Source organism: Kitasatospora sp. GAS204B (assembly GCF_029892155.1).
Classification (GTDB): Bacteria; Actinomycetota; Actinomycetes; order Streptomycetales; family Streptomycetaceae; genus Kitasatospora.
In genome coordinates, this window is the sequence record NZ_JARZAG010000025.1 from 1 (window position 1) to 56,218 (window position 56,218).

Annotated in this window: 51 protein-coding genes and 1 pseudogene (1 of these 52 cut by a window edge); 29 read left to right on the plus strand and 23 right to left on the minus strand. The window is 72.7% G+C overall.

Annotation, left to right across the window (positions count from 1 at the left end):
- The first annotated feature begins 51 nt into the window (after positions 1-51).
- The 4 genes from P3T41_RS28240 to P3T41_RS28255 all read left to right on the plus strand — a co-directional run bounded on the left by P3T41_RS28240 (position 52) and on the right by P3T41_RS28255 (position 7,245).
- Positions 52-1,674 (plus strand): WD40 repeat domain-containing protein, encoded by a 1,623-nt coding sequence (locus P3T41_RS28240; RefSeq protein ID WP_280693474.1) that lies wholly within the window; start codon positions 52-54, stop codon positions 1,672-1,674.
- A gap of 385 nt (positions 1,675-2,059) precedes the next feature.
- Entirely contained in the window at positions 2,060-2,230 is a 171-nt protein-coding gene (locus tag P3T41_RS28245; protein WP_280693360.1) for an FDLD family class I lanthipeptide, read from the plus strand.
- Between the two features lie 195 nt (positions 2,231-2,425).
- A complete protein-coding gene (locus P3T41_RS28250) occupies positions 2,426-5,746 on the plus strand; it encodes a lantibiotic dehydratase (protein ID WP_280693361.1) in 3,321 nt (1,106 codons plus the stop codon).
- A 56-nt stretch (positions 5,747-5,802) separates the two neighbouring features.
- The gene (locus tag P3T41_RS28255; protein ID WP_280693362.1) at positions 5,803-7,245 is read left to right on the plus strand and encodes a lanthionine synthetase C family protein; all 1,443 of its coding nucleotides are present in this window, start codon (positions 5,803-5,805) and stop codon (positions 7,243-7,245) included.
- A 40-nt stretch (positions 7,246-7,285) separates the two neighbouring features.
- On the opposite strand, the gene P3T41_RS28260 is transcribed toward P3T41_RS28255, so the two are convergent.
- From P3T41_RS28260 to P3T41_RS28270, 3 genes are all read right to left on the minus strand, one after another.
- Positions 7,286-7,882 carry a hypothetical protein gene (locus P3T41_RS28260; protein ID WP_280693363.1) on the minus strand — a complete coding sequence of 199 codons (597 nt, stop codon included), beginning with the start codon at positions 7,880-7,882 and terminating at the stop codon, positions 7,286-7,288.
- 85 nt (positions 7,883-7,967) lie between these two features.
- A complete protein-coding gene (locus P3T41_RS28265) occupies positions 7,968-8,396 on the minus strand; it encodes a nucleoside deaminase (protein ID WP_280693364.1) in 429 nt (142 codons plus the stop codon).
- Positions 8,393-9,256, minus strand: coding sequence for an LLM class flavin-dependent oxidoreductase (locus P3T41_RS28270; RefSeq protein WP_280693365.1), 864 nt, complete (start codon positions 9,254-9,256; stop codon positions 8,393-8,395). Before P3T41_RS28270 ends, P3T41_RS28265 begins: the two co-directional genes overlap by 4 nt.
- 94 nt (positions 9,257-9,350) lie before the next feature.
- Between P3T41_RS28270 and P3T41_RS28275 the strand changes: the two genes are divergently transcribed.
- Positions 9,351-9,836 (plus strand): Lrp/AsnC family transcriptional regulator, encoded by a 486-nt coding sequence (locus P3T41_RS28275; RefSeq protein WP_280693366.1) that lies wholly within the window; start codon positions 9,351-9,353, stop codon positions 9,834-9,836.
- On the opposite strand, the gene P3T41_RS28280 is transcribed toward P3T41_RS28275, so the two are convergent.
- Positions 9,819-10,409 carry a TetR/AcrR family transcriptional regulator gene (locus P3T41_RS28280; RefSeq protein WP_280693367.1) on the minus strand — a complete coding sequence of 197 codons (591 nt, stop codon included), beginning with the start codon at positions 10,407-10,409 and terminating at the stop codon, positions 9,819-9,821. The genes P3T41_RS28275 and P3T41_RS28280 overlap by 18 nt on opposite strands.
- 172 nt (positions 10,410-10,581) lie before the next feature.
- On the opposite strand from P3T41_RS28280, the gene P3T41_RS28285 reads away from it, so the two are divergent.
- On the plus strand, positions 10,582-11,541 hold the full coding sequence (locus tag P3T41_RS28285) for a chlorophyllase (protein ID WP_280693368.1): 960 nt from the start codon (positions 10,582-10,584) through the stop codon (positions 11,539-11,541).
- Between the two features lie 15 nt (positions 11,542-11,556).
- Here P3T41_RS28285 and P3T41_RS28290 read toward each other — a convergent pair whose 3' ends face one another.
- The gene (locus P3T41_RS28290) at positions 11,557-11,766 is read right to left on the minus strand and encodes a hypothetical protein (RefSeq protein WP_280693369.1); all 210 of its coding nucleotides are present in this window, start codon (positions 11,764-11,766) and stop codon (positions 11,557-11,559) included.
- Positions 11,767-11,793: 27 nt separating this feature from the next.
- Positions 11,794-12,525, minus strand: a complete 732-nt coding sequence (locus P3T41_RS28295; RefSeq protein ID WP_280693370.1) for a TetR/AcrR family transcriptional regulator — start codon at positions 12,523-12,525, stop codon at positions 11,794-11,796.
- 218 nt (positions 12,526-12,743) lie between these two features.
- Between P3T41_RS28295 and P3T41_RS28300 the strand changes: the two genes are divergently transcribed.
- From P3T41_RS28300 to P3T41_RS28325, 6 genes are read left to right on the plus strand one after another with little or no spacing between them, the layout of a single operon-like run.
- Positions 12,744-14,408, plus strand: coding sequence for an amidohydrolase (locus P3T41_RS28300; RefSeq protein ID WP_280693371.1), 1,665 nt, complete (start codon positions 12,744-12,746; stop codon positions 14,406-14,408).
- A gap of 17 nt (positions 14,409-14,425) precedes the next feature.
- Entirely contained in the window at positions 14,426-16,090 is a 1,665-nt protein-coding gene (locus P3T41_RS28305; RefSeq protein ID WP_280693372.1) for an ABC transporter substrate-binding protein, read from the plus strand.
- On the plus strand, positions 16,090-17,037 hold the full coding sequence (locus P3T41_RS28310) for an ABC transporter permease (protein WP_280693373.1): 948 nt from the start codon (positions 16,090-16,092) through the stop codon (positions 17,035-17,037). Before P3T41_RS28305 ends, P3T41_RS28310 begins: the two co-directional genes overlap by 1 nt.
- Positions 17,034-17,960 carry an ABC transporter permease gene (locus tag P3T41_RS28315; protein ID WP_280693374.1) on the plus strand — a complete coding sequence of 309 codons (927 nt, stop codon included), beginning with the start codon at positions 17,034-17,036 and terminating at the stop codon, positions 17,958-17,960. Before P3T41_RS28310 ends, P3T41_RS28315 begins: the two co-directional genes overlap by 4 nt.
- Complete coding sequence (locus tag P3T41_RS28320) at positions 17,957-18,958, plus strand: ABC transporter ATP-binding protein (protein WP_280693375.1); 1,002 nt, start codon at positions 17,957-17,959, stop codon at positions 18,956-18,958. Before P3T41_RS28315 ends, P3T41_RS28320 begins: the two co-directional genes overlap by 4 nt.
- Positions 18,955-19,767, plus strand: a complete 813-nt coding sequence (locus tag P3T41_RS28325; protein ID WP_280693376.1) for an ATP-binding cassette domain-containing protein — start codon at positions 18,955-18,957, stop codon at positions 19,765-19,767. The genes P3T41_RS28320 and P3T41_RS28325 overlap by 4 nt, the downstream gene beginning before the upstream one ends.
- Before the next feature lie 77 nt (positions 19,768-19,844).
- On the opposite strand, the gene P3T41_RS28330 is transcribed toward P3T41_RS28325, so the two are convergent.
- From P3T41_RS28330 to P3T41_RS28345, 4 genes are read right to left on the minus strand one after another with little or no spacing between them, the layout of a single operon-like run.
- Positions 19,845-20,705, minus strand: coding sequence for an ABC transporter permease (locus P3T41_RS28330; protein WP_280693377.1), 861 nt, complete (start codon positions 20,703-20,705; stop codon positions 19,845-19,847).
- Positions 20,705-21,637, minus strand: coding sequence for an ABC transporter permease (locus P3T41_RS28335; protein ID WP_280693378.1), 933 nt, complete (start codon positions 21,635-21,637; stop codon positions 20,705-20,707). Before P3T41_RS28335 ends, P3T41_RS28330 begins: the two co-directional genes overlap by 1 nt.
- Entirely contained in the window at positions 21,634-22,785 is a 1,152-nt protein-coding gene (locus P3T41_RS28340) for an ABC transporter ATP-binding protein (protein WP_280693379.1), read from the minus strand. The genes P3T41_RS28335 and P3T41_RS28340 overlap by 4 nt, the downstream gene beginning before the upstream one ends.
- A 31-nt stretch (positions 22,786-22,816) precedes the next feature.
- Positions 22,817-23,941: a spermidine/putrescine ABC transporter substrate-binding protein gene (locus P3T41_RS28345; protein ID WP_280693380.1), complete on the minus strand. Its 1,125-nt coding sequence runs from the start codon at positions 23,939-23,941 to the stop codon at positions 22,817-22,819.
- Between the two features lie 539 nt (positions 23,942-24,480).
- Here P3T41_RS28345 and P3T41_RS28350 point away from each other — a divergent pair.
- From P3T41_RS28350 to P3T41_RS28360, 3 genes are all read left to right on the plus strand, one after another.
- Complete coding sequence (locus P3T41_RS28350) at positions 24,481-24,837, plus strand: cupin domain-containing protein (protein ID WP_280693381.1); 357 nt, start codon at positions 24,481-24,483, stop codon at positions 24,835-24,837.
- Positions 24,838-24,884: 47 nt separating this feature from the next.
- A complete protein-coding gene (locus tag P3T41_RS28355; protein ID WP_280693382.1) occupies positions 24,885-26,279 on the plus strand; it encodes an FAD-dependent oxidoreductase in 1,395 nt (464 codons plus the stop codon).
- 76 nt (positions 26,280-26,355) lie between these two features.
- Positions 26,356-28,560: an MMPL family transporter gene (locus tag P3T41_RS28360; RefSeq protein ID WP_280693384.1), complete on the plus strand. Its 2,205-nt coding sequence runs from the start codon at positions 26,356-26,358 to the stop codon at positions 28,558-28,560.
- A gap of 49 nt (positions 28,561-28,609) precedes the next feature.
- Here the strand turns inward: P3T41_RS28360 and P3T41_RS28365 are convergent, their stop codons facing one another.
- Positions 28,610-29,566, minus strand: coding sequence for a helix-turn-helix domain-containing protein (locus P3T41_RS28365; protein WP_280693385.1), 957 nt, complete (start codon positions 29,564-29,566; stop codon positions 28,610-28,612).
- Positions 29,567-29,785: 219 nt separating this feature from the next.
- Here P3T41_RS28365 and P3T41_RS28370 point away from each other — a divergent pair, with 219 nt between their 5' ends.
- Positions 29,786-32,581: a helix-turn-helix transcriptional regulator gene (locus P3T41_RS28370; protein WP_280693386.1), complete on the plus strand. Its 2,796-nt coding sequence runs from the start codon at positions 29,786-29,788 to the stop codon at positions 32,579-32,581.
- A gap of 169 nt (positions 32,582-32,750) precedes the next feature.
- A complete protein-coding gene (locus P3T41_RS28375; RefSeq protein ID WP_280693387.1) occupies positions 32,751-33,722 on the plus strand; it encodes an alpha/beta hydrolase in 972 nt (323 codons plus the stop codon).
- Positions 33,723-34,014: 292 nt separating this feature from the next.
- Here the strand turns inward: P3T41_RS28375 and P3T41_RS28380 are convergent, their stop codons facing one another.
- From P3T41_RS28380 to P3T41_RS28390, 3 genes are read right to left on the minus strand one after another with little or no spacing between them, the layout of a single operon-like run.
- Complete coding sequence (locus tag P3T41_RS28380) at positions 34,015-34,971, minus strand: hypothetical protein (RefSeq protein ID WP_280693388.1); 957 nt, start codon at positions 34,969-34,971, stop codon at positions 34,015-34,017.
- The gene (locus tag P3T41_RS28385) at positions 34,968-35,630 is read right to left on the minus strand and encodes a cytochrome b N-terminal domain-containing protein (RefSeq protein WP_280693389.1); all 663 of its coding nucleotides are present in this window, start codon (positions 35,628-35,630) and stop codon (positions 34,968-34,970) included. Before P3T41_RS28385 ends, P3T41_RS28380 begins: the two co-directional genes overlap by 4 nt.
- A complete protein-coding gene (locus tag P3T41_RS28390) occupies positions 35,627-35,815 on the minus strand; it encodes a hypothetical protein (protein WP_280693390.1) in 189 nt (62 codons plus the stop codon). Before P3T41_RS28390 ends, P3T41_RS28385 begins: the two co-directional genes overlap by 4 nt.
- A 458-nt stretch (positions 35,816-36,273) precedes the next feature.
- On the opposite strand from P3T41_RS28390, the gene P3T41_RS28395 reads away from it, so the two are divergent.
- On the plus strand, positions 36,274-36,744 hold the full coding sequence (locus tag P3T41_RS28395; protein ID WP_280693391.1) for a hypothetical protein: 471 nt from the start codon (positions 36,274-36,276) through the stop codon (positions 36,742-36,744).
- A gap of 133 nt (positions 36,745-36,877) precedes the next feature.
- Positions 36,878-37,405: a hypothetical protein gene (locus P3T41_RS28400; RefSeq protein ID WP_280693393.1), complete on the plus strand. Its 528-nt coding sequence runs from the start codon at positions 36,878-36,880 to the stop codon at positions 37,403-37,405.
- Positions 37,406-37,505: 100 nt separating this feature from the next.
- Here P3T41_RS28400 and P3T41_RS28405 read toward each other — a convergent pair whose 3' ends face one another.
- Positions 37,506-38,036 carry a hydrogenase maturation protease gene (locus P3T41_RS28405; protein ID WP_280693394.1) on the minus strand — a complete coding sequence of 177 codons (531 nt, stop codon included), beginning with the start codon at positions 38,034-38,036 and terminating at the stop codon, positions 37,506-37,508.
- Between the two features lie 171 nt (positions 38,037-38,207).
- Between P3T41_RS28405 and P3T41_RS28410 the strand changes: the two genes are divergently transcribed.
- From P3T41_RS28410 to P3T41_RS28430, 5 genes are read left to right on the plus strand one after another with little or no spacing between them, the layout of a single operon-like run.
- Entirely contained in the window at positions 38,208-39,350 is a 1,143-nt protein-coding gene (locus P3T41_RS28410) for a 4Fe-4S dicluster domain-containing protein (RefSeq protein WP_280693395.1), read from the plus strand.
- Positions 39,347-39,793, plus strand: coding sequence for a cyclic nucleotide-binding domain-containing protein (locus tag P3T41_RS28415; protein WP_280693396.1), 447 nt, complete (start codon positions 39,347-39,349; stop codon positions 39,791-39,793). Before P3T41_RS28410 ends, P3T41_RS28415 begins: the two co-directional genes overlap by 4 nt.
- Complete coding sequence (locus P3T41_RS28420) at positions 39,790-40,584, plus strand: FAD/NAD(P)-binding protein (RefSeq protein ID WP_280693397.1); 795 nt, start codon at positions 39,790-39,792, stop codon at positions 40,582-40,584. The genes P3T41_RS28415 and P3T41_RS28420 overlap by 4 nt, the downstream gene beginning before the upstream one ends.
- Position 40,585: 1 nt before the next feature.
- Positions 40,586-41,368, plus strand: a complete 783-nt coding sequence (locus P3T41_RS28425; RefSeq protein ID WP_280693398.1) for an oxidoreductase — start codon at positions 40,586-40,588, stop codon at positions 41,366-41,368.
- The gene (locus P3T41_RS28430; RefSeq protein ID WP_280693399.1) at positions 41,365-42,744 is read left to right on the plus strand and encodes a nickel-dependent hydrogenase large subunit; all 1,380 of its coding nucleotides are present in this window, start codon (positions 41,365-41,367) and stop codon (positions 42,742-42,744) included. The genes P3T41_RS28425 and P3T41_RS28430 overlap by 4 nt, the downstream gene beginning before the upstream one ends.
- 224 nt (positions 42,745-42,968) lie before the next feature.
- On the opposite strand, the gene P3T41_RS28435 is transcribed toward P3T41_RS28430, so the two are convergent.
- Both P3T41_RS28435 and P3T41_RS28440 read right to left on the minus strand, forming a co-directional pair.
- Positions 42,969-45,353: a glycosyl hydrolase family 65 protein gene (locus P3T41_RS28435; protein WP_280693400.1), complete on the minus strand. Its 2,385-nt coding sequence runs from the start codon at positions 45,351-45,353 to the stop codon at positions 42,969-42,971.
- A complete protein-coding gene (locus P3T41_RS28440; protein WP_280693401.1) occupies positions 45,350-45,682 on the minus strand; it encodes a helix-turn-helix domain-containing protein in 333 nt (110 codons plus the stop codon). Before P3T41_RS28440 ends, P3T41_RS28435 begins: the two co-directional genes overlap by 4 nt.
- Positions 45,683-45,861: 179 nt before the next feature.
- Between P3T41_RS28440 and P3T41_RS28445 the strand changes: the two genes are divergently transcribed.
- The gene (locus tag P3T41_RS28445; protein ID WP_280693402.1) at positions 45,862-48,603 is read left to right on the plus strand and encodes a GNAT family N-acetyltransferase; all 2,742 of its coding nucleotides are present in this window, start codon (positions 45,862-45,864) and stop codon (positions 48,601-48,603) included.
- Between the two features lie 86 nt (positions 48,604-48,689).
- On the opposite strand, the gene P3T41_RS28450 is transcribed toward P3T41_RS28445, so the two are convergent.
- Positions 48,690-49,580: a universal stress protein gene (locus P3T41_RS28450; protein WP_280693403.1), complete on the minus strand. Its 891-nt coding sequence runs from the start codon at positions 49,578-49,580 to the stop codon at positions 48,690-48,692.
- 52 nt (positions 49,581-49,632) lie between these two features.
- On the minus strand, positions 49,633-50,022 hold the full coding sequence (locus P3T41_RS28455) for a DUF302 domain-containing protein (RefSeq protein ID WP_280693404.1): 390 nt from the start codon (positions 50,020-50,022) through the stop codon (positions 49,633-49,635).
- Between the two features lie 161 nt (positions 50,023-50,183).
- Between P3T41_RS28455 and P3T41_RS28460 the strand changes: the two genes are divergently transcribed.
- Entirely contained in the window at positions 50,184-50,882 is a 699-nt protein-coding gene (locus P3T41_RS28460) for a CBS domain-containing protein (RefSeq protein ID WP_280693405.1), read from the plus strand.
- Positions 50,883-50,919: 37 nt separating this feature from the next.
- Here the strand turns inward: P3T41_RS28460 and P3T41_RS28465 are convergent, their stop codons facing one another.
- Positions 50,920-51,684 (minus strand): aquaporin, encoded by a 765-nt coding sequence (locus tag P3T41_RS28465; RefSeq protein WP_280693406.1) that lies wholly within the window; start codon positions 51,682-51,684, stop codon positions 50,920-50,922.
- 94 nt (positions 51,685-51,778) lie between these two features.
- Here P3T41_RS28465 and P3T41_RS28470 point away from each other — a divergent pair, with 94 nt between their 5' ends.
- Entirely contained in the window at positions 51,779-52,471 is a 693-nt protein-coding gene (locus tag P3T41_RS28470; RefSeq protein ID WP_280693407.1) for a response regulator transcription factor, read from the plus strand.
- Positions 52,472-52,651: 180 nt separating this feature from the next.
- Entirely contained in the window at positions 52,652-53,659 is a 1,008-nt protein-coding gene (locus P3T41_RS28475) for a hypothetical protein (protein WP_280693408.1), read from the plus strand.
- Positions 53,660-53,784: 125 nt separating this feature from the next.
- Here P3T41_RS28475 and P3T41_RS28480 read toward each other — a convergent pair.
- Positions 53,785-53,988, minus strand: a pseudogene (locus tag P3T41_RS28480) (histidine kinase); the annotation flags it as partial.
- Positions 53,989-54,132: 144 nt separating this feature from the next.
- On the opposite strand from P3T41_RS28480, the gene P3T41_RS28485 reads away from it, so the two are divergent.
- Positions 54,133-54,789 carry a pyridoxamine 5'-phosphate oxidase family protein gene (locus tag P3T41_RS28485; protein ID WP_280693409.1) on the plus strand — a complete coding sequence of 219 codons (657 nt, stop codon included), beginning with the start codon at positions 54,133-54,135 and terminating at the stop codon, positions 54,787-54,789.
- 128 nt (positions 54,790-54,917) lie between these two features.
- On the opposite strand, the gene P3T41_RS28490 is transcribed toward P3T41_RS28485, so the two are convergent.
- Both P3T41_RS28490 and P3T41_RS28495 read right to left on the minus strand, forming a co-directional pair.
- On the minus strand, positions 54,918-55,880 hold the full coding sequence (locus tag P3T41_RS28490) for a pirin family protein (protein WP_280693410.1): 963 nt from the start codon (positions 55,878-55,880) through the stop codon (positions 54,918-54,920).
- Positions 55,873-56,218, minus strand: partial view of an OsmC family protein gene (locus P3T41_RS28495; RefSeq protein WP_280693411.1) — the 3' portion only. It continues 98 nt past the right edge of the window; only the last 346 of its 444 coding nucleotides appear in the window; its start codon lies off the right edge, out of view — the gene reads right to left on this strand; it ends in the stop codon at positions 55,873-55,875. Before P3T41_RS28495 ends, P3T41_RS28490 begins: the two co-directional genes overlap by 8 nt.

The following is a 56,218-nucleotide window of genomic DNA, read 5'->3' on the forward strand; positions in this document are numbered from 1 at the left end:
CTTGGTGGGCGGCCTGTGGCGGTGTCCGGTTCTTACGATGGCACGGTGTGGGTGTGGGATCTGGCGACGGGTCAGCCGGTCGGGCAGCCGTTGAGTGGGCACGGTGGTGGGGTGCGGGCGGTGGTGTGTGCGGAACTTGGTGGGCGGCCTGTGGCGGTGTCCGGTTCTTACGATGGCACGGTGCGGGTGTGGGATCTGGCGACGGGTCAGCCGGTCGGGCAGCCGTTGAGCGGGCACGGCAGTGGGGTGCGGGCGGTGGCGTGCACGGAACTGGCCGGCCGCCCCGTCGTCGTCGCCGTCACCGGTTCCTATGACGCCGTGTGCATGTGGGACCTGACCACCGCCGAACCCCTCGGCCAACCCCTGCGCCAGACCAGGGGGATGGTGGATGTCGCGTGCACCGTGCTGGACGGGCGCCCGGTGGCGGTCACCAGTTCCGGGGGCCGCACGGTGCGGGTCTGGGACCTGGTCGCCGGCCGGCCGATCGGCCAACCCCTCACCGGCCACACCGACATCGTGGCGGCGGTGGCGTGCACGGTGCTGGACGGACGCCCGGTGGCGGTCACCGGCTCCGAGGACTGCACAGTGCGGGTCTGGGATCTGACGGCTGGTCAGCCCGTGGGCCAGGCTCTGAACGGCCATACCGACACGGTGACCGCGGTGGCGTGCACGGTGCTGGACGGGCGGCCGGTGGCGGTCACCGGCTCCAAGGACTGCACGGTGCGGGTGTGGGACCTGGGCGTGGACCGGCCGTTGGGGCAGCCGCTGAGTGGTCACACCGACACGGTGACCGCGGCGGCGTGCACCGTCCTGGACGGGCGTCCGGTGGCCGTCACCGGCTCCTGGGACCGCACGGTGCGGGTGTGGGACCTGGCCGCAGGCCGGCCGATCGGCCAACCCCTCACCGGTCACACCGACATGGTGACGGCGGCGGCGTGCACCAGCTTGGACGGCAGGCCGGTCGCGGTCACCGGCTCCATCGACTCCTCCCTGCGGGTGTGGGATCTGGCGGCAGGTCGAGCCATCGGTCTGCCGTTGACCGGCCACGCCAACGCGGTGGCGGCGGTGGCGTGCACGGTGCTGGAGGGGCGTCCGGTGGCCGTCACCGGTTCCTGGGACGCCACGGTGCGGGTGTGGGACCTGACAGCTGGTCGAGCCATCGGTCTGCCGTTGACCGGTCACACCAACGCGGTGGCGGCGCTGGCGTGCACGGTGCTGGAGGGGCGGCGCGTGGCGGTCACCGGTTCCTGGGACGCCACGGTGCGGGTGTGGGACCTGGCTGCTGGCAAGCCAGTTGGCCGGCCGCTGACCGGTCACACCGGCAAGGTGATCGCGGTGGCGTGCGTGGTGCTGGACGGGCGTCCGGTGGCCGTCACCGGCTCCGAGGACCACACGGTGCGGCTGTGGGACCTGGCGGCCGGCAAGCCGATCGGCCGGCCGCTCACCGGTCACACCGGCAAGGTGACCGCGGTGGCGTGCGCGGTGCTGGACGGGCGCCCCGTCGCCGTCACCGGCTCCGACGACCACACGGTGCGGTTCTGGGACCTCCTCGGCCTGGCACCGGTGGACGTGCTCGACCTGCCGGCCCAGTGCTCGGCACTGGCCCTGTCCGACGTCGAATGGCTCGCCTGCGCGTTCGGCCGGGACATCGCCGTCTTCGGTCGACACGCGTAAGAGGCCTAGGGCCTGTACGGCGGATCTTTTCGGATGAGCCCGCGGCGTTGGGCGCCCGGCTGGGCGTGCGCCCGAGTCGTCCTCGTACTGGACGTACTTGGGCGATTCGGGCGTGCGTCCAGCCGGGATGCCCGGCGTCGCGGGCCCGGAAAGATCCGCCGTACAGGCCCTAGGACCCACCGTCGCGGCATCAAGTGGCTGATCCCGTTCCTCTGCTGACGCTCAGCCGCCCGGGTGGGCGCGGGCCCGTCCGCCGGCCGGCCCGGCCCCTGGCCAGCGCATCCAGCACGCCTACCGGATCCGCTCCAGATCCATTCGAGGCGCCCGGCCGACACTGACGGTGCACGTGCTACCGCCCCACCCACACCACCCACAGGAGAACCCCATGAGCACTGCCACTCTCCCGGTCGCCGTAGACGTGACCGAGCTGGAGGACCTCTTCGACCTCGACGTGCGCATCGAGGTGAGCGAGACTGCCGCAGAGGCCGCGTTCACCAGCGTCGTCTGCAGCGTCACTTGTGCCTCCTGCATCATGACCGCCTGCTGCGGCTGGTAACGGCCACCGGGATCCTTCTGCTGCTTCTGACGGCCGCAGGCCGGCTCCGCCGACGGCGCACGCCCGGCGGAGCCGGCGGCTGAGGGCTCACGGGACCGGCGGCGCGCGCCGCCGGTCCCGGGCCCACCCGCGCGCCCGGCCACCACGCCGACGCGCCGTCCACACCGAGGGACCGCCACCGAGGGACTGCCACCGATGCCGCTGCCGCCCGCCACCCCACCGCTCTTCCGCGCCGCCCCCGTCGCCCTGTTGCGCGCGCCGCTCCGCGGCCACGACCGCCGCGCTGCCTGGGCCGTGGCCACCCCCTCGGACCCCACCGACCGGGCGGCCTGCGAACAGCTGCTGCGCGGCGCGGCCGGCGACGGATTCTTCATGGAGGCGCTGCGGGTCGCCAGCCCCACGCTGGCCAACCTGGTGGAGGCGAGCATGCAGCCCACCGGGCTCGCCACCCGCACCGACGCCCAACTGCGGCGCGCCGCGGTCTCGGTGCTGCGCTACGAGATCCGGCTGCGCTCCCGCAGCACCCCGTTCGGGCTCTTCGCCGGCGTCGCCCCGGTCCGGGTCGGCGCCACGGCCGACGGCCCGGCGGCGAAGGTGTCCTGGTCGCAGCCGGCGACCAGCCGGACCAGGGTCGACCTCGACTGGCTCCTGCGCCTGGTCCAGCGGCTGGAGCAGGACCCCGAGCTGCTCCCGCACCTGACCCTGCACGTCCACGCCGGCACCGTCCCGCGCGGCGGCCGGCTGGTGATGGCCGCACCCTCCAACCCCGGTGCCACCGCGGGCGACAGCACCCGAAGCGAGGTCTCGGTGCGGATCACGCCGGTGGTCACCGCCGCCTTGGAGCTGGCCGCCGCCGGCACCACCGCCACGGCGGCCGTCACCGAGCTGGAGCGGCGCTTCCCCACGGCCCCGGCCGGTGCGGCCGCGAGGCTGCTGGCCACCCTGGTCCGCCAGGAGTTCCTGATCACGGGGCTGCGCCCGGTGCTCGACGGCGGCGACCCGCTCGGCCGGGTGATCGGCGTGCTGGCCGCCGCGGAGCACTCCGCAGGCCGGCCGCTGCCCCTGCTGGCCGCCCTGCGCGCGATCGCCGCCGACCGCGACCGGTACGACGCCGCCGCCCCGGGCGAGCGCCGCGCGGCGCTCGCCGCACTGGAGCGGAAGATGCGGCAACTGGCCGACGCCGAGCGGCTGATCCACGTCGACATGGCGCTGGGCGCCGAGGTGCGCCTGCCGCAGGCCGTCGCCGACGAGGCGGCCCGCGGGCTGGGCGTGCTGTGGCGACTGTCCGCGCCCGGTCCGGGAACGCCGCCGCTGCGCGGCTACCACCGGGACTTCCTGGAGCGCTACGGCGTGGACCGCGTCGTTCCGGTGCTGGAGGCGCTGGACGACACGGTCGGCATCGGCGCGCCGGCCGGCTATGCCTGGCCGCCTTCGACCCGCACCGAGGAACCGGCACGGTCGGTGCCCCGGGACCGGGAGCTGCTGCTGGGCCGGCTGGCCGCCGAGGCGGTGCGCGACGGCGCCCGGGAGGTGGTGCTGGACGACGCCCTGGTGGCGCGGCTGGCCCCCGGAGAGCCGCGGTCCGAGCGGCTACCGCGCTCCTGCGAGCTGTTCTGCACGCTGGTCGCCGCCGACGAACAGGCGCTGTCCGACGGCGACTTCCTGCTGGTCGGCGGCGGTGGACCGGGCCAGACCGAGGCCGGCGCCACCTTCGGGCGGTTCGCCGGACTGGCCGGCTCGGTCAACGAGGAGCTGGCCGCCTTCGCCTTCCCCGAGCAGCCGGACGCGCTGCATCTCGCCGTCGCCTACCAGCCGCGGCACACCCGGGCGCTCAACGTCGCCAACAGCCCGCGCACCGCGGACCACGAGGTGACGATCGGGCTGCCGCCGGACCCGGCCGCAACCGCCGTGCGCCTGGAGGAGATCGGCGTGGCCGCCACCGTCGACCACCTGTACGCGGTGCACCTGCCCACCGGCCGGTTGCTGCTGCCGCACGCCCACCACGCGCTCGACGTGCGAGGCCAGGCGCCGAACGTCGCCCGGTTCCTGCTCGACGTGGGCCGGGACGCCTACCGGACCTACACCCCCTGGGACTGGGGACCGGCCGCCGGTGCGCCGTTCCTGCCGCGGGTGCGCTACGGCCGGGTGGTGCTCGCCTCCGCCACCTGGCGGCTGGACGAGCTGGCCGAGCACACCGGACTCGACCCGGCCGGCTGGGGCGCGGCGGTGCAGCGCTGGCGGGAGCGCTGGCAGGTGCCACGGCAGCTGGTGCTGACCCGCTACGACCACCGCCTGCCGGTGGACCTGACCGACGCCTGGCACCGTGAGTTGCTGCGCGACGCGCTCGCCAAGGACCCCGGCCTGCTGGCCGTCGAGCTGCCCGGCGGCGAGCAGCGGACCGACGGCTGGCTGCGCGACGCCGAGGGCCTGGCCCACCGCTCCGAGCTGGCGCTGGCCTTCGCCCGCCGGCCGCAGGCGGTCCAGCCGCAGCCGGCCACCCAGCCACCGGTGACCGGCCGGCCCGCGCCCGCCGCGCGCCTCGTGCCACCAGCGCGCCCGGCCGGCCCGCGGCTGGCCGAGCCCGGCGGCGAGTGGCTCTACGCGAAGCTCTACCTCGCGGGCCGGCACACGGATGCCTTCCTCCAGGAGCGGCTGAACCCGTTCCTGGCCGAACTGCCCGGCCCGGCCCAGGCGGTGATCGACCGCTGGTTCTTCATCCGCTACCGGGATCCGGACGACCACCTGCGGCTGCGCTTCCACGGGCCGGCGGACACCCTGTGGCAGGAGCTGCTACCGCCCCTGCGCGGCGCGGTGCGGCAGTGGACGGCCCAGGGGCTGGTCGGACGGTTCGTGCTGGACGGCTACGACCCCGAGTGGGAGCGCTACGGCGGCCCCGAGGCCCAGGCGGCCGCCGAACGCTTCTTCGCCGCCGACAGCCGTACGACCCTCACCCTGCTGCGGACCGCCCGGCAGGCCGCCGCGATGCCCGGTGACGGTGGGCGCGGTGACGGCGGGCCCAGTGACGGTGGGCGCGGTGACGTGCCGTGGGACAAGGAGACGCTGGCCGCGCTCTCCCTCGCCTCCATCGCGCACGCCGCCGGCCTGCCGCCGGAGGCCGTCGCCCCGGCCCGCTACCAGGAGCCGGCCGCCGCCTGGCTGGCCGGCACCGCGGTCGACCAGGAGCTGCCGGCCGGCTACCGGGCCAACCGGGCCAAGTGGCTGCGACTGATCGACCCGGCCGGCGGTTGGCCCGCACTGGCCGAACACCCGCTCGGTGCCCAGGTGGCGCAGGCACTGGCCGACCAGGCCGGACACCTGCGTGCCTACCGCGAGCAACTGGACGAACTCGCCGCCCGCGGCGCCGATTGGTCGCCACTGCCCACGGTGGTGGCGAGCCTGCTCCACATGTCCTGCAACCGGCTGCTCGGGACCGACCGGGAGGCCGAGCTGCGCGCGCACGCCCTCGCCCGCGCCTGCGTGACCGGAAACGCCGACCGAAGGAAGCACCAGCGGTGACCACGGCAACAGCGACCACGGCAGCCGTAACCACGGCGACAGGGACGGTGACGGCGGTGACCACGGAGGCGGTGACGCAACCGGTGACGACACCGGTGACGCAGCCGGTGACGACACCGGTCGCGACCACGGCGGCGGCGCCCGGCACCACCGGGCGCATCGAGGCGGCCGTCGAGCGGGTGGCCGCCGCCCTCACCGAGGAGCCGCGGCAGCACGGCCCCGGCCGGCCCGCCGCCCCCGCGGCCGCACTGGGCGGCGCGGCCGGCGTCGCCCTCCTGCTCACCGAGCTCGCCCGCCGCGACTCGGGCCGGCTGCCCGCCGCGCACGGCCGGCTCACGGTGGCGGCCAAGGCCCTGACCAACACCGCCTCGGTCGGTCTGCACCACGGTCCGGCCGCGGTGTTGGTGGCCGTTCAGGCGGCCGCGAGGCTCGGCGGTCACTATCCGCGCCTGCGCCACACCCTGACCGCGCACGTCGCGACCGAGCAGCTCGCCCGCCTCGCGGCCCAGCCGGCCGGACCGGGTGTGGACTGGTCGTCCTACGACGCCATCGCCGGCGCCAGCGGCACCGGCCGGGTGCTGCTCACCGCGGTCACCGACGGCGACGCCGAGGAGCGGGCGGCGGCCGAGCCCGCGCTGCGCGCCACCCTCGCCCACCTCGTCGCGCTCAGCCGGCCGGTGCGGGTGGGCGGCCGGCAGGTGCCCGGCTGGTGGGTACCGGGTCACCGCCAGCTAACGGCCGCCGACCGCGCACGTTTCCCGCGCGGTGACATCAACCTCGGGACGGCCCACGGCATCGCGGGCCCGCTGGCGCTGCTCGCCCGCAGCGCCGAGCTGGAGGTGACGGTCGACGGGCAGCTGGCGGCCGTGCGGCGGATCGGCGGCTGGCTGGCCGCGCGGGCGGACCACGACGCGTCCGGGCCGTACTGGCAGCCGAGGCTGCCGCTGGACGAGGAGATCGCCCGGGCCTGCGGCGGGCCCACCTCGTCCGCCGCGCCCGTCGCCACCGCCGCCGCTGCCTGGTGTTACGGCTCAGTCAGCATCGCGGGCGCCCTGCTGCGCGCGGCTCGGGTGACCGGCGAGGAGGCCTGGTACCGGCTCGCCCTGGACAGCGCCCACGCCGTGCTGGCCCGCCCCGGCACTCTGGACCACCTGAAGGGCCCCACCGTCTGCCACGGCGAGGCGGGCTTCCTGCAGAGCCTGTGGCGGCTCGGGCGGCAGGCCGAGGACCCGGTCCTGCTCGACCACTGCGCGCGCCTGGCCGACCGGCTGGCCGCGGCCTTCGACCAGGAGGCCGTCTACGGCTACCGGCACCTGGCGCCGGCCCACCGCGACCGCGGCTGGCAGCCCGGCCGGCCGCCGAGCGCCGAGGACAACCCCGGGATCCTGGAGGGCGCGGCCGGCGTCGCGGCCGCCCTCCTCTCGGTGCTACCCGGCCCCGGTTCGTCGGACCACGAGCAGGACGAGCCCGTCTGGGACCGTGTCCTGCTGCTGTCCTGACACCGGGTCAGAACCTCCGCACGCCCTTGCCGCCCTTCCGTCAGCCCCTGGGACCGCCCGGCGACGCGGATCGTCGGCGGGCGAGGAACAGCCAGCCGGTGGCGAGGACACCGACCGCGGTCTCGACGATCCACAGGACCAACGGGCCTCGGCGGAAGCCCTCGTAGAGCGGCCAGGCCCAGGGCTCAGCGACCAGTGCCAGGCTCAGGCAGGCCCCGGCTGCCACCGATCGGGTGCCGGCGTACCTGCTGCCCAGCAAGCCGTAGACCACCCCGACGGGCAGCGCGATCAGGCCCCACGGCGGCGAGCCCCGGAAGATGTAGTGCAGCCAGCCCGCCACGCTCAGTCCGGATCCGAACTGGCGGGCGTAGAAGGCGATCAGGCACGCGAACTCGGCGAGCGTCCCCGCGGCGACGGCCCAGTGCCACGACCGTTGGAGGCGCCCGGCGAAGAAGGCGATCGCCAGCCAGGGGGCGAAGAGATTGCTCACCCAGAAGACGCGCGGATCATCCGGCGAAGGGATCCAGGAGATCGCGGCCCCGTAGCAGGCGGCCCCGGCCCCGGTCGCGGCGGCGAGCAGCGGCCGGGATCGCAGCCGTGCGGGGGCGGTGCCGTCGGCTCGCGTTGTCGTGGCCATCAGGCCCTTCCCTCGACGATCATCCGAGCAGTCTGACAGACGAGATGAACGCCGCCCGAGGCAGATCACGCCGGTTGAGCCGCCATCAGCGGTAGTACTCCGCGACCACGGCCCGGACCTCGTCGAGCAGCGCGGGGCCGTCCTGCGGCACGGGCGGTTGGCCGCTGCCCGGCCGGATGTCCAGGAGCTGCTCGTTGGACAGGGCGAACACCACCCGGCGTAGCCCCGCCCGTTGGATGACCGCCTCGCACATCCCGCACGGCTGGCAGCTGGTGTACATCGTGGTCCCCGCAGCCGTGGCCGGGTCCAGCTCTCGCGCGGCCCACCTCGCCAGCTTGAGTTCCGGGTGCGCGGTGATGTCCTGGTCGGTGAGGGTGGTGTTCTGCTCCTCTGCCAGCACCGTTCCGTCCGGTCCGGTCAGCAGCGACCCGAAGGGCGGGTTGCCGCTCGCGTGTGCCTCGGCCGCGAGCGCGATGGCTCGCCGGAGGAGGGTGTGGTCGTCGGGGGTGGTCATGAGAGCTCCGTTCGGCCGCGGGGCGGGTAGAAGTGTGCGGCCACCGTGGCGAGTGCCTGCCGGCCCAGCTGCGGGTGGCACGTCTCGCGGGGGTCGCCGGTGTAGGGGTCGAGGACGACGGTCTCGGCGCCCAGCAGCCGCAGTTGGTCGAGGTCGTCCATGACCTGGTCGATCGTGCCCTCCCCGGCGAGCCGTTGCGGTCCGCTGACCGGCGTCGCGGTGAGCTTGAGGGCGATCCGGGGGGCCAGCGCGGGCACGGGGAGGCGCTGTTCGGCCGCGGCGGCCCGCAGCCTGACCGCGGCTTCGCGCAGCCACGGCATGGTGCAGCGCAGCGGGTGCCAGGCGTCCCCGAGCCGGACGGCCCGGCGCAGCCCCGCGTCGCTGTTGCCGCCGACCCAGACCGGGATCCTGCGGGTGCCGTGGTCGGCGGTGTCCGACCAGGCCGCCCGGATGGCATGCAGGTGATCGTCCGTCAGCCGTCCGCGCCATTCGAAGGGGATCCCGAGGGCGGCGAACTCCTGCCGTGCCCAACCCACTCCCACGCCGAGGACCAGCCGGCCGCCGCTCAGCTGGTCCAGGTTGGCCGCCATCCGGGCGGTGAGCAGCGGGTGCCGGTAGGGAGCGATGAGGACCGTCGTGCCGAGCCGGACCCGGGTGGTGAGGCCGGCCAGCCACGACAAGGTGGTGAAGGGCTCGTAGAAGGGCGCCGGGTACCGCTCGGCGACGTCGGGCGTGATGGCGATGTGGTCGGAGACCATCAGCAGGTCGAAGCCCAGGCCCTCCACGGTCTGGGCCCAGCTGCGCAGGACTCCCGGGTCGGTGCCGGGGCCGAAATTGGGGACGTTGACGCCGATTTTCACACCGCCGAGCCTAGCCAGGTGTCACGGGCCGTCAGAAGGGATTCCTGCCTGTTCAGGGGCGGTTCGCCCGTGGATTCACCGGTAATCTGGGCGGATGACCGGGAATCTTGACGCGACGGACTGGGCGATCCTGGATGAGCTCCAGCAGGACGGCCGGATCGCGTACACGGAGCTGGCGCGGCGGGTGAACCTGAGCGCGTCGGCGACGACGGAGCGGGTGCGGCGGCTGGAGGCGACCGGGGTGATCACGGGGTACCGGGCCGAGGTGGATCTGGAGCGGACCGGGTACCTGGCGATGGCCGTGGTGCGGCTGAAGTACCCGGGAACCCGGCACGAGCCGCTTCGCCGGCTGCTCGGGGAGCGCTCGGAGATCCTGGAGTGCCTGCGCACCACCGGGGACGACTGCTACGTCCTGAAGGTGGCGGCCACGTCGATGGCCCAACTGGAGGAGATCGTCGACGCGCTGGCCCAGTTCGGGAGCACGACCACCGACCTGGTCCTCAGCCGGACGCTGCCGTTCCGCGGCCCACGAGAGTCCCGGGCAGCACGGACCCGGGCCGCGTCACCGCAGTCGCTGTAGTCCCCGGAGGAGCAGATCGACCAAGCGGCGCGGGTCATAGCGCGGGTCGCTGTCACGTCCGATGCAGAGGTTGCCGATGCCGCGCATCAGTTCGAGGGCGTGCGTACCGGGGTTGATCTCGCCGGCGTCGACCGCGGCGTCGAGCAGCTGCGCGCAGACGGGTACCAGGCGGTCGATGAAGTAGGTGTGCAGCGCGTCGAAGCCGCTGCTGTCGGACTGCAGCGCGTTGGCCAGCCCGTGCTTCGTGACCAGGAAGTCGACGAAGAGGTCGACCCACTGGCGCAGTGCCGCGAACGGCGAGTCGGCCCCGGCCAGCAGGGTCGGGCCGGCCTCGGCGCAGGCCTCGACCTGGTGGCGGTAGACGGCGACGACGAGGTCCGCCCGGGTCGGGAAGTGGCGGTAGATCGTCCCCACCCCGACGCCCGCGCTGGCCGCGATCTCACGGATCGGCGCGTCGACGCCGGAGGTGACGAACACTGCGGCGGCCGCGTCGAGCAGCGTCTGCCGGTTGCGCAGCGCGTCGGCCCGCTTGGTTCGGGTCGGCGCCTCCCCGGACGGGTCTGTTGTGGGCACCACGCTCTCCTTCCGACGTCCGACGGCCGTTGACAAAGCGGAACAGCGTTCCGTATATTAATCGGAACAACGATCCGCTTTAAGCGTAGCGGAAGCGGAACGCTCCTGACCGCCTCACCCCCGCCGCCCGCATGAGGCCGGCGGCAGGGGTCAGTGAAGGGAAGTACGCATCATGAGTGAATCGACTCACCCAGCCGGCACGTTCGGCTCGCCCACCCCAGTCCTCTCGGTCAGTCCGGTCGTGTTGCCGGCTCCGGGCCGAGCCGTGGACCTCGAGGTGCGCGTCTCCGCGCCCGTGACCGGGGGCGACCTGCCGGTCATCCTCCTCTCGCACGGGCAGGGCTACTCGAACAACCTCTCCTCGCTGAACGGCTACGCCCCCCTCGTCAACTTCTGGGCGGCGCACGGCTTCGTCGTGATCCAGCCCACCCACCTGAGCTCGACGACGCTGCGCCTGGCTCCCGACACCCCCGGGGCGCCGCTCCACTGGCGATCGCGGGCCGAGGACATGAAGCGCGTCCTCGACCGGTTCGACGTGATCGAGGCCGCCGTGCCGCAGCTCCGCGGGCGCCTGGACCGCGGCAGGGTCGCCGTCGCCGGGCACTCGATGGGCGGGCACACCGCGAGCCTGCTGCTGGGCGCCCGGCTCACCGATCCGGAGGACGGAACGGAAGCGAACCTGGCCGAGCCCCGGATCAAAGCGGGTGTGCTGCTCGCCGCGCCCGGCAGGGGCGGCGACGCCGTCACCGACGTCGTGGCCGAGAACTATCCCTTCCTCTCGACCACGGACTTCTCCGCGATGACGACGCCCGCGCTCGTGGTCGCCGGTGACAAGGACACCTCCGCCCACCTGACGGTCCGGGGCCCGCAGTGGCACGCCGATCCGTACGTCCTCGCGCCGGGCCCCAAGTCCCTGCTCACGCTGTTCGACGCGGAGCACGGGCTCGGCGGGGTCTCCGGATACGACGTCGCCGAGACCACGGACGAGAACCCCGAGCGCGTCGCCGTGGTCCAGCGGCTCACCTGGGCCTACCTCCGCAGCGAGCTCTACCCCGGGGATTCTGCTTGGCAGGCGGCATGTGACGCGCTGACGGCCGGACCCGACCCGCTCGGGCGGGTCGAATCCAAGTAAGGCGCAGTAGTCGAGTCAGTCGAGTGCCGTGTCCGCGAGCACCTTCCGGAGCACGTTCCAGGAGAGGTCCGAATAGGTCCTGAACTCCTTCTCCTTGTGGTCGAGCTCGTCGATGTAGCGGAACGTGTCGCGGTTGAGGTCGGCCGCCGTGTACGAGTCCATCGAGAGCTCGTTCTCGTTCAGGTACACGTGGAAGCTGGCCGCGAACTCCGAGGTGTCGCTCATGTACTGCGGGCCGGTGGGACCGTTGTCTCAGTCAGCGCTCTCCCGGACACCCCGCGCGCGCTCGATCCGGACGGCGATGCCGTCCAGGAACGTCGCCAGGATCAGCTCGAATACTTCCTCGTCGTTGCGGAACAGCTCCGTCAGCCGCGCGGCGCTCGCATGCAGGAGCGGGAAGTCCCGCTCCTGCAGCATGCCGTACTTGACCGCCCAGGCGGCGTCGTCCTTCGCCTGCGTGGCCGGGTCGAGTGAGCAGAACGCCGCCGTGTACTGCGTCATCGCCAGTGTCAGATCCAGGAGTTGCCGGTAGCACTCGGCTGCTTCGATGACCGGCAGGCCGGCCCGGTGCAGCACCGAGATCAGCTCCTCGACGCTGCTCGTCTCCGCCGGGCTCGCCGTCGTCCGGGCCGCGGCCAGCACCGCCACCGCCGGGCGGGCGAGGTAGGCGTTCCGTACGCTGCGCGCGGTGACGGTGAGCCAGGCGCGCCAGTCGTCCGACGGACCGTCGGGCAGCGCCGCCCGGGCCAGTTGCACCCCCTCCTGGATCGTCAGATCCGTGAGCGCGAGGATGAGTTCGTCCTTGTCGCGGAAGTGGCGGTAGACCGCCGTCGGGTCCGCGCCCAGCTCCTTGCCGAGGCGGCTGAAGCTGAGCTGGCCGCCGCCTTCGGGCGAGCAGAGGCGCAGCGCGGCCTCCAGGATCGACTCTCTGGTGAGCGCCGCGCGTCGCTTCGCCTTGGACTCTTCCGCCACCTGGGCCTCCACGCGGGCCGCTCCTCATCGTTCGCTCGGTTCCGGCTTCGCCACGACGGCGCCGAAACGCCGGGTCGCTTCACTCGATCGTAACGGCGGGCCCGTGTCAATGCCATTGACATCGCCATTGTCATCAGCTTTTCTTCTCCCATCATCCGGCAGTGCCCTCCCCGTGGCCCGCCGTTCAGGTCCCGCCGTCTCCTGTCTCCCCCCACTGCTCTGGAGCGCCCGTGCACCTCGATCCCCCGTTCGCCGACCTGGTCTTCCACGGCGGCCCGGTCTATACCGTCGACCCCGCCCGGTCCTGGGCCACCGCCGTCGCCGTGCGCGACGGGCGCATCGTCGCGGTTGGTCAGGACCACGACGTCCGGCCGTTGATCGGCCCCGCCACCGAAGTCGTGGACCTCGCCGGACGCCTGCTGCTGCCGGGTTTCCAGGACGCCCACGTGCACCCCGTGCTGGCCGGCACCACGCTGCGCAGCTGCGACCTGCACGAGTTGAGCACCGCCGACCAGTACCAGCGGGCCGTCGCCGAGTACGCCGCCGCGCGGCCCGAGGCCGCCTGGATCACGGGTGGCGGCTGGAGCATGGAGGCGTTCCCGGGCGGCACGCCGCACCGCTCGCTGCTGGACGCCGTCTGCCCCGACCGCCCGGTCGCCCTGCCCAACCGTGACGGCCACGGCCTGTGGGCCAACAGCCGCGCGCTGGAGATCGCCGGCATCACCGCCGAGACGCCGGACCCGGCCGACGGCCGGATCGAGCGCGACGCCGACGGCACCCCGACCGGCATGTTCCAGGAGGGCGCCGCCGAGCTGGTGACCCGGCACATACCGCCGCTCACCGACGAGGACTTCTACCAGGGCCTGCTGGCCGGCCAGGCCTACCTGCACTCCTTCGGCATCACCGGCTGGCAGGACGCCGGTGTCGGCGCCGACTTCGGCCCCGGCGACGTCTACGGCGCCTACCTGCGGGCCGACCGCGAGGGCACGCTGACCGCGCGGGTCCGCGGCGCGCAGTGGTGGAACCGGGACGGCGGGCTGGAGCAGCTGCCGGGGTTCCAGGACCGCCGCGCCGAGGCCGAGCGCAACGGCGAGCGCTTCCGGGCCGGCACCGTCAAGATCATGCTGGACGGCGTCGCGGAGAACCACACCGCGGCGATGCTGGAGCCCTACCTGGACGGCTGCGGCTGCTCCTCGGCCAACGCGGGCATGGACTTCGTCGACCCCGCCGAACTGGGCGGCTACGTCGCCGAACTGGACGCGGCCGGGTTCCAGGTGCACTTCCACGCGCTCGGTGACCGGGCTGTGCGCAACGCCCTGGACGCCGTCGAGGAGGCCATCCGCCGCAACGGCGACCGCGGCAACCGGCACCACCTGGCGCACCTCCAGGTGGTCCACCCCGACGACATCGCCCGCTTCCGCGAGCTCGGCGCGACCGCCAACATCCAGCCGCTCTGGGCCTGCCACGAGCCGCAGATGGACGAGTTGACCATCCCGTTCCTCGGCGAGCGCCGGGCCGGCTGGCAGTACCCGTTCGGCTCGCTGGTCCGAGCCGGCGCGATGCTCGCGGCCGGCAGCGACTGGTCGGTGAGCACCCCCGACGTGCTGGCCGGCGTCCACGTGGCCGTCAACCGCACCGGCGAGGAGGACCCCGACCGGGCGCTGGTCCCCGAGGAACGGATCGACCTGGCCACCGCGCTCGCCGCCTACACGGCCGGCACCGCCCGCGTGAACCACCTCGACGAGTGCACCGGTTCGGTGCAGACCGGCAAGTTCGCCGACCTGGTGGTGCTCGACCGCAACCCCTTCGCCGGCCCCAGCCAGGCCATCGCCGAGACCCGGGTGCTGCGCACCTACGTCCAGGGCGACCTGGTCCACTACGCCGAGTTCGAGTGAGCCGAGGAGTCAGCACCATGAACACCGGAACCGTGAACACGAGAGTCCCACGTGCCGCCCTCTGCGCCGTGACGGTGGCCCTGCTCGCCACCGGGTGCGGTTCGGGCGGCAGCGCCGCCTCGCCGCACGCGAACAGCAACTTCTCCACCGCGCAGGTCACCACCGCGCCGGGTACCAAGCCGATCAACTCGCTGACCTGGTCCGGGGACTACCGCGCGCCGTACGCGGAGGACCCGGTGAAGACGGCCGACTATCCCGAGGAGACCATCCTCGGCAACGTCTGCGAGCCGGTGCTCCGGGTGGCCGCCGACTACTCGGTCCACCCCGGCATCGCCAAGTCCTGGAGCCAGCCCGACGCCGAGCACGTGGTGCTCGAGCTCGACCCGCGGGCGCGGTTCAGCGACGGAAAGCCGGTCACCGCCGACGACGTGGTCTACAGCCTGACTCGCAACATGGACCCGCAGGTCGCCAGCAACTACGCCGACTCCTACAACGACGTCGCCTCGATCAAGGCCACCGGGCCCTCGCAGGTGACCGTCACGCTGTCCAAGCCCGACTACGTCTTCGTCCGCACCCTCGGCACCCTGGGCGCGGCGGTCGTGGAGCAGGCCTTCGCGGTCAAGGCCGGCACCGACTTCGGCAACGCCGACGTCGGCGTGGTCTGCGCCGGGCCCTACACCGTCCAGTCGTTCGACGGCACCAACCAGATGGTGCTCAAGCGCGACCCGAACTACTGGGACCCGAGCCACGCGGGCAAGGCGGACACGGTCACCTTCAAGTTCCTCGGCGACCCGTCCGCGCTCGCCAACGCGCTCGCCTCGAACGCCGTGCAGGGCGCGTTCGACCTGCAGGCCTCGACCATCAGCCAGTTGAGCCGGGCGGCCGGCGGCAAGCTCTACATCGGCGGCGAGGGCTCGACCACGCAGAACGTCGACCTGGTCGTCTCCAGCTTCAGCGGCGGCCTCGCCGACGCCCGCACCCGGCAGGCGCTGAGCATGGCGATCGACCGGGCCGGCATCGCCAAGACCATCTACAGCGGCGCCGCCGACCCGCTCTACGCCGTCGCGGGGCCGGGCTTCTGGCAGGGCAACCCCGCCGAGTCGGTCTACCGCACGGCCTACGACAAGCTCGCCAAGGGCCCGGACCTCGCGGGCGCGACCGCCCTGGTCAAGCAGGCCGGCGCGAGCGGCAAGCCGGTGACCATCGCGTACGCGGCCGGCACTCCGTCCTCCGCGCAGCTGGCCCAGGTGCTCCAGCAGACCGGCCAGGCGATCGGCCTCGACATCAAGATCGTCGGCCTGCCGGACCAGCAGTACGGCAGCCTGTTCACCGACCCGAAGGCCCGGGCCGCCTACGACGGGTTCCTGACGATCAACTACATGGAGTACCCGGAAGCGCAGACCATGTACGCGAGTTACGCCACCGCGACCGGCGCGCAGAACTTCAACGGCTACGACAGCGCGGCCGTCCAGCAGGATCTGGACGCGGCCCAGGCCACCGACGACCCGACCGCCCGGGCCCAGGCCGTGCTGAAGGCACAGACGGTGCTGGGGCAGGACCTGCCCTGGATCCCGATCGTCGCGCCGCGCGCGCTGCTCTTCCAGAGCCACGACGTCACCGGTGCGCCGCTGACCTTCTCCTACATGGACAACGCCTGGGTGACCGCGATCGGGGCGCCCTGATGACCCGTCTGCTGCTGCACCGCCTCGGCGGGCTGCTCACCACGCTGCTGCTGTCCAGCGTGCTGATCTTCGGCAGCCTCTACCTCGCGCCCGGCAGCCCGGAGAACGTGCTCTTCGGCAGCCGGATGCCGAGCGCCGCCGCCCGCGTGGCGGTGCGGCACCGGCTGCACCTGGACCAGCCGCTGCCGGTCCGCTACTGGGACTGGCTGACCGGCGTGCTCCACGGTGACCTGGGCACCTCGATGGTCACCGGTCAGCCGGTCGCCGACCGGATCAGCGCCGGGCTCGGCACCACGCTGCTGCTGGTGCTGATGACCATGGTGCTGGTGGTGGTCCTGGGCCTGGGCCTCGGGCTGGCCGCGGCCGTGCGGCCCGGCCGCGTCGACGGCGCGGTCAGCGCGTTCACCTCGGTCTCGGTGAGCGTGCCGCCGTTCGTCGCGTCCACGCTGCTGATCTCGGTCTTCGCGATCAGGATGGGCTGGTTCCCGGCCTCCGGCGTCGGCCAAGGACTGGGCGGGAAGATCGACGCGCTGGTGCTGCCCGCCTGCGCGCTGGCGGTGATCTCCTGCGGCTTCCTGGCCCGGGTCACCCGCAACGCGGTCCGCGAGGAGCTGGCGCGCGAGCACGTGCAGACCTCGCTGGTGCGCGGCCTGCCCCGGCTCGTGGTGCTCCGCGGCCACGTGCTGCGCAACGCACTGCCGCCGATCATCACCGCCATCGGCCTGCTGACCGCCGGCACCTTCGCTTCGACGCTGGTCGTCGAGTCCGCCTTCGCGGTGCCGGGGATCGGGCAGTTGACGATCCAGTCGGTGGCCCAGAAGGACTTCCCGGTGGTCCAGGCCGTGGCCCTGCTGCTGGTCGCCGCGTTCGTGGTCTGCAACGCGGCGAGCGACCTGATCCAGGCCCTGGTCGACCCGCGACTGCGCACGGCCGGGAGCACCTCGTGAGAGAGAAGCTGAGAACGACGACCGGCAGGCTGGGCCTGGCCGGCACCGCCTCGGCGGTGTTCCTGCTGGTCGTGCTGCTGATCGCGCTCGCCGCGCCGCTGCTCGCCCCGGCCGACCCCAACCGGCAGAGCCTGCTGGACGCCTACACCGGTCCGTCCGCCGCGCACCTGCTCGGCGCGGACGGCATCGGCCGCGACATCCTGTCCCGGCTGATGTTCGGTGCGCGCACCAGCCTGCTCGGCCCGGCGCTGGTCGTCGGCGTCTCGCTGCTGGTCGGCATCCCGCTGGCGCTGCTGGCCAGTTGGTACGGCGGCTGGGTCGACGCGGTGGTGGCCCGGGTCTTCGACCTGATCTACGCGCTGCCCGGGCTGCTGCTCGCGGTGCTGACGGTGGCCCTGTTCGGGCCCGGCCTGACACCGGCCGTCGCCGCGCTCTCGATCGCCTACGTGCCGTTCCTGGCCCGGATCGTGCGGGCGGCGGCGCGCCAGCAGCGGGTCAGCCCGTATGTCGACGCCCTGTCGGTGCAGGGCTTCGGCGTGCTGCGGATCTCGGTCGGCCACGTGCTGCGCAACATCGCGCCCACGGTGGTCGGCCAGGCAGCGATCGCCTTCGGCTACGCGCTGCTCGACCTCGCCTCGCTCTCCTACCTCGGCCTCGCCGTCCAGGCCCCGACGCCCGACTGGGGCGTCATGGTCAGCGACACCGACGCGCTGCTGAAGGGGTACTGGCTGCCGGTGATCGCACCGGGCGTGCTGATCGTGCTCACCGTCCTGGCACTGACCGTGCTCGGCGCGCGGATCAGCGGCGAGAAACCGCCGCGCTACCTGCGCCGCGCGAAGCGCACCGGCGACCGGCGAGTGCCGAACACGGCGCCCGTGGGGACGCCGAACCAGAAGGAGACGACCGTGGGAGCCGTCGGATGAGCGGGCCACTGCTGGAACTGTCGGGTCTCACGGTCGACATCGCCACCGAGGACGGCGCCCCGCGCACGCTGCTCGACGGCATCGACCTGACCCTCGCCCGCGGCGAGGCGCTGGGCCTGGTCGGCGAGTCCGGCTCGGGCAAGTCGATGACCGTGCGCGCGATCACCCGGCTGCTGCCGGCCGCGGCGCGGGCCTCGGGCACGATCCGCTTCGAGGGCGCCGACGTCGGCGCGATGGACGGGTCCGCCCTGCGCGCCTACCGCGACGGCGGTGTGGGCCTGGTCTTCCAGGACCCCCGTGCGCACATCAACCCGACCCGCCGGATCGGCGCGTTCCTGATCGAGGCGCTGGTCCGCAACCGAAAGGTGCCCAGACGCGAGGCGCTGGCCAGGGCGGCGGCGGTGCTGGCCGAGGTCGGCATCGACGACCCGGCCCGGCGACTGCGGCAGTACCCGCACGAGATCTCCGGCGGCATGCTGCAGCGCGTCATGATCGCCTCGGTGCTGCTCGCCGAGCCCCGGCTGATCCTGGCCGACGAGCCGACCACCGCGCTCGACGTGACGATCCAGCAGGAGGTCGTCGCCATCCTGGACCGGCTGCGCCGTGAGCGCGGCATGGGCATGGTCTTCATCACCCACGACCTCGACCTCGCGCTGGCTGTCTGCGGCCGGGTCGCGGTGATGTACGCGGGGCGGATCGTCGAACTGCGGTCCGCCGACACGCTGCACGAGCGCGCCGCCCACCCGTACACGGCCGGGCTGCTCGGCTCGCGCCCCGCGATCGACCGGCGGGCCGAGCGCCTGGCGGCCATTCCAGGCCGTCCCGTCTCGGCGTTCGAGTCGGGCCAGGGCTGCGCGTTCGCGCCGCGCTGCGCGCACGCGCGGCCGGCCTGCGAGCAGCGGCCGCCGGAACTCACCGAGTTCGACGGCGGGTTGGTGCGCTGCGCGCGGGTGACCGAGATCCGCCCGGCGCGGCCGAGCAAGGAGGCGAGCGTATGAGCACAGCAGGGACCGACACCGCGCAGGCGGTCGAGGTACGGGAACTGACCAAGGTGTTCAAGGGCGCGCGCGGGGTCCGGCACCAGGCCGTGGCGGACGTCTCGTTCGACGTCCCGGTCGGCGGCTCGCTCGGCATCGTCGGCGAGTCGGGATCGGGCAAGACCACCATCGCCCGGATGCTGGTCGGGCTGGAACGCCCGACCAGCGGCCGCATCGCGGTCCTCGGGCGCGACCGCAGCCGACCGGCGCGCCGGGGCGTGGAGCGCGGTGCCCGGGCGCGGGAGTTGCAGATCGTCTTCCAGGACCCGTACACCTCGCTCGACCCGAGGCAGAGCGCGCGGGCCGCGGTGGCGGAGGTGCTGCGCCACCACGGCGGGCTGACGGCGGAGCAGCGCGCGAAGCGACTCGACGAACTGGTCGACCAGGTGGGCCTGACCGAGCGCCAGGCCCTGGCCCGGCCGCGCGATCTCTCCGGCGGCCAGCGCCAGCGGGTGGCGATCGCCAGGGCGCTGGCGGCCCGGCCGCGGGTGCTGGTGCTGGACGAGGCGGTCTCGGCGCTGGACGTCTCGATCCAGGCGCAGATCCTCAACCTGCTCGCGGACATCCGCGCCGAGACCGGGCTGACCTACCTGCTGATCTCGCACGACCTGGCGGTCGTGCGGCAGCTCTGCGACACGGTGCTGGTGCTGCGCGGCGGTCGGGTGGTCGAGCAGGGCGACTGCGCGCGGGTGCTCGACGCGCCGGCCGAGGAGTACACCCGGGCGCTGCGCGAGGCCGTGCCGGTGCCGGGCTGGACGGTGGGGGTGTAGGCGGGGAACTGCGGCAACCTGAGCACGACAAGGCCCCCGACCGCTGTGCTGCGGTCGGGGGCCTTGTCGCGATCAGGCTACTTCCGGGCGGCTCGCACCCGACCGAGGATCGTCGAGAGCGCGATGACCGCCATGGTGCCCAGCAGCATCATCGAACCGATGACGTCGATCTGCGCCGGGTAGGCGCGCTGCACCGATCCCCAGATGTACATGGGGAAGGTCTCCAGGTTGCCGGCGGTGAAGACGGTGATGATGTAGTCGTCCACCGACAGCGCGAAGGCGAGCAGCGCCGCCGCCGCGATACCGGGGGCCACCAGCGGCAGGGTGACCTTGGTGAAGGTCTGGAACGGCGTGGCGTAGAGGTCCTGGGCCGCCCGCTCCAGGGTCGGGTCCATCCCCGCGAGCCGGGCCTTGACCGTCACCACGACATAGCTGACGCAGAACATCACATGCGCGATCGTGATGGTCCAGAAGCCGAGCCCGCCGGGGCCGACGGTGTTGAAGAACATCGCGGCCAGCGTCGCGCCCATCACCACCTCGGGGGCGGCCATCGGCAGGAACAGCAGGGCGTTGATGCCGGAGCGGGCCTTGAAGCGGTGGCGCACCATCGCGAAGGCGATCATCGTGCCCAGGATCGTCGCCACCACGGTGGCGACGGCGCCGATCTCCAGCGAGAGCCCGATGCTGTGGCACATCGCGGGGTTGGCGCACGGGTTGGCCCAGGCCGCCGTGGAGAAGTGGTTCCAGACGTAGTTGAACTTGCCCACCGGCTGGTTGAACGACATCCACAGGATGACCGCGTTGGGCAGCAGCATGAAGACGAAGATCGCCACCGTGACGACCAGCAGGATGTGCTCGCGGGCCCAGCTCAGCGGGCTGCGGCGGCGGACCGCCGGGGCACCGGCGCCGGCCGCGGGGGGAGCAGTCAGAGTCGTCATCAGAGCAGATCCTCCGTACCGGCCTTGCGGATGTAGCTCATCACCAGGACGAGCGTGCCGACCATCATCACGACCGAGATCGCCGAACCGACCGGGTAACCGGAGGTCTGCCGCAGGAACAGGTCCTCGATCTTCTGGCCGACCACGCCGGTGTTCGGGTTGCCCAGCAGCTGGGCGTTGATGTAGTCGCCGATCGCCGGGATGAAGGTCAGCAGGGTGCCGCCGACGACGCCGGGCATCGACAGCGGCAGGGTGATCCGCCGCCAGGTGGTGAAGGTGCTGCAGTAGAGGTCGCTGCCCGCCTCCAGCAGCCGGGGGTCGATCTTCTCCAGCGAGGTGTAGAGCGGCAGGATCGTGAACGGCAGGAAGTTGTAGACCATGCCGCAGACCACCGCCGCCGGGGTGTTGATCACATGGCCGCCGGTGGTCCAGCCGAGCGCCTCGGTCAGCCCGAGGACGTGCGCGCTGCGCAGCACGTGAACGACCGGGCCCTGGTCGGCGAGGATGGTCTCCCAGGCGATGGTGCGGATCAGGAAGCTGGTGAACGACGGCACGATCACCAGGGCCATCAGCAGTGACTTCCACTTGCCGCCCTTGAAGGCGATGAAGTAGGCCACCGGGTAGCCCAGCGCCAGGCAGAGGACCGTCGTGAGGGTCGAGTACAGGCCCGAATGCCAGTACTGCGTCCCGTAGTCGGAGATCGCGTGCCCGTAGTTGGCCCAGTGCCAGGTCAGCTTGAAGCCGTCGTCGTAGTTGCCCGTCTGCACCGAGGCCGAGACCGAGGTGAGGATCGGCAGCAGGAAGAAGACGGTCAGCCAGAGCAGACCCGGCAGCAGCAGGATCCAGGGGGTCAGGTTGCGGCGCGGCTTGTGATCCGGCGGGGCCGGCTTGCGCTGCGTCGCTCCGGCCGTGGGGTCGGCGACAGCGGTCACGCGGCGCCCTCCTCGTCCAGGACGGCGCCGGCCTCGATGTCCTGGGTGCCGTCCAGGCCGAAGCCCTGGCTCGGGTCCCAGTAGACGGCGACCTCGTTGCCCGGGCGCTGGATGGCGCGGCCGGTGTTCTGCTCGAACACCGAGATCTCCTCGCCGGAGGCCAGCTTGACCAGGTACTGGGTGGAGACACCGATGAACGAGGTGTCGACCACGGTGCCGGTCAGGCAGTTGAAACCGCTGGGCACCTCGTCCTCGGACCCGGCGATCTGCACCTTCTCCGGGCGGACGCCGAGGATCACGGCACCGCTGGTGGCGCGGGCGCGGTCGGCCTTCAGGGTGAGCGCGCGGCCGTGGGCGCGGACGGTGACCACACCGCCGTCGACGCCCTCGACCACACCGGGTATCAGGTTGGACTGGCCCAGGAAGTTGGCGACGAAGGTGGTGCTCGGGTTCTCGTACAGCTCCGCGGGGGAGCCCAACTGCTCGATCCGGCCCTGGTTCATCACCGCGATGGTGTCGGCCATCGTCATGGCCTCCTCCTGGTCGTGGGTGACGTGGACGAAGGTCAGGCCGACCTCGGTCTGGATCCGCTTGAGCTCGATCTGCATCTGGCGGCGCAGCTTGAGGTCCAGCGCGCCCAACGGCTCGTCCAGCAGCAGCACCTGCGGCTGGTTGATCAGGGCGCGGGCGAGCGCGATGCGCTGCTGCTGGCCGCCGGACAGCTGGTTGGGCTTGCGCTTGGCCAGGTGGCCCAGCTCGACCAGCTCCAGCATCTCCTCCACCTGGGGCCGGACACTCTTGAAACCGCGCCGGCGCAGGCCGAAGGCGACGTTCTCGAAGATGTCCAGGTGCGGGAAGAGCGCGTAGTTCTGGAAGACGGTGTTGACCGGGCGCCGGTAGGGCTTGGTGTCGGTGACCTCGGCGTCGCCCAGGAAGATCTGACCCGCCGTCGGGTCCTCCAGCCCGGAGACCATCCGCAGGGTGGTGGTCTTGCCGCAGCCCGACGCGCCCAGCAGGGCGAAGAACGAGCCCTGCGGGATGGTCAGGTCGAGATTGTCGACGGCGGTGAAGGCGCCGAAGCGCTTGGTGAGGCCGACCAGGCGGAGGTCCCCGCCCTCAATGCGGCCCAGTACGTCGTTGGAGCTCATCGATACTTCTTTCGCTGAGGAGACGGGTCCGCTACTGGCCGGTGACCTGCTGGAATCGGCTGGTGTAGTCGTCCAGTTGGGCGATGCTGAGGGCCATGAAGCCACGGGCCTTGTCCTGCATCTCCTGGCTGGGGACGATGAGCGGCACGGCGGCGGCGGTGGGGTCCAGCTGCTGGAGCGACGCCACCGCGCCGTCCACCGAGGGGATGTAGTTGATGAAGTCGTCCAGGGCGGCGGCGACGTCCGGCTCCAGGTAGTAGTTCAGCAGCTTCTCGGCATTGGTCTTGTGCCGCGCGAAGTTGGGGATGACGCAGTTGTCGGACCAGGAGAGCATGCCCTCGGTGGGCAGGTCGACGGTGACCAGGTTGGGCTTGCCGAGCTGCGCCACATCGCCCGAATAGGCCATCGTCACGGCCGTGTTGCCCTGCTGGAAGGCGCTCAGGTAGTCGTTCCCGGTGAAGGAGCGGATCTGGCCCGAGTCCTTGGCCCGGCGGACGTACTCCAGTGCCTGGTTGAACTGGGCCTCGGTGAAGTTCTCCGGATCGAATCCCAGCGCCAGCAGCGAGACCGCGACGGTGTCCTCCATCTCGCTGAAGAGCGAGACCTTTCCCCGCAGGTCCGCCCGGGTGAAGACCTCCGCGATCGAGGTGATCGGCTGCTTCACCAGGTCGGTGTTGTAGGCGAAGGTGGTGTACCCGTAGGCCCACGGCACGGAGAAGCGGCGGCCCGGATCGGTCGCGTCCTTGATGACGCTGGGCAGCATCTTCGCGTGGTTGGGGATGTTCGCCAGGTCGAGTTCCTGGATGTAGTCGTACGCCCGGTACTTGGCCACCATGTAGTCGCTGACGACCATCAGGTCGTAGCCGGTGTCGACGCCCTTGACCAACGACGGGTCGACCTTCGTGTACCAGTCGTTGTTGTCGTTGATGATCTCCAGGTAGTTGACCTGGATGCCGCTCTGCTTGACGAAGGCGTCCAGCGTGGGCCGCTTGTTGGGGTCCTTCGGATCGACGTCGATGTACGCCGGCCAGGTCGCGAAGTCGACCGTCCGTTCGGTGGCGGAGTAGTCCTTGCCGGCCTGCCCCACCTCCTTGCCACCGGGCGGAACGACATGGCCCGGCACGCCGCAGGCCGACAGCAGTCCGGTGCCGGCCACGGCCAGCCCTCCCGCTGTCACACCACGGAGCAGGGAACGGCGGCTTATCGCGGCGGCCGCCGAATGAGAGCGGGTTCGGTTGGTGAACCGCACCAGATCGGCAAAACTGGGGCCCGTCATGGGGATGGAGTGGCCTTTCTGCAGAACGCGGGGTGCTGGTCGATGGTCCTTTCCAGCGGTGGTGGGGGAATTGCGCTGCGGGGACAGCGGATGGGGTCAGAGATTAGGGCGGGAACAACGGATTCCCCCTGCTCAGACCTCGGATGACAGCGGAATCGTTACCAACATTGAGCGTTCTGCAACGACTTCCGCATCGTTGATCACCCTGCGTGATAAGGCCCCCGCTTGGCCACCTACACCTTGTAAAAGGCGCAACAGAAGGTCTGCTGATCTGGCAGTGGGACGGTGCGGGGTCCGGGCGGGATGATCCCAGCACAGCCCACCGACGGGGGGACCCTCTTACGGGATGTCACCCCGGAACGCGGGAGCGACACACTCTGCCTCCCCCCGGTTCTGCCACGGGCGGATAGCGTCGCTCCATGACCAACAGCTTCGCCCTGCACATACCCGACGCCGACCTCGAACCGGAGCCGCTGGATCCGTCGCAGGTCGTCTCCGGAACGCCCCAGGTCACCGGTCGGGTGCTCTGGGAGTCCCCGGACGGCCGGCAACTTCGCGGGATCTGGCAGATCACCCCCGGCGTGGTGACGGACACCGAGGCCGACGAGCTCTTCGTGGTGGTCAGCGGTCGAGCCACCGTCGAGATCGCCGGCGGCCCCACCCTGGAGGTGGGACCAGGCGACGCCGCCGTCCTGAACCACGGTGACCGGACGACCTGGACCGTGCACGAGACGCTGCGCAAGGCCTACGCCATCACACTCCGCGACCTCGCCTGATCCCCGGCCAGCCCCGCCCCCACCCCCTCGCACGAAGGAACACCCTGATGGATCCCGTCGCCTCCCTGCAGGACGTCAAGCCGGTCCCGTTCTGGCTGGACGATCCCGCGCGCCCCGAGGCCGGTTCCGCGCTGGTCGGCGACGTCCACTGCGACCTGCTCGTGGTCGGCGGCGGCTACAGCGGCCTGTGGACGGCGTTGATCGCCAAGGAGCGCGACCCCTCGCTGGACGTGGTCCTGATCGAGGGGCAGCGGATCGGCTGGGCGGCCTCCGGGCGCAACGGCGGCTTCTGCGCCGCCAGCCTCACCCACGGCCTCGGCAACGGCCAGCAGCGCTGGCCCGGCGAGTTGGCCCAGCTCGAGAAGCTGGGCGCGCGCAACCTCCAGGCCGTCGAGGACAGCATCAAGCGCTACGCGATCGACTGCGACTGGGAGCGCACCGGTGAGATCGACGTGGCGACCGAGCCCCACCAGGTCGACGACCTGCACGAACTCGCCGAAATGGCAGCCGAGTTCGGCGGCGACTTCGCCGTCCTGGACGCCGACGCGGTGCGCGCCGAGGTCAACTCCCCGACCTATCTCGGCGGGTTCTGGGACAAGGACGGCGTGGGCATGGTCAACCCGGCCAAGCTCGCCTGGGGCCTGAAGCAGGCCTGCCTGGACCTGGGCGTGCGGGTCTACGAACACACCGAGGCGACCGCGCTCGCCGAATCCGGTGCGGGCCTTGCCGTGCGCACGGCGTACGGCCGGATCTTCGCCGGCCGCGTCGCCCTCGGGACGAACGTCTTCCCCTCGCTGGTCCGCCGCACCCGTGCCTACACCGTTCCGGTCTACGACTACGCGCTGATGACCGAGCCGCTGAGCGCCGAGCAACTCGCCTCGATCGGCTGGCGAAACCGGCAGGGGCTGGGGGACAGCGCCAACCAGTTCCACTACTACCGGCTCTCCGCCGACAACCGGATCCTCTGGGGCGGCTACGACGCCGTCTACCACTACGGAGGCCGGGTCCGGGCCGAGTACGACCACCGCCCGCAGACCTATCAGACGCTGGCCACGCACTTCTTCCAGACCTTCCCGCAGCTTGAGGGCCTGCGCTTCACCCACGCCTGGGGCGGCGCGATCGACACCTGCACGCGCTTCTCCGCCTTCTTCGACACCGCCTACCGGGGCAAGGTCGCCCTGGCCGCCGGCTACACCGGCCTCGGTGTCGGCGCCACCCGCTTCGGCGCCGAAGTGATGCTCGACCTGCTGGCCGGCGAGCGCACCGAGCGGACGGCGCTGGAGATGGTGCGCCGCAAGCCGCTCCCCTTCCCGCCCGAGCCCGTGCGCTGGGCCGGCATCGAGCTGACCAAGCGCTCCCTCGACCACGCCGACCGCAACGCGGGCCGGCGCAACCTCTGGCTCAAGACGATGGACCGCCTCGGGCTCGGCTTCGACTCCTGACCCGCTGCCGGCGCACTCGCCCCGGACGGCGCAGCCCGGCGGGCCGGCCGGGGGCGTGGCGTGTGACCGTGAGCGAGTGTCAATTTACTTGTTCCGCCTGGCCCAGTGGGCGTTTCGGCGACGGCGACTGGTGCTGAGCAGCTGGCTCCTGGTCGCCGTCGTCACGATCACCGTCTCGGTCGCCAGTGGCGGTAAGACCAACGACAACTTCACCATCCCCGGCACCGAGTCGCAGCAGGCCGCAGACCTGCTCAAGGCGAAGCTGCCGGCCCTGGCGGGTGGTCAGACGCAGGTCGTCTTCGCCACCCACGGGGCGGTCAAGGTCACCGATCCGGTGCCGCGGGCCGGGATCGAGGCCGCGGTCGCGAACCTGGCGAAGGTCCCGCAGGTCGCCTCGGTCTCGAACCCGTTCGTGGCGAAGGCGACCTCCCCGAACGGCCAGGTCGCGCTCGGCCAGGTGCAGTACACCGCGCAGCCGGCCGATGTGAAGGACGCCACGCTGAACGCGGTGCAGGCCGCCGTCACACCGGCCCGGGACGCGGGCGTCCAGGTCGAGTACTCCGGCAGCGTCTACCCGGGCTGGCGGCTCGTCCCCTCGGAGCTCCCGGAACTCATCGGCCTGGTGGTCGCGTTCATCATCCTGCTGATCACCTTCGGCGCGTTCGTGGCCGCCGGTCTGCCGATCCTCACCGCGGTCATCGGCGTGGCCATCACCCTGACCGGCGTCACCGCCATCGCCTCGGTCGTCACCATCGCCTCGGCCTCGACGACCGTCGCCCTGATGCTCGGCCTGTCCTGTGGCATCGACTACGGCCTGTTCATCCTCTCCCGGCACCGCAACCACCTGCTGCAGGGCCGCGAGGTGGAGCAGTCGGTCAGCCTGGCCGCCGGCACGGCCGGCAGCTCGGTGGTGTTCGCCGGACTGACCGTCATCATCGCGCTCTGCGGGCTGTCCGTCGTCGGCATCCCGTTCCTGACGATCATGGGCCTGGCCGCGGCCGCCGCGGTGGCCATCGCGCTGCTGATCTCGCTCACCCTGCTCCCCGCCATGCTCGGCTTCGCGGGCGAGAAGGTGACCAACTTCATCAGCTCGCCGCTGCGCCGGGGCCACCACGAGGAGGTCGCGATGACGGCGGCCACCGCGCCACAGAAGACCTTCGGGGCGGCCTGGGCCCGCTTCGTGGTCCGCTACCGCATCCCCACCCTGATCGGCGGCGTCGCGCTGCTCCTGCTGTGCGCGGTGCCGGCGCTGGACGTGCAGCTGGGGCTGCCCAGCGGCTCCTCCAAGCCGACCTCCGACACCTCCCGCCGGGCCTACGACCTGACGACGGCGGCCTTCGGTCCCGGCTTCAACGGCCCGCTCCAGGTCGTCGCGGACGGCGTCACCACCCCGCAGGCGGTGGCGGCCATGGCGGCCACGCTGAGCAAGGTCCCCGGCGTCACGGCGGTCACCCAGCTGGCCCTGACCAACGGCGTCGGGGTCATCCGCGTCGTCCCCACGACCGGCCCGAGCGACCCGGCCACCGCCGACCTGGTTCACGCCCTGCGCGACAACCGGGCCGCGATCGAGGGGTCCAGCGGGGCGAAGGTGCTGATCGGCGGCGTCACGGCCTCGAACATCGACGTGTCCGCCAAGCTGTCCGCCGCGCTGCCGGTGTTCCTGGCGGTCGTGGTCGGGCTGGCGTTCCTCCTGCTGACGTTCGCGTTCCGGACGATCCTGGTGCCGATCAAGTCGATCATCGGCTTCCTGCTGTCGGTCTCGGCCGCGTTCGGCCTGACGGTCGCACTGTTCCAGTGGGGCTGGGGCCAGAGCGTCTTCGGTATCACCAAGGCCGAGACGATCAGCTTCCTGCCGATCATCATGCTCGCCATCATCTTCGGCCTCTCCAGCGACTACGAGGTCTTCGTCGTCTCCCGGATCAAGGAGGACTTCACGAAGACCGGCGACGCCCGCGGCGCCGTCCAGCGCGGCACCGGCCTGTCGGCCCGGGTGGTGACCGCCGCCGCGTTGATCATGTTCTTCATCTTCGTGGCGTTCATGTTCAGCAAGGACCCCACCATCAAGGCCATCGGCTTCAGCTTCGCGGCGGGCGTCTTCCTCGACGCCTTCGTGGTCCGGCTGACCCTGGTGCCCGCGGTGCTGGCGATCGTCCGCGCGAAGGTCTGGTACCACCCGCAGTGGTTCTCCAAGTACGTGCCGAACCCCGACATCGAGGGCGAGAAGCTGGAGGAACAGCTGGCCCGCGACCGGGAGGCCGTCTCCGAGGACGTCGGCCGCTGACGCTGCTCGACGGTGGCCGAGGCGAGTGCGGCCCCGGGGCGCGCTGCCCTCAGCCGGCGTTCGCCCGGGCGCGCCACTCGCGGGGCGTGGCGCCGTAGGCGGCGCGGAAGACGCGGCTGAAGTGCGCGGGGCTGACGAATCCCCAGCGCCGGGCCACGCAGGACACGGTCGGCGAGGCCGCGGCGCGCCGGGACAGGTCCCGGGCGCACATCTCCAGGCGGCGGCGCTGGATCCAGCGGGCCACCGTGGTCTCCTCGCTCTGGAAGAGCTTGTGGAGGTAGCGGACCGAGACGTGGTGCGCGGTGGCGATCTGCTCGGGTGAGAGCGACGGGTCGCCGAGGTGGTGGATGGCGTAGTCCTTGATCCGCGCGAGCATGGCCGGAGCGGTCTCCGGCGCCGTCGGGTTCAGGGCGCCGGTGCGCTCCTGGATGAGCAGGGCGAGCAGATCGATGGCCGCGTCGGCGAGCCGGCCCCCGGTGTAGGGGTCGAGCTGCGGCGCTTGAGCGGCCAGTTGGCGAAGGTAGGCGGCGACCACGTCGGTGGCTCCGGACCCGGGAGCGAACGCCGTGGCGGTGGCCGCCTTCAGGTCGTTGTCGTGGACCTGGAGAGCGGCGCGAGGCAGGCGGATCGCCGTGAAGTCGAAGGCGTCCGGGAACTCCTTGGTGAACGGGCGGCTGGACTCGGACACGACGAGCTCGCCCGGGCCCTGCGTGATCTCCCGCCCGTCCTGGGAGATCCTCGCGCGGCCCCGGTGCTGCAGCGCCACCGACACCCAGCCCTCACCGCCCATCGCGATGGTCCGCCGGTTGCGGCTGACGGTCTGCGGTCCGGCCGACACCCGGGAGATCTGCACGGCTCCCAGCTGGTCGCTGCTGAGGACCGCGACGGACGGACGCTGCTCCAGCAAGTCGACCTGAAGCGGCACGTAGGCCCGCGAGACGGTCTCCCGCCAGAACTCGGCACGCTCGGCGGGGGACAGCGATTCGGTGGACACCGTGGTCGACACGAGGCTCCCTTCGCCGGCGGAGAGGTCTGTTCCCGACCGTGCCGGTCCCCGGGTGGAGAGCAGGGCACGGTCGTCGGTCGGCCTTGATCCCCCGTGCTGACCTGGCACCATCTTTCCCATGGTCCGGGTGACCGCGCTTCTGTCAGATGACCGGTCTCGTGCCGGTGGACGGCGTCGAACACCGTGGACAGCGCCGAACACCATCGAGCAAGGGGTGCCATGCAAAGCGTCTTCGAGTCCGCGTCAGCCCCGTCGATCCTCGGCCGGGACCGCGAGCTGGCGCGGATCACGGACGTGCTCGACGCCGCGGACGGCCGAAGCTGCGCCGGGGGCCAGGTGCTCGTGCTCACCGCCGAACCGGGAGCGGGCAAGAGCACGCTGGTCGACCGGTCCGCGGCCCTCGCGGCGAGCCGGGGCTACCAGGTGCTGCGAGTGCGCGGCGGCGAGGGCGAGACGGGCTTCGGATTCGCCGGGCTGTACCAGCTGCTGCGCCCGCTGCTCGGATCCGTCGACCGGCTGGCCGCCCCACAACGGGACGCGCTGCTGGCCGCCTTCGGCCAGCAGGCGGTGACCGGCGGCCGACAGCCCGATCCGCTGCTGATCCGCTGTGCCGCGCTGAGTCTGCTCGCCGACGCGGCCACCGACCGGCGGTTGCTGCTGCTGGTCGACGACGCGCAGTGGCTGGACCCGGGCACCGTGGAGGTCCTCGCCTTCGTCGCGCGCCGCCTGGACGGCACGACGATGGCCGTCCTGCTGGCCGCGCGGGAGGACGCGCTGCCGGCCTGGTTCGACCGGGACTTCGCCCACCTGGCCATCACGCCGCTGGACCGCGCGGACGCGGGCATGCTGCTCGATCGCCAACCGCAGCCGCCGCGCGGCCAGGCCCGGCTGCGGATCCTGGAGCAGGCGGCCGGCAATCCGCTGGTGCTGATCGAGCTGGCTCGTGCGGTCGCGCTGACGCCCGGCAGCCAAGGCGCGGACGCGGCGGAATCGCTGCCGCTCACCACCCGGCTGGAGCGGATCTTCGCGGCGGACCTCGCGGGCCTGCCGCAGCGCACCCGGCAGGTGCTGGTGCTGGCGGCCGCGGCCGGCGCCGCCGAGTTCTCCGAGGTGCTGCGGGCCACGCCCGACGCGGGTGACCCGCAGGTCTGGTTGCCCGCCGAACAGGCGGGCCTGGTGCGGCTGGACTCGGGGCAGGTCCGGCTGCGCCATCCGCTGGTGCGCTCCGCCGTCTACCGGGCGGCCTCCTTCGAGGAGCGGCGGGCCGCCCACCAGGCGCTGGCCGAGGCACTGGTCGACGACTCCGACCGGCACGCGTGGCACCTCGCCGCGGCCACCCTCGGACCGGACGACGAGGTGGCCAAGGCACTGGCCGCCAGCGCGGAGCGGACCCGCCGAGGCAGCGGCTACGCTGCCGCCGCGGCCACCCTGGAGCGCGCGGCCGCACTGACCCCGGACGCGGACCTGCGGGCGCGCAGGCTGCTCGAGGCCGCCACCATGGCGATGCTCGGCGGCTGCCCCCAGTGGGTCGGCGAGCTGGCCGTCAAGGTCTGCGCCACCGCGGACGACCCGGAACTGCTCGCCGAGGCGTCCATCCGGGCCGGCTGGTCCCTGGCCGTGACCACCCGGCACGAGGAGGCGCTGGGATTCCTGGTGCCCGTCGCGCAGTCCATGGTGGCTCCGGCCCCCGAGCTCGCCATGAACGCCCTGGGGACGGCGGCGACCCCGGCGTACAACGTCGGATCCGCCTTCTACCGCGCGGAGTTGCGCCGCCTCGCCGACCTGGTGCCGCAGCCCGACGAACCGGCCCGGGTCTGGCTGCGGGCGGCCACCGAACCGCTCGCGGACCGCGCATGGGCGGTGCCCGCCCTGCACCGGACACTGGCCGAGGCGCCCGAGGACTCGCTCCTCCAGCTGACCCAACTCGGCGGTGCCGCCTGGATCCTCGACGAGACCGCGACGGCCGTGCGGATCCTCGGGCAGGTGATCGACCACCTGCGCCGCACCGCCACGGCCGGTGGCGACGCCGTGGCCGCGCAGGCACTCGCGTTCGCGCTGTTCGAGAGCGGCGCGTGGTCCGCGGCCCGGTCCACCGCGCAGGAGGCCTACCGGATCGCCGTCGAGGTCGGGGCGGAGAACGTGGTGGCGGGATCGCCGATCCTGCAAGCCACGCTGCTGGCGCTGCACGGCGACGCGGCCGGGGCGCGCCGGCTCACCGAGACAGCCGTCGCCGGGGTGGACCTGTCCTGCTCGCCCAGCCTGTTCGTGCGGTCCTGCCACGCGCTGGGCCTGGCCGCCTTCGTCGAGGGCGACCACCTCGCGGCGTACCGGCACCTGCGAGCCGTCTTCTCGCGCGACTTCCACCCCGTCCCGGTCCACTACCACGCGTCGTACTACTACCTCGCCGACCTCGCCGCGGCATCGGTCCGGGCCGGCCAGACGGACGACGCCCGGTCCGTCGTGCAGGTCGCCGTCCGCTCGCTCGGCGAGCACCGCTCCGCGCGCCTGGACGCGGTGGCGCACCGGGCGACCGCGCTGCTCAGCGAGCCGGACGAGGCGGAACCGCACTTCCGCGCCGCCCTCGCCGACCCCGCCGGGGACCAGTGGCCCTTCGAACGGGCCCTGGCACGACTGGAGTTCGGCGAGTGGCTACGCCGACGCCGCCGGGTCACCGAGGCCCGCACGCTGCTGAGCGCCGCCCTCGGCGTCTTCGAGCGACTGGACGCGCGCCCGTGGACCGAGCGCGCCGCCTCGGAGCTGCGGGCCGCCGGCGTGCCGACCGCGCGAACCGAACCCGCCCACCACGCCGCCGAACTGACGCCGCAACAGCTGCAGATCGCCCAGGCGGCGGCCGCCGGGCTGACCAACCGGGAGATCGGCGCGAAGCTGCTGCTCTCCCCGCGCACCATCGGCTTCCACCTGCACAAGATATTTCCCAAGCTGGGCATCACCACGCGGGCCCAACTGCGCGACGCGCTGGACGACGTGCTGTCCACCGACCGACCCGTCGACTGACCTAGGCTCGGATGGGCCGCCCCGGTGCATGCGCGGACAGGCCAGAGCCGAGTCGCTGTCGGCAAACGCGGCCCGGCCGAGTGGTCCTACGGTGGCGATCGCGCCTCGGGGTACCGAGGCCGGCCGGCTCCCGCCGAGGCGGGACCACTCGCACTATTAGGAGACGGAAATGACGCACGACTTCAAGCCGGTCCAGCCCGTACTGGAGACGGCGGCCCAGGCGTTCGCGCAGGCCACGGCCGAGCCCCCGTTCCTGTTCGATCTCGCGCCCGCCGAGGGCCGCAAGGCGGTCGACGAGGTCCAGTCGGGCCCGGTCGAGCTGCCGGCGGTCGACGAGGAGTGGATCACCGTGGCGGGCGGCCCGACCGGCAGCGTCCGGGCCCGGATCGTGCGCCCGGCCGGTGCCACCGGGACCCTGCCGGTGGTCCTCTACATCCACGGCGCGGGCTGGGTCTTCGGCAACGCGCACACCCACGACCGCCTGGTGCGGGAGCTGGCCATCGGCGCGGACGCGGCGGTGGTGTTCCCCGAGTACGCCCTGTCGCCGGAGGCCCGCTACCCCGTCGCCATCGAGCAGAACTACGCCGTCGCCCAGTGGATCGTGCGGGAGGGCGCCACCAAGGAGCTGGACGGCACCCGGCTCGCCGTCGCGGGCGACTCGGTCGGCGGGAACATGAGCGCCGCGCTGACCCTGATGGCCAAGGAGCGCGGCGATGTGACGCTCCGTCACCAGGTGCTCTTCTATCCGGTGACGGACGCCGCCTTCGACACCGACTCGTACCACCAGTTCGCCACCGGCTACTTCCTGCGCCGTGACGGCATGCAGTGGTTCTGGGACCAGTACACCACCGACTCCGCCCAGCGCGCCGAGATCACCGCCTCCCCGCTGCGCGCCACAACCGCCCAGCTCACCGGCCTGCCCGCCGCCCTGGTCATCACCGGCGAGGCCGACGTGCTGCGCGACGAGGGCGAGGCCTACGCCAACAAGCTGCGTGCGGCGGGCGTCCCGGTCACCGCCGTGCGCTACCAGGGCATCATCCACGACTTCGTGATGCTCAACGCGCTGCGCGAGACGCATGCGGCCCAGGCCGCCATCACGCTGGCGGCGCAGACGCTGCGCGACGCGCTGCACGGCGCCTGACGTCCGCTCGCACCAGCCACGGGCCGGCTTCCCCGACCGTCGTGCTGGTGCACGGCGGTTCGCTGATGCGTCCAGGTCGAGGTCCACTCCTCGCACCTGGTGATGCCGGCCCACCCCAAGAAGGTGGCCGGGCTGATCGTCGAAGCCGTGCGCGCCACGACCACCTGACCGGGCCGCCACCCGCCGCGCCCCGTTGCCCTCGGTTCAACCACCGACGGCAGCGGGGCGCGAACAGTTCCGGGCACCTGCCAGTCATCACAGCCCCGCGCACGGGGCCGCCCCGCGCACCGGGTCAGCGGGGCGGCTGCTGGGTGCGGTAGTAGTCGCGCCAGATGAGCCGGTGCACCCTGGTCCAGCGCGGAATCGACCGGATGCCGGGGAGGAAGGGCACCAGGGCCAGGACCAGGCTGAGCAGGGCCATCAGTGCCCAGACCAGGGCGTCGGCGTTGTGGGAACTCTTGAACGGCTCGATCTGGTACCAGAAGGTGTAGAGCCACAGCCAGGCCTGGCCTGGGTAGTTGCCGGTCTCGTTCATCATGCCCCACTGGTCGCCCGCCAGGTGCTGGTCCTGGGCGAGGCCGGCGAAGTAGGTTCCGTCGCCGAGGAAGAGCAGCGGGCGGGTGTAGTCGGTCTGGTAGAACTGGGTTCCCTCGGTGAGCAGTTCGCCGTCCAGCGCACCCGACTGGGCCAGTTCCAGCAGGCGTGCGGTGAGGACCGGGACCGGGCCGTAGTCGCCGGGGGGCACCTGGGCGAGGTCGCCGTTCGGGGCTTTGCCGAGGGCGTCGGCGTAGGCGGAGGTCCACGCCTGCTGCTGGTTCGCGGGTGCGGTGTTCCAGGTGGTGAGGGCGGCGGTGACGGGGGCCGGTTCGGGGGCCTGGCGCAGGGGTTGGATCACGAAGTCGTTCGCTGTGTCGATCGGGATGCGCACGCCGGCGAAGCGCTGGAGGCCGACTGGTCCGATCTTCTGTCCGGCTCCCGGTGTGTGGTTGTACGGGGGGCCGTACTGGGCGGTGGTGCTGGTGCCGCCGAGCTCGGACACCGCGGTGGCGGTGAAGTCGGCCGAGTCGGCGCGTGACCACGAGCCCAGGGTGACGGGAGGCTCGTCGGGGGAGGAGAACAGCGCGGCGAGGCCGGCGGTCAGTGCGGCGACCAGGACCAGCGCGATGGTGACCTCTTTGATCAGGTCGTAGGGCCGGGTCGGGAACGCGGACGACTCCGGCGTGCCGGCCCGGCGGGTTCCGCGCCTCACGCCTGGCCCTCCTGTCCGGGCGGGACCTGCTCGGCGTCGGTCAGCGGGGCGTCGATGGGTGGCACGATGCCGCGCAGCCGTACCAGCAGCACGTGCCACGCGCTCAGCAGGCAGATCACGACGGGGAACAGCACGATGTGCCACATCAGCATCTGGCCGAAGTCGAGGACGTTCCAGAACGCGCCGATGCCGACCGCGTTCATGCCGTCCTTGGCCTGGTCCGCGATCCACTGCGAGTCGAAGTTCTGCTGGACCAGGTAGCCGGAGAACGCCGTGCCGATGGCGGTGAGGAACGCGACCACGCCGGTCATCCAGGTCAGGGCCCGTCGGCCGCGCCAGGCCGCCATGAAGAACTTCGCCCACAGGTGGAGCACCAGGACGAACATGAACAGCTCGACGCTCCACAGGTGCAGGCTGTTGACGTACTTCCCGACCGTGGAGACGTGCCACCACGCGGGCCCCTTCAGGGCCAGCAACCCCCCGCTGACCAGCACCACGATCAGCGAGGAGACCGTCAGGACGCCGAAGACGTACACCCACGAGGCCATGTAGGCCGGCTGGCTGTCGGGCAGCAGCTTCTCCGGCGGCAGCGCCGTGACCAGCCGGCGACGCACTGCCGCGGTCCAGCCGCGCTCGGGGGCCGGGGCGGCGCTGCTCATCCGCGCTTCCGTCCACGCGGGAAGGGCAGCAGCAGGGCGAGCACGAAGACGAGCACCATCAGGGCGATCACCACGAGATTGGCGACGGAGATCTGCACGACGCCCCAGTGGACGTAGTGCCCGGTGCCGTTGAGGTCGATCGGCGCGGCGAGCGTGCGGGTGAACTGGTATCCGGATCCGGTCACGGGCCCCTGACTCTCTGGATCAGATGGACTGACTGGGGCTCGACACTCCCGGGCCGGAACCCGAAAGCACCGGCCGAAGGGAGCGCACCACGGCGGTGAGGCTTCGTCAGGCCTTCGGCGTAGCGCCCACGGCTGAGTGTCGCGTGTGGGTGTTCCGTCGTGGTCGAGGCGCTACCGCGCTTCACCCGGTGGGCCGAGTGACCCGCCGGCTCCGGGTGCGGATACAGCTGGTCGAGGAAGGACATGCCGTCAGGACCTCCGGCACGAGTCGTCACAGCCATCCTCCGGGGGACCGCAGCCTCTTCGCTCGCCACGCTGGCCCCCGGCCAGGGCGGGACTCAGAGGATCCTCAGAGGTCAGGAACATGGCAACTCAGCTGACATCTCGTCAGCATTGAAGGCACAGCGCCAAGTCCGCTCCCAGCGGCTGTCCGACGCGCTCTTGCCCCGGAGGCTCTGATGTCCATGCCCTCGCTCGACCGTGCCCGCTTACTCCCCAGAGTGGTCGCCGCGCTGCTCTGCCTCGCGGTGTCCTGGATCCACGTCCAGGACCAGGGAGGCTTCCCCGGCGACAAGACACCGCACTACGTCGGCATCGGCTACTACCTGCTGGAGGCCACCGGCGTGCTCTGCGCGGTACTGCTCCTCGCCGGCACCCGGCGACGCGTGCCCCGCGACGCCTACCCCGTCGACTGGCTGCTCGCCGCGGGAGTCGCCCTCGGCCCGCTGCTCGGCTTCATCCTCTCCCGGGGCCCCGGCCTGCCCGACTACAGCGACGACAAGGGCAACTGGACCGAACCCCTCGGCCTCATCAGCGTCGCCGTGGAGGGCACCCTCCTGATCACGGCCGCCACCATCCTGCTGGCTGCCCTCAGGACGACGCAGGCCGCCGTGGGACGGCGTGTGCCCAGCAGTTCCACCACCCGCTGACCGAACCGGCACGGTGGCGATCGTCACCAGCGGCACCGCGGCAGCTCGACGACGGACGCCGGTGCCGGCCGACGGGCCGGCGGGTACGAGCCGCTCGCGAACCGACGGCGGGCGGGGAACAGGAGAACTCCTCGTGATCAGCAAGTCCCTCCTCATCGCGGCGACAGCAGCCGCGGCCGCGGGCGCGGGCGCGATCGTGGTCCCCCAGGCGGCCGCCGCGCAGGCAGCGCCGATCAGCACCATCTACTCGGCAGCGCAGAACACCTGTCTGGACACCAGCACGACCGACCCCGCTCACTACTTCCTCGACACCTACGGCCACGCCTGCAACGGGTCCACGACCCAGAACTTCGCCTTCCAGGCGGTCACCGGCACGACCGCGACCTACCAGATCGTCAGCCAGGCCAATGGTCTGTGCATCGAGAAGTACCGCCTGGGCGTCCGGCAGGCGGCCTGCAGCAGCTACACCGAATGGACACTCCACCCGGTCGGCACGGGTGGTAACCGGTACCAGTTCGTCGCCCCTGGCACGTCCGGCTACCCCACCGCCGACTGCATCCAGGTGTACCCGACGCCGAACGGATACCCGGGCCCACTGTTCGACCTGGCGGGGTGCAGCTCCGCCCCCGGACAGATCCTGACACTCAGCACCACGCCGTAGCGACTCCCGGCGTCGACCGTCCTCGCACAACGCCGTACCGACGCACGTGCGTTGCGCCTGCCTCGGTGCGGCACCGGGGCAGGCGCGAGCAGGCCCGGCCTCACGCGGTGGCCGCCGGTCCGGCCGCCGCCCGGGTCGAGGTGTCCGCCGTGGCCGCGCGCAGGTCGTCGGCGATCCGAGCGACCAGTGGATCCACGGCGGCCGCGACGGGTGCCGACAGGCCGGTGCCCATGGTGGTGTTCGCTCCCTCGACGGCGTAGACGACGAGTGTTCCCGGGAGGCGGTCCAGGGCGCGGGCGAGTTCGACGGCTTCGCCGAGGCCGAGTCCGTGGGAGCTCGTCGGGCCGTCGGAGGGGGAAAGGCGTTCACTGCCTAGTTCCAGGCGGTGTACCCGACCCGGATGTCCGGGGTGCGCGTGCGCGGCGTCCACCACCACGGCCAGGTCGGCGGCCTCCCACAGGGTGAGCAGCCGGGCCGGGTCCCCGTCGCACACCCGGAGTGTGGTGCCGTCCGGCAGCGGCCGGGCCACGGCCCGTTCGGCCAGTCGGGCCACGACGGTCCGGCCCACCCCGTCGTCGCGGCGGTACTCGTTGCCGACACCGATGACGACGATCCGCGACGCGAGGTTCATGTGCCTCGCTCTCCCCGGCTGTCGTGCCGGTCAGTCGCTCGCGGGTGTCACGTGGGCCGCACGGGTCACAGACAGGGCCACCTGGAGCAGAACCGGGCCAGTCCTTCCACCCCGACGGCGGACCGCTGCCGATACTGGCCCGGACAGCAGCGCGGGCGCGGGAGGTCGACGGTGGCGGACGGCGCAGCGGTGATCGACAAAGGCGGGCTGGACACGCTGATCGCGGTGCTCGTCGCGCGCGGCCGAACGGTCGTGGGGCCGACGGTCCGCGACGGGGCGATCGTGCTGGCCGAGATCTCCGGCGGCGACGATCTGCCCTACGGCTGGGGCGTCGAGCTGGCGGCCGGCAGCTATCGGCTGCGCGCCCGCGAGGACGGCGCCGCGTTCGCGCACAGCGCGGGCCCGCAGTCCTGGAAGACCTTCCTGCACCCGCCGCGCGAGCGGCAGTGGAGCGCTGACCGGGACGCCGACGGTGAGCTGGTGGTGACCGAGGACCGGACGCCGGCCCCCTCGTACGCGTTCCTCGGGGTGCGCCCCTGCGACCTGCGGGCCATCGCGATCCAGGACCGGGTGCTGACCGGCGGGTTGTACACCGATCCCGCCTACCGCGGGCGGCGGGAGCGGGCCTTCCTGGTGGCGGTGGAGTGCACCGAACCGGGCGCCACCTGCTTCTGCGTGTCCATGGGGACCGGGCCGGCCGTGGGCCCTGGCTACGACCTGGCGCTGACCGAGGTGCTCGACGCGGACGGCCACCGCTTCCTCGTGCGGGCCGGCAGCGAACAGGGGGAGGCGGTGCTGGCCGAGCTACCGCGCCGGGCCGCCGACACCGCCACCAGGACCGCCGCCCAGGAGCGGGTCGCCGAGGCGGCGGACCGGATGGGCCGCAGCATGCCGCTGGTGGACCTGCAGGTGCTGATGCGCGAGAGCCTCACGGCCGAGCGCTGGGACGACGTCGCGGCCCGCTGCCTGACCTGCGGCAACTGCACGATGGTCTGTCCGACCTGCTTCTGCACCACGGCGGAGGACGTCACCGACCTCACCGGCGACCACGCCGAGCGCTGGCGGCGCTGGGAGTCCTGCTTCGACCGGGACTTCTCCCACCTGCCGACGGGCCCGGTCCGCGACTCCTCGCACAGCCGCTACCGGCAGTGGGCCACCCACAAGCTCGGCACCTGGTACGACCAGTTCGGCAGCTCGGGGTGCGTGGGCTGCGGTCGCTGCATCGTGTGGTGCCCGGTCGGCATCGACATCACCGAGGAGGCCCACGCGCTGAACCGCGAACGCGAGGGCGCCGACCGGAAGGGAACGCCGTGACCGCCGGCAGGCATGGCTTCCTCGGCGCACTGGCGCCCGGTCACGGTGACCGCCTGCTCGCGTTCGCCCAGGACGTCTCGTTCCCCGCAGGCACCCGGATCTTCGAGGAGGACGGCGTCGCCGACCGGTTCTGGATCGTCCGCTCCGGCCTCGTCGCGCTCGACGTCCATGTTCCGGGTCGGCGCGCGGCCGTCGTGGAGACCCTCGGCGAGGGTGATCTGCTCGGCTGGTCCTGGCTGTTCGAGCCCTACCACTGGCAGCTGGGCGCTCTGACCCGCGCCGCCGTGTCGGCGTCCGAGTTCGACGCGCAGCGGGTGCGTGCCGCCTGCGCGGCGGATCCCGCCTTCGGCCTGGCGGTGACCCACTGCGTCGCCCAGGTGATCGCCCGTCGGCTGAAGGCCACCCGTACCCGCCTGCTCGACCTGTACGGGCCGCCCGCATGACCGTTCCCCTGCCGTACCGGGTGGTGGACCGCGCGGTCGAGACCCACGACACCGCCACCCTCACCCTGGAACCGGTCCGCCAGGCCCTGCGGCCTTTCGCGCCGGGGCAGTTCGCGATGGTGTACGCCTTCGGCGTCGGCGACATCCCGCTGTCGGTCTGCGCGATCGACGGCCTGCGGCTGACGCACACGGTGCGCGCGGTCGGGGCGATCTCCGGTGCGCTGCACGCGCTGCGCCCCGGTGCGAGCGTCGCGGTGCGCGGCCCGTTCGGTACCGGCTGGCAGCTGGCCGGCGCGGCCGGGCTCGACCTGCTGGTGGTGGCCGGCGGCATCGGGCTGGCGCCGCTGCGCCCGCTGGTGTGCGAGGCGCTCGCCGCCCCCGGGCGGTACGGGCGGCTGAACGTCCTGATCGGCGCGCGCGAGCCCCGCGAGCTGCTGTACGCCGCGGAGGTCGGCGGCTGGCCTGCGGCGTTGACCACCGTGGACCGGCCCGACGCGCGGTGGCGGGGCGAGGTCGGCGTCGTGACGACCCTGCTCGACCGTGCCGCTTTCGACCCGCCGGGCACGGCGGCGTTCATCTGCGGCCCCGAGCCGATGATCCGGGCCACCGCCGGTGAGCTGGTGCACCGAGGCGTCGACCCGGACCGGATCCGGGTCTCGCTGGAGCGCACCATGCACTGCGCGACCGGCCACTGCGGCCACTGCCAGCTGGGCCCGTTGCTGCTCTGCCGTGACGGCCCGGTCGTCACCTGGGCCCGTGCCCGACCCCTCCTCATGGTCCGGGAGCTGTGACATGACCGCCAGCGATCGCCCGAAGCTCGCCGTGTGGAAGTTCGCCTCCTGCGACGGCTGCCAGCTCACGCTGCTCGACTGCGAGGACGAACTCCTCGGCATCGCCGAGCGGATCGAGATCTCCCACTTCCTGGAGGCGTCCAGCGCGACCGATCCCGGCCCGTTCGACCTGTCGCTGGTGGAGGGCTCGGTGACCACACCGCAGGACGCCGAGCGGATCCAGCACGTCCGCGCCGTCTCCAAGCGGCTGGTGACCATCGGCGCCTGCGCGACCGCCGGCGGCGTCCAGGCGCTGCGCAACTACGCGGACGTCGCCGAGTTCCAGGCCGTCGTCTACGCCCGGCCGGACTACATCGACACGCTCGCCACCTCCACGCCGATCAGCGCGCACGTCGCCGTCGACTTCGAACTGCGGGGCTGCCCGATCGACCGTGGCCAGCTCGTGGAGGTCATCACCGCCTACCTGGCCGGGCGCAGACCGGACGTGCCCGCGCACAGCGTCTGCTTCGAGTGCAAGCAGCGCGGCACGACCTGCGTCACGGTGGCGCACGGCACGCCCTGCCTGGGCCCGGTCACCCACGCCGGATGCGGCGCGCTCTGCCCCGCGTACGGGCGGGGCTGCTACGGCTGCTTCGGTCCGTCCGACTCCACCAACTTCCCCTCCTTCATCCCGCTGCTGCGCCGCGACGGCATGGACACCCTGGACATCGTGCGGGTGCTGCGAACCTTCAACACGGCCGCCCCGGAGTTCGACGACGCCTCCCGGAAGGAACTCGACCAGTGACCCACCGCGGCTCCCGGGTGCTGCACGTCGGATCGCTCGCCCGAGTCGAGGGCGAGAGCGCGCTGCACCTGCTCGTGGACGGCGGCGAGGTCACCGAGGCCCGGCTGGCGATCTACGAACCCCCGCGCTTCTTCGAGGCGTTCCTGCGCGGACGCTCCTACACCGAGCCGCCCGACATCACCTCCCGGATCTGCGGGATCTGCCCGGTCGCCTACCAGTTGAGCGCCTGCCGAGCACTCGAGGACGCCTGCGGCGTCACCGTGGACGGGCAACTGGCAGCGCTGCGCAGGCTGCTGTACTGCGGCGAGTGGATCGAGAGCCAGACGCTGCACGTCCACCTGCTCCACGCGCCGGACTTCCTCGGCTGCGCCGGCGCCGTCGAGCTGGCCCGCACCCGGCGCGCCGACGTGGAGCGCGGCCTGCGACTCAAGCAAGCCGGCAACGCGATCGTCGAACTGCTCGGCGGCCGGGCCATCCACCCGGTCAACGTCCGGCTCGGCGGCTTCCACCGGATCCCGAGCGTGGCCGAACTGCGGCCACTGGCCGAGAAGTTGCGCCGGGCCCGGGACGACGCGCAGGAGACCGTGCGCTGGGTGGCCGGCTTCGAGTTTCCCGACGCCGGCTGCGACCACGACCTGCTCGCGCTGGCCGAACCGGGCACCTACGCCATCGAGTCCGGCACCCCGGCGGTCATGCCCGCCCCGACCACCGCGGGCCTGCCCGCCGGCTCCGACCGGGCGCTGCCCATCCGCACCTTCGAACTCCACACGTTCGGCGGCCACGTCGTGGAACGCCAGGTGCCCCACTCCACCGCGCTGCACTCCCGGCTGGACGGACGCCGCCACCTGACCGGCACGCTCGCCCGCTACGCGATCAGCGGCCGCTGGCTCTCCCCGATCGCCCTCCAGGCCGCCCAGGACGCCGGACTCGGCGACCCCCGGCAGGGCACCGTCTGCCGAAACCCCTTCCGCAGCATCGTCGTCCGCGCGGTCGAGGTGCTCCACGCCCTCGACGAGGCAGTGCGCATCATCGACGCCTACGAACCCGCACCGCGCCCGTATGTCGACGTGCCCGCGCGGGCCGGTACGGGCCACGGCGCCACCGAGGCGCCGCGAGGCCTGCTCTACCACCGCTACACCCTCGACGAGGACGGCACGGTCACCGACGCCGTCCTGGTCCCGCCCACCGCGCAGAACCAGGGGGCGATCGAGGAGGACCTGCGCCGGATCGTGCGGGACCGGCTGCGGGCCGGCGATCCCGGCGACGCGGAGTTGACCGCCCTGTGCGAACGGGCGATCCGCAACCACGATCCGTGCATCTCCTGCTCGGCCCACTTCCTCGACCTCACCGTCGAGCGGGGCGAAAGCGGCTCCTGAAGCCCGGCATGGAAGGGGCGGCTCGGTCCCCACGACATGGGGCGAGCGGCCCTTCCGCGATTCGGAGGCCATCCGGCGCTGGGCCCACCAGGTGGGCGAGGAACTGCGCGCCGGCGAGCAGGAGTAGTCCCGTGGCGGATCGGGCTCCGGTGATCGAGTTCGGCGCGGTGGGCTTCGGCGTCGACTTGCTCGGGGTCCGGCGCGCGGGTCGGCACGAGCAGCCGTCAGAGCGTGAAGCTGCGGCTCTCACCGGGGTGGATCGCCGTCGTCGAGCCCCGCACGGAGACCTGGATCGGCGGCTGATGGCTCTCGGGGAGGCTCACGGTGGCGGTGTGGCGGTCGACGGTGATCCGTACGCCCCAGTGGCCCCGGTAGCGCAGGTCGAGTTCTAGGCGGCCGAGGGCGGAGGGCAGGCGCGGGTCCAGCCACAGGGTGTCCTCGCGGATCTCCAGGCCGGTGTAGCAGCGCTGGAGGAGGTCGACGGCGCCGGCCATCGCGCCCAGGTGGACGCCCTCGGCGGTGGTGCCGTGCTGGAGGTCGAGCAGGTCGCTGCGCAGGGCGTCGCGGAAGAACCGCCAGGACCTTCGGCGGTCGGCGCGGGTGAGGACCCAGGCGTGCACGACCGCGCTGAGGGTCGAACCGTGGACGGTGCGGCGCAGGTAGTAGTCGGTGGTGTGGCGCAGCAGTTCGTGTCCGGCCCGGTAGCCGAGTCGGCGCAGCAGGTCGCGCAGTTCACGCGGGGAGAAGAGGTAGCAGAGCATCAGGACGTCCGCCTGCTTGGACGCCTGGTAGCGGTTGACGCTGTCGCCTTCGGCCTCCAGGATCCGGTCGAGGCGCCTCAGGTCCGGGTAGCGCCGCCGGTAGGCCGTCCAGTCCAGTTCGGCCAGCCGCTCGTAGCCCTCGAACTGGCTGATCACGCCCGCGTGGAACGGGACGTGCAGGCGGCGGCCGACCTCCTGCCAGCGGTCGAGCTCGGCCCGGTCGATCGCCAGGCGTTCCAGCAGTTCGTCCCGCCGGTAGTCGGGCAGGAGTTCGACGGTGTCCAGGGCGCGGGCCAGTACCCAGGAGGCGAGGACGTTGGTGTAGGCGTTGTCGTCCAGGCCGGGCTGGTCGGCCCAGGGGTAGGCGTCGTGGTACTCGTCGGGGCCGAGCACGCCGCGGATCGAGTACCGCTCGCGGGCCGGGTCGTGAGCGGCGAGGGAGGACCAGAAGCGCGCGATCTCCAGCAGCATCTCGGCGCCGGTGGTGGCGAGGAAGTCGAGGTCGCCGGTGGCCTGGTAGTGCTGCCAGATGTTGTAGGCGACGGCCGAGCCGACGTGTCGCTGCAGGCGGCTGTGGTCCGGGAGCCAGCGGCCGGAGAGCGGGTTGAGGTGCAACTGCTGGGACTCCTCGCGGCCGTCGCTCGCGCTCTGCCACGGGTACATCGCGCCGCGCAGGCCGGCCTCGCGGGCGGTCTGCCGGGCGGCGTCCAGGCGGCGGTGGCGGTAGCCGATCACGGCGCGGGCCAGTTCGGGGAAGCGCAGGTTGAGCAGGCGCAGGACGAACAGCTCGTCCCAGAAGACGTGGCCGCGGTAGCCCTCGCCGTGCAGGCCCCGGGCGGGGATGCCGACATCCAGGTCCACCGAGTTCTCGGAGTAGGTCTGCAGGAGGTGGAACAGGTTCAGGTGGAGGGCGAGTTCGCCGTCGAAGTCGGCCTCGATCCGGCAGCGCCGCCACAGTTCGGCCCAGCGCAGGCCGTGTTCGTGCAGCAGGTGGTCGAAGTCGGGGGCTCGGGCGGCCAGGCGCTGGGCTGCCGGCAGGGGCGCTTCGATGGCGGGGTCGCGGGAGGTGTACACCGCCACGGTCTTCTCGACGGTGACGGGGCGGCCCTCGGTGAGGTCCAGCGTGAGCAGCTCGGCAGCCCAGCCCTCGCGCAGCTCGGTGGAGCGGTGCGTCGCGGGCGGGGTGGCGCGGGCGCGGGCGGCGACTGCGATGTGCAGGGCTGAGCCCGCGGTGGTGACCTGGAGCCACAGCGTGCCCTCCTCTTTCAACCCCTGCCCAGCGGGGGCGAGGTGACGGCTGGTCAGACCCTGGTAGCGGGCGACCCCGGTGTTGGCGACGGTGCCGTCCAGGGCGGAGCGGACTTCGAGCGGGCCGGACCAGTTCTCCGCCGTCAGCTCGGTCTCCAGCACGACCAGGTGGGGCTGGGCCTGGCTGGCGATGCGGCGCTGTAGCAGGCGGGTGCGGCGCCCGTCCCGGTCGACGACCAGCGCGTGCCGGGTCAGCACGCCCCGGCGCAGGTCGAGCTCGAGCCGTTGTTCGTCCGGCGGGCCGGTGAACCACTCGCCGTCGGCGGGGCGGAAGGTGAAGGCCTGCCAGTTCGGGCAGTTGACCAGGTCCTCGTTCTCGACGGTGCGGCCGCCGCCGACCGAGACGGCCCGGTCGTAGACGCCGGCCAGGTAGGTGCCGGGGTAGTGCACACCGTCCGCCGACGACTCGGGCGCGGCGGCCCGGCTGACCAGGTAGCCGTTGCCCACCGCGCACAGCACCTCGCGCACGCCCTCCTCGGCCGCCTCGAAGCCCTCGAAGCGCAGGTGCCAGGCGTCGTCCGGCCGGTCCGGGTCGTTCACGGCAGCGGGTCGGGCGTGCGGACCGGTCGCCCGGTGACAGTGGGCAGGGGCTGGCCGGCCAGCGGGTCGGTGCTGACGCCGAGCAGGAACCAGACCGTGGTGCTGAGAGCATTCGCCAGCCGGGTGAGCGTCGCCAGCTCGACCACGCCGGGGGAGGACTCCAGGTACGCGAGGCAGGAGGCGGAAAGCCCGGCCTCGGCCGCCAGCCGGGCTCGGCTGAGGCCGAGCTTCTCGCGGCGCTGGGTGACCCGGCGGCCGAGGTCTCCAGGATGTCCCGGGCGGACCTCGGCGGGGCCCGCTCGGGCGGGATCGCGCTGCTCGGAGTTCATGAACATCTCCCGTCACCTGCCCTCTCATGCCCTCTCAGCGAGGCTCGTTCCCTTCATCGTCGGCCGGATCGGCGGGTGTCGCGAGGGCCGGCCGGGCTCTTCGGGGAGGGCCGTCCGGCCCTGTCCGCAGGCGACGTTCGGCAGGAGTGTGGAGGCAGGGACCGATCGAGGGAGCCGAGATGTCCACCGTCCAGTACCTGCCGCACGCCGTTGAGGCGCTGCTGGCCGACGGGACCACCGCCACGATCCGCCCGCTGCGCCCGGGCGACCACGCCGCCGTGCTCGATCTGCACGGCGAGCGGATGTCCGAGGGAAGCCGCCGGCTGCGGTTCTTCGGCGCCAGCCGCCGCGCACCGCAACTGGCCGCCGACCGGCTGTGCGGCGGGCATCAACCCGAGCTGCTGGCGCTCGGAGCCTGGGTGGACGGCGAGCTGGTCGGGGAGGCGGACTGCGAGCCGGTGGAGGGCCACCCCGAGACCGCGGAGCTCGCGCTGGCCGTCGCGGACGCCTGGCAGCACCGTGGCGCCGGAACCCTGCTCATCGAGCACCTGGTCCATGCCGCCCGCGAGCGCGGCATCGCCACGTTCGAAGCCGACACGCTCGCCGACAACCGCGCGGTGCACCGGCTCTTCACCGACCTCGGGCTGCCTGTCCACCGCCGCTTCGAGCAGGGCGAGGTCAGGGTCCTGGTTCCCCTGAACGAGGAGGCCGAGCACTACCAGGAGGCCGTCGAGCAGCGCGGCCGGGCCGCTGACGTGGCCAGCCTCGCGGCGCTGCTGCGCCCGCGCTCGGTCGCCGTCGTCGGCGCCTCCCGACGGCCGGGTTCGGTCGGACAGGCGGTGCTGCTGAAGATCCGCGGCAACGGGTTCACCGGGGACCTGTGGGCGGTCAACCCCTACGCGGAGCGGATCGCGGACGCGCCCGCCTACCCGTCGCTCGCCGCCCTGCCCGCCGCGCCCGACCTCGCCGTGCTGGCGGTGCCGGCGGCAGTGGTGCCCGGCGCGGCCGAGGAGTGCGGGGTCGCCGGGGTCCGTGCGCTGGTGGTGCTCACCGCCGGCCTGGACGCCGACCAGGCGAGGCAACTGATGCACGCCTGCCGCCGGCACAGCATGCGGCTGGTCGGCCCGAACAGCCTGGGCATCGCGCAGCTGGACCCGGCCGTGCGGCTGGACGCCGAGTTCGGCGGTGCTGCCGCCCGGCCCGGCACGGCCGGGGTCGCGGTGCAGTCCGGGGGCGTCGGCATCGCGCTGCTGGGGCAGTTGGCCCGTCTCGGGATCGGCGTCTCCAGCTTCGTCTCGCTCGGTGACAAGTACGACGTCAGCGGCAACGACCTGCTGCAGTGGTGGGAGGGTGACGGCCGCACCGACCTGGCGCTGCTGCACCTGGAGTCCTTCGGCAACCCACGTGCCTTCTCCCGCACCGCCCGCCGGGTCACCCGCCGCCTGCCGGTGCTCACCGTCGACGCCGGACGCTCGGCGGCCGGGCGCCGTGGCGCCGCCTCGCACACCGCGGCCGCGGCCACCCCGACGGTGACCCGCGAGGCACTCTTCCGCCAGGCGGGCATCACCGCCACCCGCAGCATCGCCGAACTCGTCGAGACCGCCGCGCTGCTGCACGCCCAACCGCTGCCCGGCACCCGGGGAGCGGTCGCGGTGGTCTCCAACGCCGGTGGGATCGGCATCCTGGCCGCCGACGCCTGCGCCGATGCCGGACTGAGCCTGCCGGAGCTTCCCGCCGCCACGGCCGCCGAGCTGCGGGAGCTGCTGCCGGACGGCGCCGGGGTGAGCAATCCGGTGGACACCACGGCCTCCGTCGCAGCGGCTGAACTCGCCCGCTGCATACGAGTACTGACGAAGTGCCGGTCGATCGACGCGGTGCTGGTGTCGATCGTGCCGACCGCGCTGGGCGCGGGAGGCGAGCAGGATCCGCACCGGGCGTTGCGCTCGGAGCCCGCCCGGCGGCGGGTACCGGTGCTGGCCGTGCTGCCCGACCAGGAGGCGCCCGTGCGGTATCTGACCTGTACGGACGGTGACCGGCTCCCCGCCTACGCCGATCCGGCCAGCGCCGCCCGAGCCCTCGCCCACGCCCGGGACCGCGCGCGCTGGCTCGCCGAGCCGCCCACCGCCGCCGCGGTGCCCGACACCGCCGACACCGCCGTGGCCCGGCACCTGGCGGCAGCCTTCCTCACCGACTACCCGCGGGGCGGTTGGCTCGACCCGAAGCAGACGGCCGACCTGCTCGACTGCTACGACCTGCCGCTCACCACCTCGATCTGGACACGCGGCGAGCACGACGTGCTGCTCGCCGCCCGGACGCTGGGTCAACTCGGCCACGAGGGCAAGTCGGTGCTCAAGGCGTACTGGCCCGATCAGCTCCACAAGAGCGCGGCCGACGCCGTGCGCACCGGACTCGGCGGCACCGACGAGGTCCGCGCCGCCTACCGCGAGTTCGAGGCGCGCTTCGGCGAGTCGATGGCCGGTGTCGTGGTGCAGCCGATGGCCGCCCCCGGGCTCGAACTGCTCGCCGGCGTCGTCCAGGACCAGGTCTTCGGGCCGCTGGTCATGCTCGGTCTGGGCGGCACCGCCACCGACCTGCTGGACGACCGCACGGCCCGGCTCGCCCCGCTCACCGAACGCGACCTGACCACCATGGTCACCGAACTGCGCTCCGCCCCGCTGCTCCTGGGCCGCCCCGGCACACCGCCGGTCGACCTGACTGCCCTGCGCCGGGTGCTCGCCGGACTCTCCCGGCTGGCCACCGACCTCCCGCAGCTGGCCGAGGTCGACCTCAACCCGCTGATCGCCCGCCCGGGCGGACTGCTCTGCGTGGACGCCCGGGTCCGCCTGGAACCGCGGCCCGCCTTCGACCCGTACCTGCGACGGCTGCGCCGCCCGGCCGCCGCTCAGGAGCGAGAGCCATGAACCGCGGCGTGCTCGACGGCACTTCCACCGAGTCCTTCGCCGATCCCGGCCTCGGTGGTCCGCTGGGGCGGCTGACCGAGCGTGGGTCAGCTGAACGGGACGACCGCGACCGGGCATCGCACGTGGTGGATCACCGCGTGGGCCACCGGCCCCAGGTGCGCCCCCAGCGGACTGCTGCGGTGGCGGGCGCCGATGACCAGCAGCCCCGCGTGCGCGGCGGCCTCCACCAGGGCGATGCCGGCGTGGCCGCGGAGCAGTTCGGTCGCCGCCGGCAGGTCGGGGTAGCGCTCACGCCAGGGGGCGAGCGCCGCGTCCAGGCGGCGCCGTTCGTCGGCCTCCAACTCCTCGTCCATGCTCGCGATCGCGCCGAACGTCAGGTACTCGCTGCCGGGCGGCGGTTCCCAGACGCGCACTGCGGTCAGCGGGACCCGGTGCAGCGAGGCGGCCTCGAAGGCGAAGGCGAGCGCCTTCTCGTAGGGGTGCTCCAGGTCCAGCCCCACGGTGACGCCCGGCTCCCCGGTGGCGGCCGGCGGTGGTTCGTCGGCTTGGCGACCAGGGGCGGCCGCCGCGGGTTCGGCCCGGACCAGGACGACCGGGCAGTTGGCCCGGCCTAGCACCTGCTGGCTCACCGAGCCGACGACGAAACCGCGCAGCGTGCCGAGCCCGCGAGAGCCGAGCACCAGCATCGTGGCCCGGTCGGCCGCTGCCTCCAGTACGGCCACCGGGTCGTCCGGAACGTACGCCGCCCGCACGTCGAGTTCGGGGAAGCGGGCGCGGATGGCGTCCGCCTGATCAGCCAGCCGCTGGCGCCCCCAGCGCTCGGCCTGCCCGGTGCCCAGGGGCCTGCTCGGCGACCCGGGCCAGGCCTGGATGAGCTCCAGCGGCAACCCGCGCCGCCGTGCTTCGCGCGCGGCCCAGTCGGTGGCGGCCGTGCTCTCGGTCGACACGTCGAATCCGGCGATGATCAGTCTGCTCACGGTGATCCTCCGGTCTCACTCCGGCCTCGGGGCGCAGGTCCTCCCGGCTTCCTCACTCGTGCAGGGCGTCCAGCGCCGAACGCAGCCGGGCGGCGGCCTCGTCGGCCACGGGTGTCAGCTCCGCCTGGCCGCTGACCTGGACCATCACCTGCGGGTCCATGGCCTCCACCACCGTTCCGCCGTCGGCGGAGCGCACCACGACGTTGCACGGCAGGAGCAGGCCGATCCGGCGGTCGACGCCGAGGGCACGGTGAGCGAGCGGGGGGTTGCAGGCGCCGAGGATCAGGTAGTCCTCCATCGCCTCGCCGAGCTTGGCCCGCAGCGTCGCCCGCACGTCGATCTCGGTCAGGACGCCGAACCCCTCTGCGGCGAGCGCGGCGCGCACGCGCTCGACCGCGTCATTGAACGAGACGTCGAGCCAGACGCTGATTCCGTAGTCCATGATCGTCTCCGATGCTGGGGAGCGCCCTTCCATCGTGAGCCCGCGCTCCCCTGATGTCATGGCCGGGCCGGCCCCGGTGCGGGGGCCGAACGGCCCTGGGGAGTGCGGCCGGGCGGGCGCACAGTGGTGGTGGGAAACCAGAGCTGTGAGGAGTGAGGACCATGCAGCACCGCAGTGTCCACGAGGTGATGACCCGGGAGGTCGTCACGGCGCGGCCCGACACACCGTTCAAGGAGGTCGCGGCGCTGTTCCACCGCAACGACGTCACCGCCATCCCGGTCGTCGACGACCAGGGCCGTCCGATCGGCGTGGTCTCCGAGGCCGACCTGATCCGCAAGGAGGCGGTGCTGCCCGATCCCGAGGGCCGCGATCCGGGCCGCTGGCTGGACGCGCACGACCGGGCTCGCGCCGAGGCGGAGACGGCCGGTGGCCTGATGACCAGCCCGGCCGTCACCGCCCGCGCCGGCTGGACCATCGCCGAGGCGGCCCGGGCGATGGACAAGCACAAGGTCAAGCGCTTGCCGGTGGTGGACGAGGTGGGCCGGCTGGTCGGCATCGTCAGCCGCAGCGACCTGCTGCAGGTGTTCCTGCGGCACGACTCGGCGATCCGTGAGGAGATCAACCACGACGTGCTCGGCCAGACGCTGTGGCTGGCCCCCGGTGACGTGCGCGTAGCCGTGCACGACGGGGTGGTCACGCTGACCGGTCGCCTCCCGCGAAAGAGCCTGATCCCGATCGCGGAGCAGCTGTGCCGGGCGGTGGACGGCGTGGTGGCGGTCCACCAGACCCTGGACTGGAGCGAGGACGACATGCAGCTCCAAGTGGAGCATCCGCATGCCTTCGGCACCGGGCAGCGCTGACCGAGCACACGGTGTGAGGCACCCACCCGGCATCGGATCATGTGGTCCCACCACCAGGTGTATGTGTGCTGCCCGTGCCCTGGCCGCCGTCCAGGTCGGTGCCTTGCGCGGCCTGGGTGGCCGCCGGGCTGGGCGGGCCGCGCAGCAGCCAGGCCAGTGGCACCGCGAGGCCGGCGCCGATCAGTGGCCCGAGCAGGTAGATCCACAGCGGGCCGCCGTGCCCGCCGAGCAGCACCGGGGCCAGGCTCCGCGCCGGGTTCATCGACGCCCCCGAGGCGGGTCCGGCCCACAGCCCGGCCAGCGCGATGTAGCCGCCGATCGCGATGGCCGAGTTGTGGCCGATGTTCCGCGCTCCGGTGGAGGTGCCGAGGATGACGGTCATCAGGCCGAGCGACAGCAGCACTTCCAGGCCGAAGGCCGCGCCCGCACCGACGCCGGGCCCCGGCCGGCTGGCCCCCAACTGGCCCACGGTGCCGAACAGGGCCCGCAGCACCGCTGCCGCCGTGACGGCCCCGAGCAGCTGCGCGCCGAGGTAGGCCGGTACCCGCCGCCACGGGAAGTGGCCGCGCGCGGCGAACGCCAGCGTCACCGCCGGATTGAGGTGGGCACCGGAGGTCACGCCGAGGGTGTAGATGAGGGCGAGGACCATCAAGCCAGGTGCGATGGCCTGGGCCGCCGGTGTGACCCGGCCGCCGGTGACGGCATCGACGACGCCCGCGCCGGCGGCGACCAGGACCAGGAAGAAGGTACCCACTCCCTCGGCGACCAGCCGCCGCGTGCGCGTCTGCCGGTCTACGGCCATCTCGTCCACCTCCGTCCTCCACCATGCGCGCACGGTGGCCCGAAGGCGCGCAGAATCGAGGCAGAGATCAGCCGTCCGGTCCAGGAGAGCAGCGATGGCCACCGAATCCCCCGAGCCCGAGCAACCCCTGCGCGTCTTCCTCCTCGACGACCACGAGGTGGTCCGGCGGGGAGTGCGCGACCTGCTGGAGGCCGAGCCGGACATCGACGTGGTCGGCGAGGCCGGCACGTGTGCCCAGGCGCTGGCCCGGATCCCCGCGCTGCGGCCGCGGGTGGCGGTGCTCGACGTGCGGCTGCCCGACGGGGACGGGGTGACCGTCTGTCGCGAGCTGCGGGACCGGCTGCCCGAGCTGGCCTGCCTGATGCTCACCTCGTTCGATGACGACGACGCCCTGCTGGACGCGATCATGGCCGGTGCGGCCGGGTACGTGCTCAAACAGGTCAAGGGCGAGGACCTGGTGGCCGCCGTGCGCACGGTCGCCTCCGGTCAGTCGATGCTGGACCCCGCCACCACCCGCAAGCTGATGGAGAGCCTGCGCCACCACGAGGAGAGCGACACCGAGGCGGCACTGGGCCAACTGACCCCGCGCGAGCGCGAGATCCTCGTCCTGGTCGGTGAGGGCAAGACCAACCGGCAGATCGGCCAGGAGCTGTACCTGGCGGAGAAGACGGTCAAGAACCACGTTTCGCGCCTGCTCGCCAAGCTGGGCGTTGAACGCCGGCTCCAGGCGGCCGTGCTCGCCGCGCACGTCGAGACCGAACAGGGGCACTCCGCCCGGCACCACTGAGCCCGTCCGGCCCGCTCGACGGAGCCGATCGGCCCATGCGCGGGCGGTCGCCGTCGGTGCACCGTGGGAGGTGAGAGCCCAGAACCGACAGCCCACCGGCACAGCGGCGAGGAGCGTCGGACCGTCCCAGCTCCGCGCTGCGGCTCGCCGCGGGCTGACGCGTCAGTCAGGGAGTGCACCATGTTCACCATCACCCTCGACGCCGCCGCACTGGAGAAGCTGATCTCGGCCGCGGTCGCGGCGCCGTCGCTGCACAACAGCCAGCCCTGGCGCTTCCGGCTGTGCCCCGAGACTTCCACCCTGGAGGTGCGCGCCGCCCGCGAGCGCGCGGTGCCGGCCACCGACCCGCAGGGCCGGGCCCTGCACATCTCGGTGGGCGCCGCCGTGCTCAACCTGCGCACCGCCGCCCGCCACCTGGGCTGGGCACCCGAGGTGCGGCTGCTGCCGGACCCGGGCGAGCCGGACCTGCTGGCCACCGTCGAACTCGACCAGCCCTCCCAGGTCCACCTCGCCCCCACCAGCGCGCTCTACGACGCGATCTGGCACCGGCACACGATCCGCACACCGTTCAGCGGAGCCCCGATACCGGCCACCGTCCTCGACCAACTGGCCGAGGCCGCCCGCATCGAGGAAGCGCTGCTCGTCTTCCCCGACCACGCGGAGCGTGAACGGCTGCTGAGCCTGACCGCCGAGGCCGAACGCCGCAGCACCACCGACCCCGAGCGCCGCGCCGAGAGCCGCGCCTGGATCCAGGGGCCCGACGCCGCGCCGTACGGCATCCCGTCCGCCGCCCTCGGACCGCAGGACGCCACCGGCCACCTCCCGATGCGGGACTTCTCCGCCATCCGCCCCGCCGAACACCTGCCGCCCGCCGAGTTCGAGGCCGAGCCCTGCCTGGCCGTCCTGGCCACCGAGCACGACCGTCCCGTGGACTGGTTGCGCGCCGGGCTGGCCCTGGAGCACGTGCTGCTGATGGCGACCGTCCACGACGTGCGGGCCTCGCTGCTCCACCAGGCCCTGGAATGGCCCTCGCTTCGCTGGGAGGCGCGGGATCCCGAACTCCGGCCGGGCTTCGTGCAGATGGTGCTGCGGCTCGGATACGGCCGAGAGGGGACGGCGACCCCGCGACTGGCGGTCTCCGACGTGGTGGACGCCGCAGAGCCAGCCGAGGAGTCAGTCGGCCGGTAGCGGCACCCGCCAGCTCAGCTCCGTCGCGCCCTCCGGCCGGGCCTGCGCCCGGAACCTGCCTCCGTGGGCGGCGGCCCGCTCGACGAGGTTGGCCAGCCCGCTGCGCCGGCCGTCCGCCGGCAGTCCGCGCTCTGCAGGGTCATGCCGGTGGCGAACAGGCGCTGGACGGCCAGGTCGTGCAGGTCCCGGGCGATCCGGTCGCGCTCCTCGAGCAGGGTGACCTGCTCGGAGTCGCGGCGCCGCTCGGCCAGCTGCATCGCGACCGCCGCCTGCCCGGCGAAGCCCGCCAGCGGCGCCGACTCGTCCTCGTCGAAGAGCGGCTTGCCAGCTGGGTCCACGCCCAGGCGCGCCTTCGGGGGGCGGCGTTCCGAGGGCCGTCAGACCTCGCATCGGGACCGTTCGGCCCATGCGCTCCGGGCGCCTCGGGCGGACGCTGGAGTGAACCGCACCTGCGTTGCCGAGGAGGAGCCGCCGTGACCACGCATCCCGCCACCGAGGTGGCGCGCCGGATCGCCGAACGGTCCGCCCAGCTCGGCCTGAGCGAGGACCAACTGGCCAAGCAAGCAGGCATGGCCCCGCGGTACCTGCGGCAACTGCTCGACGCCGGCACCGATTTCGACCCGAACGGCCTACTCCGCGTCGCCGCCGCCCTGCACCTCACCTACCAGGAGCTGCTCGAAGGCCGCCGCGACCCGGCCCCGGGCCACAGCGGAGCGCCCTCGCGTCCGGTCCTGCTCCGCCTCACCATCCCCGAGTGCTGGGACAAGCTCGGCACGCATGGCGTGGGCCGGATCGTCCTACCAGCAGTGCCCAGCCCGCTGGTCTTCCCCGTCAACTACGCGGTGGACGCTGAAACCGTGCTCTACCGCACCAACCCGTCGGGAGGCGCCGCCGCTGAGGCGGGTACCGCGGTGTCCTTCCAGGTCGACCGCGTCGACGACCACCTGAGCCGGGGTTGGAGCGTCCTGATCGTGGGTACCGCCCGCCACGTCACCGACCCCGACACGGTCCGGCGGCTGGCCGGGCTCCCGGGCACCGAGCCGTGGGCCGGCGGAGACCGTCCACTGTGGATCCGAGTCGAGCCCGACCAGATCACCGGCCGCAGCGTAGGCACGGGGCTGCTGCGGTGAGCATCGGCGTGAAATCGTGACCAGTTGGGTGGGATCGGTGAGGAGACCCCGGAGCGGTGGATCGCAGACCTCCCGGACCCCGATCCACCGCGACTCGGCGCACCGCCTCATGACCACGTAGTCCCAGGTCAGCGCACCCTTCCCCGTGGCTTCAGGGGTAGTTGGGGCAGCTCGGGAGCGGCCAGCGGGTCGCCGTCGTAGCCGCGTACCTGGCCGAACCGGGACCCTGTCATCCAGTCCTCGCGGGCCTGGGTGATCTCCTGCGACGAGCGGCCGATGAAGTTCCACCACATGACGAGCTTCTCGTCGAAGGGCTCGCCGCCGAGCAGCAGCAGGGAGCCGTCTGCCAGTGCGCGCAGGGGCAACTCGCGCCGGCCGCTGCCGAGGTAGAGCATCGAGCCGGGGTCCAGGCGGACGCCGTCCACCTCGGTGAGGCCGGACATGGTGAGCACGGCGTACTCGAAGTCGGGCTCCAGCGGGAGGCTGGCCTCTGCATCCTGACGGAGCGTCAGGTCGACGCCGGCCAGCGGGGTGTACGTGGTGCCCGGGGAGGTGGTGCCGTCGAGCGAGCCGAGGATCACGGTGCCGTGCAGGCCGGGTGCGGTGATCTCGGGGAGTTGGGCGTGGTGTTCGAAGGTGGGGGTGGTGTGGCGGTGGGTGTCGGGGAGGGCGACCCAGAGTTGGGCGCCGTGCAGGAGGCGGGCGTGCGGGCGCGGGGATTCCTCGGAGTGCGAGATGGCGCGGCCGGCGGTCATCAGGCCCAGTTCGCGTGGTCGCACGGTCTGCAGGTTGCCGAGGCTGTCGCGGTGCAGGACTTCGCCCTGGTGCAGCCAACTGACCGTTTGCAGGCCGATGTGCGGGTGCGGCGGGACCTGCATGCCGGGCTCGTCGGCGATGTCGTCGGGGCCGTAGTGGTCGACGAAGCACCATCCGCCGACCATCCGCCGCCCCAGGTTGGGCAGCAGGCGGCGCACGACGGTGCTGCCGCCCAGCGCGGTCTCGCGGGGTGCGAGCAGTTCCCGGACGGGGCCGGCCGGCACGTCCTCGCGTCCGCCGCGCAGGGTGGGGGAGGCCTGGTCGAGTTCACTCATGGTGGGCCGGTTCCTCCATGATCGGCGTGCCGCCGGACACCGCCCGGCTGACCGGGGTCCGCTCGGCGATCTCCAACAGCCGGGCGCGCTGCGCCTCGTCCAGCTCGCCGACCAGGTCGATGCGCCGGGTGATCCGCGCCGTGTGGTCCGGGCCCTTCTCGTAGCCGAGGTGCACCCGGACGGTCTCCAGCGGCCACTGCTTGCGCTGCGCGTACATCCGCAGCGTGATCGCGGTGCAGGAGCCGAGCGCCGACAGCAGCAGCCCGGTCGGCGTGGTGGCGGTGTCGGCGCCGCCGAGCGAGGCGGGCTCGTCGGCGGCCAGGCGGTGGTGCCCCGAG

Coding starts and splice junctions, on each gene's coding strand:
- P3T41_RS28340 (WP_280693379.1), bottom strand. CDS start 22,785: ATGAGCTCCAACGACGTACTGGGCCGCATTGAGGGCGGGGACCTCCGC.
- P3T41_RS28490 (WP_280693410.1), bottom strand. CDS start 55,880: ATGAGTGAACTCGACCAGGCCTCCCCCACCCTGCGCGGCGGACGCGAG.
- P3T41_RS28375 (WP_280693387.1), top strand. CDS start 32,751: ATGACGCACGACTTCAAGCCGGTCCAGCCCGTACTGGAGACGGCGGCC.
- P3T41_RS28260 (WP_280693363.1), bottom strand. CDS start 7,882: ATGGCCACGACAACGCGAGCCGACGGCACCGCCCCCGCACGGCTGCGA.
- P3T41_RS28290 (WP_280693369.1), bottom strand. CDS start 11,766: ATGAGCGACACCTCGGAGTTCGCGGCCAGCTTCCACGTGTACCTGAAC.
- P3T41_RS28275 (WP_280693366.1), top strand. CDS start 9,351: ATGACCGGGAATCTTGACGCGACGGACTGGGCGATCCTGGATGAGCTC.
- P3T41_RS28370 (WP_280693386.1), top strand. CDS start 29,786: ATGCAAAGCGTCTTCGAGTCCGCGTCAGCCCCGTCGATCCTCGGCCGG.
- P3T41_RS28350 (WP_280693381.1), top strand. CDS start 24,481: ATGACCAACAGCTTCGCCCTGCACATACCCGACGCCGACCTCGAACCG.
- P3T41_RS28395 (WP_280693391.1), top strand. CDS start 36,274: ATGTCCATGCCCTCGCTCGACCGTGCCCGCTTACTCCCCAGAGTGGTC.
- P3T41_RS28250 (WP_280693361.1), top strand. CDS start 2,426: ATGCCGCTGCCGCCCGCCACCCCACCGCTCTTCCGCGCCGCCCCCGTC.
- P3T41_RS28475 (WP_280693408.1), top strand. CDS start 52,652: ATGTTCACCATCACCCTCGACGCCGCCGCACTGGAGAAGCTGATCTCG.
- P3T41_RS28460 (WP_280693405.1), top strand. CDS start 50,184: ATGCAGCACCGCAGTGTCCACGAGGTGATGACCCGGGAGGTCGTCACG.
- P3T41_RS28265 (WP_280693364.1), bottom strand. CDS start 8,396: ATGACCACCCCCGACGACCACACCCTCCTCCGGCGAGCCATCGCGCTC.
- P3T41_RS28440 (WP_280693401.1), bottom strand. CDS start 45,682: ATGAACTCCGAGCAGCGCGATCCCGCCCGAGCGGGCCCCGCCGAGGTC.
- P3T41_RS28285 (WP_280693368.1), top strand. CDS start 10,582: ATGAGTGAATCGACTCACCCAGCCGGCACGTTCGGCTCGCCCACCCCA.
- P3T41_RS28320 (WP_280693375.1), top strand. CDS start 17,957: ATGAGCGGGCCACTGCTGGAACTGTCGGGTCTCACGGTCGACATCGCC.
- P3T41_RS28325 (WP_280693376.1), top strand. CDS start 18,955: ATGAGCACAGCAGGGACCGACACCGCGCAGGCGGTCGAGGTACGGGAA.
- P3T41_RS28330 (WP_280693377.1), bottom strand. CDS start 20,705: ATGACGACTCTGACTGCTCCCCCCGCGGCCGGCGCCGGTGCCCCGGCG.
- P3T41_RS28425 (WP_280693398.1), top strand. CDS start 40,586: ATGACCGCCAGCGATCGCCCGAAGCTCGCCGTGTGGAAGTTCGCCTCC.
- P3T41_RS28405 (WP_280693394.1), bottom strand. CDS start 38,036: ATGAACCTCGCGTCGCGGATCGTCGTCATCGGTGTCGGCAACGAGTAC.
- P3T41_RS28445 (WP_280693402.1), top strand. CDS start 45,862: ATGTCCACCGTCCAGTACCTGCCGCACGCCGTTGAGGCGCTGCTGGCC.
- P3T41_RS28310 (WP_280693373.1), top strand. CDS start 16,090: ATGACCCGTCTGCTGCTGCACCGCCTCGGCGGGCTGCTCACCACGCTG.
- P3T41_RS28455 (WP_280693404.1), bottom strand. CDS start 50,022: ATGGACTACGGAATCAGCGTCTGGCTCGACGTCTCGTTCAATGACGCG.
- P3T41_RS28465 (WP_280693406.1), bottom strand. CDS start 51,684: ATGGCCGTAGACCGGCAGACGCGCACGCGGCGGCTGGTCGCCGAGGGA.
- P3T41_RS28305 (WP_280693372.1), top strand. CDS start 14,426: ATGAACACCGGAACCGTGAACACGAGAGTCCCACGTGCCGCCCTCTGC.
- P3T41_RS28245 (WP_280693360.1), top strand. CDS start 2,060: ATGAGCACTGCCACTCTCCCGGTCGCCGTAGACGTGACCGAGCTGGAG.
- P3T41_RS28385 (WP_280693389.1), bottom strand. CDS start 35,630: ATGAGCAGCGCCGCCCCGGCCCCCGAGCGCGGCTGGACCGCGGCAGTG.
- P3T41_RS28355 (WP_280693382.1), top strand. CDS start 24,885: ATGGATCCCGTCGCCTCCCTGCAGGACGTCAAGCCGGTCCCGTTCTGG.
- P3T41_RS28470 (WP_280693407.1), top strand. CDS start 51,779: ATGGCCACCGAATCCCCCGAGCCCGAGCAACCCCTGCGCGTCTTCCTC.
- P3T41_RS28420 (WP_280693397.1), top strand. CDS start 39,790: ATGACCGTTCCCCTGCCGTACCGGGTGGTGGACCGCGCGGTCGAGACC.